Genomic DNA, 57,671 nt, shown 5'->3' on the forward strand with positions numbered 1-57,671 from the left:
AAGTGGTGTGAGCCATTAAGCTAACTTGTACTAATTACCCGTGAGGCTTAACCATACAACGCCAAACGCGTTTTATGTGATAGTGAAACAAGCGAAGAAGTTAATATGACTAAAGTAGATATTACTTAAGAAAGACTTAAAAAATATTATCAGATATTTTCCAAATTCAGTTAGTGCGTAGCGATACGGATTAACGCCCAAATTTGCTTGGTGACAATAGCGTTTTGGACCCACCTGACTCCATGCCGAACTCAGTAGTGAAACGAAACAGCGCCGATGATAGTGTAGCATTTGCTATGTGAAAGTAGGACATTACCAGGCTTCAAATTGTAGAAAGCCCGAATCTAACGATTCGGGCTTTTTTACGTCTGCAGAAAAGTGAAATGCGCGCAATTAACACACACTCACATCAACACCTAGCACGTAGGGCGGGCGAGTGCAGCGACTCCCGACGCTAGAATCACAACAAAAACCCTCAATACCCCATTCGGCCAATAAAGTAGCATTTGCTACGTGACTCTCAACAGCTGTGGCCACTATGACATTCTACTGCGTAGCGCACCGACTTCACATTGTAGCGAGCCCGGATCTAACGATTCGGGCTTTTTACGTTTGCAGAAAAGTGAAATATGAGTAACTAACATTACGCACTCGATTTCTCTCCAATTTATCTAAATGTACAAGTCGAGTAGAATAGCTCCTTACTTCAGTACTAAAGTTTATAACCAAATCTAAAGACTATTTAAAATAGTCCGTAAGCTTGAGTTTCTTCACTTTCAGATTATTCTAGTTGTGTTGGTTTAAATATTACGCTTGGATCAATTAATACACTGTGCTTTTGTGAAAGCTTGATTAATCCTCGCATCATATTTTTAGTTTGTGGGTCTAGATCAAAACCAACCTCAGTGAGCTTATCTAGTGGTTTAATATCTTCTTTTTTATAGTCGATATTATCTTCGACTTTATCTACCAATAACCCTACGTGTGGGTTTAAGCCGTCTTTAGTGGTAAAAACAATAATAGGTTTATAGTCTAAGGTTATTTGCTCTTTAGCTGATTCGAATAAACGCTCTAGCTGAATTAGGTTACTACGCTTAATTTTTTCGAGCAGAGCTGATACTTGTTTATAATCGCTTTGATTATGAGCTGATATAGCTTCTTTTACCGTTTCTAGCAATGATTGGAAAGGTTCGTTAAGTCGAGACATTGTTAGTTTTAAGTCTTCATTATCGGTGTTGAACTCTTTGTAAAACAGAACAAAATCTTGTAGTTCTGCATCATTGCTTGAAATAGAAGCCGAGCTATTTAGCAAGTTACTTTGAAGGGTATTGAACCAGTTTAATAGTTTTTCTTGCCATGTTCTTAGTTGTTTTAGTACATGCGCATTACTTTGTTCGGTTGAGATATTATTTAAAATAATACCTAAATCAAACACAGGCGTTGGTATATCCATATAATCTTTAACACCAATAAAGCTTTTATTATTGTTGGGTAAAGTTGTTAGATTATTGTCAAAGCGTTCTGTTAATAAAATATCGAGTATTTTAAGTGAAATTGTTTTGCAGCCCACTTTAAAGTTTATTAATTCCATGCCTTTATCTTAATTTACCTGTTAATGCTTTAAGGATAGAACAAATTAAATAAATAGCTTAAAGATGGATAAGATTTAATAGAGATAGGTAACTAGGAGTTATTAGATGGCACTAGTGAGGTTTTTTATGGCACGTTTAAAGTGATTCTCAAGCTGCTTTTTTCCTAATAAACCTAAGTGTTGAATCACTTTTTCATTACATTCATTTTGCAGCACTAACTTTATTAAAAGTTGTTTATCAGACTCTGTTAATTGAGACATACAAGAAGGAGACTGATTCACTACCTGCCAGAGAGTCGCAGAGATATTAAATTGAGTGAAGTTACTGTTTACGAGTAAGGCTAATCGTTCGCGAGTCTCGGGGCTTACTAACTCATCGCTAAATCCTTCAATTAAAATACTTACAAGTTGCCAGTCTAGTGTTTTAAAATTTGTTAAAAGAGCATAAAAAAAGTCGTTTTTAAACTGCTTTTTCAAAGGTTGGATAATTGCACTTTTATTGCTTAAGCATTTAACCACAAGCGCTGAATGTTCAGCTGTGCTTTTATCGCGTTGATAACCCAGTTTTACGGTATCAAACCCTTGTTTTTGCCAAAAGTTAAGTAGCTGCGCTGTTGCGCCAAAGCTTGCACCAAACCAACTACATTGGCTTTTTACTTGCGACTCGCAATAGCTAAGTAGCTTTTTACCAAAACCCATATTGTGAGAACTCGGATCAATCGCTATTCGTACAACGCGAGCGCTCAACTGTGTTAAGTAGTCATTATTAAAACTAAGTTGTGAGAGGGTTTGAGCCATTAAATGACCCTGTGGGCGGCGCTCTCCGCTTATAACCTGTAGAGCAAGTTCTTCACTTAAACCACCTTCTATTGCGATTAAACATACACCAACTAATTGATTGTTAATTTTGCTGATGAATATTCGTTGCGATGGTGCGTCTAGTAGTTGGCGTAAATCGTTTACACTACTTTGATAGTGAGCCAATGCAAGCAGGGCAATAACTTGTTGCAGTAAAGGCTCATTGTTTACAAGGGATTGCTGAGTTATTTCGCTATGAACTGGCTGCTCTAATTGCTCACTACTTAACTCTTTATATTGTGCACCGAGTGCAAGCAAGGTGCGAATGTGCTTCTCGAGGGGATCGTGTTTAGCAAAACGCAGTGGCTCATCAAGCGTTACAACTTTAGAGGCTTTATAGTGCGCTTTTATATAGTTACTAAAGCGAATGGTATAACCCCTACCATTGCCCTCATACCCAACCAGTGTACTTGCAAAGACTATACGAGGGTAATGAGCTAGCATTTTTAGCAATAACGGTACAGGGATCGCGGCAGCTTCATCAATGAGTAATAAATCGCACTCAGGTAATGCATTTAATAACGCGTCAGGTGCAACGTAGTGCAAGTTGGCGAGCTGTTTATGTTCAGCGTTGTATTGAAGGCTCAGCTCGTTGGCTAAATGTTTAAAGCTACTATGGGTCGCTTTAAACTGAGTGCTGCAAATAATTACTTTTTTATCAGCTAATTTTGCGGCTGCTAAGCCAAGTGCTGCCGACTTGCCTCTACCTCTATCAGCATTAATGAGTAAAGGCCTGTTGGCACGACCATTAGCTACTTTTACTATTTGTTCAACGCAGTTTTGCTGTGGTAGATAATCAATTTTATTATGCATTACATAGCTAGCGTTATTACTAATACAGCCATTTTTTTCACTAAAATTAAAAGCGGGTAATTGCTTAATAATATTCGCGAAACGTTGATTAAATAAACTGTATTCAATGGTGTGACCGTGTGATTGCACTGTACTTAAAGCAGGGTCTTGCCAAGAGGTCAAATCATCTAGTTCAGGCAGTAATAAAAACAGTATACCGCCTGCTTTAACGGTGCCGGCAAGTGCTGCAAGTTTATCAGGGTGCAAACCACTAAAACCATCGTAAACAGCATGAGCAAATTCTAGCCCTAAAATTTGGTGAGTGCGAGTAGGCCAGTACGAATTTTTAATCGCGCACCGCTTTGATACAACAAGTGTATTGTTTTCATCTATTAATGAGTTAAGTATTTCATAACACCAAGCTGGGCTGCCCGTAATCAACACTAGCTGACGATGATACGCGCCAGCTAATTGTTGCTCTAACTCATTTAGGTGTGCTTTATACCGCTTGTAATCGTGCATAGGCCGTTACTAACCATTTACTACCAAGGTCGTCAAAGTTAACTTGTACGCGAGATTGTGCGCCACTGCCTTCGTAATTAAGTACGGTACCAACACCAAACTTAGCATGCAAAACTCGTTGCCCTAAGTTAAAGCCACTGTCTTCAAATGCGGCATGGCTAACTGATGCGCTAAAACGCCCGGCGGCAGGTGGACGAGAAACCTGTGTTTTAATACGGATTTCTTCTACGCAGTCCTCAGGTATTTCGCGTAAAAAGCGTGATGGGCTATGGTATTTTTCTTGCCCGTATAAACGGCGACTCTCAGCATGGCTAATGTATAACTTATCCATTGCTCGTGTCATGCCTACATAACAAAGGCGGCGCTCTTCTTCTAAGCGACCCGACTCTTCGTTGCTTTGCTGAGAAGGGAACATGCCTTCTTCTACGCCTACCATAAACACTAGCGGAAACTCTAAGCCTTTAGCTGAGTGAAGCGTCATCATTTGTACGGCGTCTTCGTGTTCTTCTGCCTGTCCTTCACCTGACTCAAGTGATGTATGCGCTAAAAAGCCTTGTAGTGGTGAGCTGTACTCTTCGTCTTCAGGCAGCTCATACTGATCACACGCACTAATTAGCTCTTCTAAGTTTTCTACGCGAGCACGACCTTTTTCACCTTTTTCGGCTTGGTACATTGCCATCAAGCCTGAGGTTTGGATTGTGTACTTGGCTTGCTCATGCAAAGTTAGATCGCTAATTTTATCTTCTATTTGTTCAACGAGTTCTACAAACTTACTTACTGCACCAGAAGCACGACCAGATAAATGCTGTTGTTCTACAATTGCTTTTGCGGCATACCAAAGCGGTAACGATTCTGCTCGTGCACAATCGCGTATATGGCTCAATGTTTTATCGCCAATACCGCGTGCTGGCGTATTAATTACACGCTCAAACGCGGCATCGTCTTGACGATTACCTACTAGGCGTAAATACGAAAGCGCATCTTTAATTTCTTGTCGTTCGAAGAATCGCATACCACCATAAATACGGTATTTTAAGCCTTCTTGCAGCATGGCCTCCTCGAGTACACGAGATTGCGCGTTACTACGGTATAAAATTGCGGCATCTTGTAGGGCATTACCTGCATTTAACCAGCTTCGTAGTTTGCTACTTACAAAGCGTGCTTCGTCTAACTCATTAAATGCTGCATAAATAGAGATTGGCTCGCCGTCGTTACCGTCGGTCCACAAGCTTTTACCCATACGTTCTGAGTTATTTTGAATTAATGCGTTAGACGCTTTCAAAATAGTCGCTGTTGAGCGGTAGTTTTGTTCAAGGCGAATGGTTTCTGCGCTAAAGTCAGTTAAAAAACGTTTAATGTTTTCGATTTTAGCACCACGCCAACCATAAATGCTTTGGTCATCGTCGCCTACAATCATAATGCTGTTAGTATCGCCAGCAAGTAATTTTAACCAAGCATATTGAATGGTATTTGTATCTTGGAACTCGTCTACGAGCATATGCGCAAAGCGTTGCTGATAATGACGCAGTAACGTAGGGTTATTTTTTAACACTTCGTAGCTGCGTAGTAATATTTCAGCAAAATCAACTAGGCCCGCTCTATCACAGGCCTCTTGATAGGCGGCATAAACACGCAGCATCATTTGCTCATTAATATCGTATGCTTGAATATCTTTAGGGCGAAGTGCTTCATCTTTTTTGGCGCTTATGTACCAGCCAAATTGTTTAGCAGGCCATTTTTTATCATCAATATTCATCGACTTTAATAAGCGCTTGATCATCCGAAGCTGATCGTCAGAGTCTAAAATTTGAAAGGCTTCTGGTAAATTAGCTTCACGGTGATGAGCACGTAAAATACGATGCGATAAACCATGGAAAGTACCAATCCACATGCCACCTACAGGCGCTTTTAGTGTTTCTTCAACGCGGCCACGCATTTCTTTAGCGGCTTTATTAGTAAATGTAACTGCAAAAATACTGTAAGCGGAGGCTTGCTCAACTTGCATAAGCCACGCAATACGATGAACTAACACTCGTGTTTTACCAGACCCAGCACCTGCTAATACCAGCATGTTTTGTAGTGGGGCTGCAACGGCATCGCGTTGTTTGTCATTTAAGCCATCGAGTAATTGTGAAACGTCCATCGTTACGCCTTTTTAATCAATATTGTGGCCAGTATAACAGGTGTTTTTGTTAGGCTAAATAAAATACTGTTTTTATAAACAGCTATTTATAAAATAGTGTTCAAAACGAGTAACTTGCTAATTAATTGAGCGAATAGAAAAGTGCAAACACATAACAAAAATTGCTAATTTGACCTAAAGTTAGCAATTTTTACTAACTCTCTAAATCTAGACTAATTTAACTATTTGATTTGTAAGCTTTAATAAATTGGCATAGAGTGTGTAAGTAAATAATTATAAAATCAAATAAATACAGAGGTTAGTATGGCAGATCAAGGTTCTGGCGGTAACGTAATCGCAGCATTATGTAATATATTTTTTCCTGGTTTAGGGCAGTTAGTGCAAGGGCGTATTTTAGCGGCTATATTTTTTGCACTCGCTATTATAATAAGTTACGCACTAATTTATGTGCTTGTAGGCTTTGTACTTGTGCCTATTATTTACTTATGGTCGATTATTGACGCAGCGCGTTATAGATCGCGAAGTTAACGGTTTTCAAGTTGAGTAAAATAGCGCCCATGTGGCGCTATTTTACTTTATATGTCCTGTGGTTTACGGGCGTTTACGTATATAATTACGCAATTAAAGATTTACAGGCAAACCCTATGGAATATCAATTTATTCGCGACCCTATTAGTGGGCTACGTATTAAAATAAGCAGTGAACACGCTATTATTGGTCGCTGGCTAAACGAAGAAATAGGCAAAGACAAAGTAGCCATGGTGCAAGCGCTTATTGCATCGGTGAGTTCAAGCTATGAGCCGCTAACGCTAAAAGGCCAAGAAATAGATTTAATATTAACGAAAGACGAAGCATTATTTGAAGCCCATGCGCTTCATCAAGACAGCGAAGACCTAATAGCGTATCAAGATGACGATTTAGCGCTTGAAGAAAATGGTTTAAGTAGTGGTTGTGGCTTTGAAGATTTCATTGATTTAATTGATTCATGGCATGAGTTTACGACGTCACGATAAACATAACTAGCACACTAATAAAAATATACAGCAATGCACAATCAGCATTTTATCTGTATTATTACACCAACGAACATTACGCCAATCAAAACGACAGGAACTGATATGTCTGCCAATTTAAACAAGCTAGTAGTGATGCTAGAAATGCAAAACGCCATGAATACTAAAGTACATGAGCAATGGTTTACTCAAGGGTTTGAATGGTACCGCGCTATTTGGGTTGAGTGTGCTGAAATGTTGGATCATCATGGTTGGAAATGGTGGAAAAAACAAACACCAGATACTGAACAAGTTATTTTAGAGTTGGTTGATATTTTTCATTTTGGTCTATCGCTTAGAATTGACGGCGAAACTAGCTACGAAGACTTAGCAAAGCAACTTGAAACTGAGCTTAGTAATGCTCAACAAGCTGATGACTTTAAACAAACACTAGAGATATTAGCGGCTTCTGCAGTTGCAGATAAAACGTTTAATGCAGGTGCCTTTGCCGGCTGTATGGCGCAAATGGGTATGGATATTGATGATTTATATCGCGGCTACGTAGGTAAAAACACGTTAAACTTTTTCCGCCAAGATCACGGTTACAAAGATGGTAGCTATATTAAAGAATGGAATGGGCAAGAAGATAACGAGCATTTAGTTGAAGTAGTTAAAAGCCTTGATACAGAACATGCAGATTTTGCAAAGTTAGTATATCAAGGGCTAGAAGCGCGTTACCCAAAAATTTAAGTCACGTAAGTTGAGTTAGATAATCTTACGATAGTCGGTAACACTTAGGTAATCGGCTATTTCGTTATGTGGTTGTTGGCTATCTGGGTTAGCAACTGCAAGTAAGTGCTCAATGCCGTATTCTCGTGCGGCATTCAAAACCGGCACACTGTCATCTACAAACAAAGTGCGCTGCTTATTAAATCCTAAGTCTTTTTGTACTTGGTGCCACAAACTTTGTTGCTCTTTACTTACTCCATATTCATGAGTCGACACTACGCCATCTAGGTAGTTATCAATCGCTGTATGCTCAAATTTAAGCATGACACTCTCAGGGTGGGCGTTGGTAAGTAAAATTAACTCTTTGCCTGCTTTTTTAAGCTCAGTTAAAAAATGAGGTACGTCTTCGCGCATTTTAATTAAATGCTGAGACTCTCGTTTAAGCTCCATTATAGGCAAGCTTAATTGCTGCTCCCAATAATCTAAACAATACCACTGTATTTGACCGCTCACAGCTTGATAGCGTTTTAAAATATCTGCTTTAGCTGCATCTAGGCTAATGCCCCTTGCTAATGCGTGTTGCGCAGGAATAACGTTAAGCCAAAAATGACTGTCGTAATGTAAATCGAGTAATGTTCCATCCATGTCGAGCAAAACGGTATCGATTTTTGACCAATTTAACATAGGAATTTCAACTTATAAGGTTTATTATTGAACTAACTGCCATGATAGCAAATTAACGCCAATGACACAGAAAAAGCACCCAACACCACCACAAATCCTCAGTAACAATGTTGTCGCTAAAAGCCGCCTGTTTACTGTGGAGTCTTTAGAGCTAAAGTTTTCTAATAACGAAGAGCGCCAGTATGAGCGAATTCGCGGCGGTGGCCGGGGAGCAGTGATGATTGTTCCGTTAAGTGCAGACAACGAATTACTACTTGTACGTGAATACTGTGCGGGCACAAACGATTACCAGTTAGGTTTTCCTAAAGGCTTAATCGATCCGGGCGAAACGCCAGAGCAAGCTGCTAACAGAGAGCTTAAAGAAGAAATTGGCTTTGGTGCTGAGTATTTTAAACCATTAAGAACAGTAACAATGGCGCCGAGTTACTTTAATGCCACTATGCATATTTTATTTGCTAAGCAATTATACCCACAAACCCTTATTGGCGACGAACCAGAGCCGCTTGTTGTTGTTAAGTGGCCATTAACTCAGTGGCAGTCATTATTAGACCAAGAAGATTTTACCGAAGCACGCAGTGTTGCAGCTTTGCTATTATTAGATAAGTATTTAGCGTCTGGAGCTGCCGATGAATAAATTAATCGAACCGTGTATTGAATTAGCTGAGCGTGCTGGCGATGCAATTATGGCCATTTATAAAAAAGGCGATATTGGCCAACAAGAGAAATCAGATAACACGCCTGTTACCAAAGCTGACTTAGCAGCAAATGACGTACTGGTTGCTGGATTAAAAATCTTAGCGCCCGATATCCCAATTATGTCGGAAGAAACACCTATACCAGCACTCGCCGACAGACAGGATTGGCAGCGTTATTGGTTACTCGATCCGATGGATGGTACAGGCGAGTTTATTTTAGAAAGTGGCGACTTTGCAGTAAACATTGCATTGATTGAAAATAATCATCCTGTGCTTGGCGTTATTCATTGGCCTGCAAAGGGTGTGACTTATTTTGCTACAGCTAAAAATGGTGCCTTTAAACGTGAAAACTCAATTGATAAGCAAATATCTGTAGCGCCACCAGAGAACTTGACGCTTGCAGTGAGTCGCCGCCAAAAAATAGAAGCGGTGAGTCAGTATTTAAATAGTCAGTTTACAACCATTGCTATTGGTTCGTGCTCATTAAAAGCTTGTACTGTTGCAGAGGGCAAAGCAGATTGTTTTTTAAGAATTGGTCCAACGGGAGAGTGGGATACAGGTGCTTCACAAGTTATTGTTGAAGAAGCTGGTGGGTGTATTACCGATGCAGAATTTAATCCGCTAACGTACAACCAACGCGAGAGTACTGAGAACCCTGACTTTATAGTGATGGGACATCCAGACTGGGAATGGCAAAAAATGATTAATCCGCATCAAAGGTTGAGTGCAGAATAGCAATTTGATTGCTTTTTGTTCGGTTAAACAACTTTAATTAGTTTAGGCCTTGCATTAAATGTTTATTCCTATATAGTAGCGCTCTCTTCAAGGCAGGCTCGTAAATATTACGAAAATGTTTTAAAGAAATTACAGGCGCGGGATGGAGCAGTCTGGTAGCTCGTCGGGCTCATAACCCGAAGGTCGTCGGTTCAAATCCGGCTCCCGCAACCAATTTTCTAATGTTGGTTACTGTAATAACTCTAGCTTAAGAGATAAAATAAAGTAGTCGATAGACTTAAAATATACAGGCGCGGGATGGAGCAGTCTGGTAGCTCGTCGGGCTCATAACCCGAAGGTCGTCGGTTCAAATCCGGCTCCCGCAACCAATTTTTTTATAAAAATTTAGTGTATTAGGTAGTTTTAAAAGGTCGTCGGTTCACTCTTCACCTTCACAGCTCCCGCAATAAATTTTTTAATTGGAAGCCAAGTTGTAATGTAAGCAACTTTAAACAAGTCTACAAATTTCAGGCGCGGGATGGAGCAGTCTGGTAGCTCGTCGGGCTCATAACCCGAAGGTCGTCGGTTCAAATCCGGCTCCCGCAACCACTGAAATTAAATACCTAAAAAAGTTAAAAACAAAATAACACTCTTTACTGAGTAATTTTTTGCGTCTGCAGTTTAATAAATTATTATGAATTTAAACTCACCGTTACTGCGCAAAACACTTTGCATAAGTAAGCGAAGGTCGTCGGTTCGCTTTTTACAAACTCAAGCTCCCGCAACCACCGAAATTAAATACCTAAAAAGTTAAAACAAAATAGCACTCTTTATCGAGTGATTTTTTGCGTCTGCAGTTTAATGAATTCCTATAATTATAAAACTCACCGTTACTACGCAAAATACTCTGCATAAGTAAGCGAAGGTCGTCGGTTCGCTTTTTACAAACCCAAGCTCCCGCAACCACTGAAATTAAATATCTAAAAATTTAAAACAAAATCGCACTCTTTATCGAGTGATTTTTGTGTCAGCAGTTTGATAAAATACCTTATATTCTGCTTTATTTAATGACTTTACTCTAATATCTGTGACGTTTAACAAATAACTTATTTTTTAAAAAAGAGTATTTTATGTTAAAACGGTTAAAAGATTTTAAGTAACAATACACATCACATGACAGAACTTTATCACTGGTTTGATTTAATAGGCATTGCGGTGTTTGCTGTGTCGGGCACTTTGCTAGCGTACGAAAAAAAAATGGATGGCTTTGGAGTCGTAGTTTTAGCGACGGTAACTGCTATTGGTGGTGGTACAGTGCGAGATCTAATTTTAGATGTTCCTGTGTTTTGGTTACACGATCAAAGTTACTTTTTTGCCATACTAGCTTCAGTATTTGTTACAACACGCCTTATAAATAAACAAAAGCCGATACCTCATTATATTTTACAAACAGCGGATGCGTTTGGTTTAGCTTTTTTTGCAGTAATGGGGGCGCAAAAAGCGCAGCTTGTTGGTATGCCCGATATGACAGCGGTAATTATGGCTGTAATTACAGGCTGCTTTGGTGGATTAATTCGAGACGTGCTTGCACGCGAGATCCCTATGCTATTAAAAGGTGAGCTTTACGCTATTACCTGTATAGCGGGTGGCACTGTTTATACGCTTGGCATTAGTTTTTCGTTAGTAACCGAAATGGCGATGGTATTAGGTATGTTAATGACCTTATTACTTCGTTTAGCTGCTATAAAATGGCAAATCACATTACACGTTTTTAAATATCCTGACTAAACTGGTGTAATCACACCATTTACTAGGATAAGGAATGTCGTTAGCTCGTATATTTTCTCGTGCTCAAGTGGGTATAAATGCCCCTGAAGTTATTGTAGAAGTTCACCTAGGAAATGGTTTACCCGCTTTTCATATAGTAGGCCTGCCCGAAGCGTCCGTTAAAGAATCAAAAGATAGAGTACGTAGCGCACTCGAAAACTCACAATTTGGTTTTCCCGATCAACGAATAACTGTAAATTTAGCCCCTGCCGATTTGCCAAAAGATGGCGGACGGTTTGATCTTGCTATTGCGGTGGGTATTTTAGTCGCCTCTGGGCAAATAGTGTGTCCTGATATTCACAAGTACGAGTTTTATGGTGAGCTTGCTCTTAATGGTGAGGTGCGTGGTGTAAACGCTATTTTACCTTCGGTACTTGCTGCAAAAGAGCAAGATCGTTGCTGCTTTTTACCTCTTGCAAACGACAGCCTAGCAAGCCTAGTTAATGGCGTTAAACGCAAAGCCGTAAGCTCTATTCAAGAAGTGTGGGGGGATTTACTTAATCAACAACCCTTACCATTAAATATAGAATATCCCGACTGCACACAAGCCCCTGACTTTTTACTTGATTTAAGCGATGTGAAAGGTCAGCCCGGTGCAAAGCGTGTACTCGAAATTGCTGCAGCTGGCGGGCATAATTTATTATTTTTAGGTCCTCCAGGTACTGGTAAATCGATGCTGGCCCAGCGAATGGCAACTATAATGCCTACTATGTCGGACGATGAAGCTATTTCGACAGCTGCGCTTTACTCTATTATTGGGCAATCCATAGATTTAACTAATTGGCGACAGCGGCCATTTCGTAATCCACATCATACTTGTTCAGCTGTTGCCTTGGTGGGGGGCTCTTCGAATCCCAAACCTGGTGAAATTTCTCTGGCACATAACGGTGTGCTCTTCTTAGATGAGTTACCGGAATTCGAGCGTAAGGTACTTGATTCACTGCGTGAGCCAATGGAAACCGGTACAGTTACTATTTCACGTGCAGCTAGGCAAATGGAGTTTCCGGCGCAGTTTCAGCTTATTACAGCATTAAATCCAAGCCCAACAGGGAGTCATACAGATAAGCGGGCAACTCCCGATCAAGTTATGCGTTATTTATCGCGCGTGTCGGGGCCTTTTATTGACCGTATTGATTTGCAAATAGAACTACCTCGTTTAACGAGTGTTGAACTACAAAGTACTCAGCCGGAGGAAAGTAGTGCTGAGGTTAGAGCAAGAGTTGAAACGGCTTATTATCTACAACTAAAACGTCAAGGTAAGGTTAATGCGAGGCTTAATAATAAAGAAATGAGTGTGCACTGTGTACTGGCGCCAGCAGAGTTGCAGTTTTTAGCCAGAGCAAGCGAGAAGTTGTCTTTATCGCCACGCTCTTATCATAGAGTGATTAAAGTGGCGCGGACTATTAGTGATTTAAAAGGCGCTGAAAACATTAGTTTAAATGAGCTTAAAGAGGCACTTAATTACCGCGCATTTGAGCGCCTTATTGCGCAATTAACTAAGTATTAAATAGAAAGCATATACCCTTTACCGCGTACGGTAACAATGCGTTTTTGATCTTTTTCGTCATTTAATTTTTTACGTAAACGACCAATCAGCACATCAACAGTACGATCGTTTGGACTCCAATCGGGCTGGCCTATTTCTTCTGATATTTTTTCACGGGATGTGGCTTTACCCGCATTACTAATTAAGCAAATAAGCACTTTATGTTCGGCTTCAGTTAAGCGTGATTCAACGCCTGCAGCAGTAATTAGTGTGCGGTTATCGGGGTGAAGCTTAAAGTCAGCATACTCTATAAATTCTTCGCTTTCGTCGTCTTCTAGGTTAACGGCAACACGCTTATAGAGCGCGCGCATGCGAAGTTCTAACTCAAGTAAATCGACGGGCTTACAAATATAGTCATCAGCACCTTGTGCAAGGCCTGCAATACGATCGGCTTGGGAGTCGCGGCTCGATAATACAATAACGCCAATATCGGTAAGTGTGTTTAATTCTTTTGCCAGCTGAAGCCCATCACGCTTTGGCAAAACAATGTCAATTATGGCTAATGATATAGCACCGCGCAGGTTTACCCGCTGCCTTACAATGTTAAGTGCATCAGCGCCAGTTGGGTCTACCTCTATTGTAAATTCGGTATCTGCAAAGTGATTTTGGATGCGTTTAACGAGTAATTCATCATCTTCAACCAATAAAACATTAATAGCCATAGTACTTTATTTTGAATGCTTATAGCTCTGTATGGTAGCACCATTAGGTAAATGCTGAGAAGGGGGTTTATTAGTTTTAAGTAACTTAATATTTCAAAGGTGTATAAGACGTTATTAGAGGATGAGGTTAGCACCTTTAAACTAATTAAAAGGTGCTAAATAATTAATACTACTATTAATAAATCTGTATTAAGTCGTTATTTTAAAGGTTCAGGCTCAGTTATTTTTATACATTGAGTCCCACCATTGAGGTTCATCTTTTAGCTTTTTATCAAAGTATGCGAGCATGGTGTTCCACCAATCAAATCGTTTATCGCGTGCAAAAATTTGGTGGTCGGCGCCTTTGTATTCGATTAACTCTACGTCCTTATTAAGCAGTTTAAGCGCAGTGTACATTGTTAAGCTTTCGCCAACAGGTACATTGGTATCACTATCACCATGAAGAAGTAGCATAGGTGTTGTTACTTTGTCGGCATGAAATACAGGGCTATGTTGGCTGTAAAGCTCAGGGTTATTCCATGGGAAGCTATTTTTTGATGCTTCGCCAGAATATAAGTAGCCCCACCAACCTTCACCCCAATACGAGGTAATATTAGAAATACCCGCATGAGCTATTGAAGCACTAAATATATCGGTTTTAGTTGCCAATAACATGGTCATGAAGCCACCGTATGATGCCCCTAAATTTCCTACCTTTTCACTATCAACATAGTTGTATTTCTTTAAAAAGGCTTGCGTGCCTTCGATAATATCGTCTGCAGTGTAGTCGCCCCAGGCATTAACATGCTGCGCTGAAAACTTTTGTCCAAACCCTGTTGCGCCAGTAGGCTGTACTACATAAACAACGTAGCCATTTTCTGCCCATAAGTTAAACGGATAACGACCTGTAAAACCACGCGTAACTGGTGAAGTGCCGCCGTAGTAATACACGAGCGCCGGGTGCTTTTTAGTTTTATCTAAATTGCTAGGAATATAAACGCGGCCAGTTATTTCAACCCCATGTTTATTTTTAAAATTAAACTCCTCCAATGTAGGGAGTCGTGTATTTGCATAGCTACTTGGTTTTGAATCCCATATTAAATCTGTTTTATTTTTACTTACGTTAAGGCGTTTTAGCTGTTGTGGCGCTAAAGCGTTAGTGCCACTTAATAAAATTTCGGTATTACGGTCGTGTGAGTAACTAAATTGTTCAACAATATCCAATCCTGTATTTAACTTTTTAAAGCGCTGTTTACTTAAATCAAATAGGTAAAGCGGTTGAGTGTCTTGCTCTGTTACTTTAATGAGCGCATCGCCGTTTTCTAAAACGTGCAGTTGGCCAATAGCAGAATCGAATTGTTTACTAAGTGCTTTTACGTTTTTACCGTCTTCAGTAAGTAGGTAAAGTTGCCCGTCGTAGTTATTAGCAAGCATTGCTTTTGGTAGAGCTCTGCCTGCGCCATTTTTAAAGTCAGGGCCTGCAACTACATAAATATCTTTATTTGCGTATTTGGCTAAATTAAACGTTTTGAATTTACCAAGCGATGAAAGCTTGTTTGATTTTAAATCGAGTTCGACTAACTCTGTTTCAGGGTGGGTTGATGCTTGCATTGCCATTACTGGGCGGCTCATTAATATTTTGCCACGGTTACTATTTGAATCTTCAAGGCTGTAAGAAAGAGGACCTTGGCTAAGTGCTTTTGTTAAACCACTTTTAGTATCAAGCATGTAAATTTGGCTGGTGGTACGTGCATACGACCAACGATCTTGTAGACCTTTATAGTGCTTGGTTAAGCTGTTAGTGCTCTCAGGTGATTTAGACCAGCTAAACAAAAGACTGGTGTCGTTATAAAAGGTAAAGCCATTGGCTCCTTCTAAATCGTTTGCTAATGTTTTTATTGAGAAGTTTTTACGGCTAAGTTGTTTAAGCTCACCATTTAACAAATACACTAAATATTGGTTATCTGGACTCCAAATAATGTTACTTGGTTGGCCTGCTTCGAAGCGATAAAGCGTTTGATTATCTGAATCTTTAAGTACAGTAACTGTATTTGCTTGGTTTTGTGTTTTATCGCTATAAGTGCGAGTAGTAGTAACGTACTGCTTAGCATTAGGTGCGAGTGATAATTGGCTGATTGTAGGGGCATCAAACAATTGTTTTGCAGATAAGCGTTTTGTTTTTGAGGCGCTAAGCGTAATTTTATCAACGTCGCTTTTAGGTGCAAAATCAAGCATTACATCGTGCCAATTAGCTACTTGTTGGGCTACTATTAAAATAGAGTGAGTACTGTTATTTAAAGCTAACTTATAGCTATTTTTATCGCCTGTTTGTAGTTCGCCATTAATAAATAACTGACCTTGCTCAATCCCTTTTAAGGTAAGCGTACCTTGTGTAAAGCGGGTAGTTTCAATATTAAATTTTAGTGCCTGTAACCCACCTAAAGTGAGCGCATTGATTTTATTAAACGGCTGCCAGTTTTGTTTTTTCCCAAATACAGAAAAACTATCTGAGTCTGCTTGTAGTTGCGGCAATAGGTTGTTAATAATCGCACTGCCATGAGGTGTCTGAAAAGGCTTTAACTGCATATCTTCGGCAAGTGGGCCGATAAACTGAATTTTTGATTTATCCAATGGTGCAGCTATTGCAGCAAAGCTTAAGCTGCTAAGCGTAAAAAGAGTCGCTGCGTACTTAAATAGCTTATTTTGATGACACCATGGTGCGCTAAATTTCATTATTATGCCTATTATTATTGGAAGTTTGGCCAAATATAGCATGTATTGATACCATGCTCACATATCCAATATAGAGGAGAGAAAGTGACTTTACTGATAGTTTATATGGTAGTGGCGATTGTTATTTCGTTTTTATGTTCTGTGATGGAGGCTGTGTTATTAAGTATTTCGCCCAGCTATGTTGCATCACTTAGGAAAGATCATCCTGAGCTTGCTAAACAGCTCGAAAAACTTAAAAACAATATAGATCAGCCTTTAGCTGCTATTTTAACTTTAAATACGGTTGCCCATACTGCGGGTGCTGCTGGGGTAGGCGCACAGGCAGCTGTCGTGTTTTCCGATGCGGCTGTAGGTATTGCATCAGCCATTATGACATTCCTCGTATTAATTCTTTCTGAAATTATTCCTAAAACCTTGGGGGCTAATTACTGGCGAGCTCTAACGCCAAGTGTTACTTACGCTTTGAGGTTTTTAGTTATATTGCTAAAGCCTTTTGTATGGTTTGCACAAAAGCTAACAAATTTAATGGGTCCAAAGCACGATGAGGCATACTATATTCGTCAAGAGATAGAGGCAATGGCTGATATAGGTACGGAGTCGGGTGCATTACATCAGGATGAGTCCGAAATAATTCGTAATTTATTGCATTTTAGACATGCAAAATTATGCGACTTAATGACGCCTCGAACTGTAATTTTTAAAATCCACAAAGACTTAACAGTAAATCAGTATTTAAACGATCACGGCTCGTCGTCATTTTCTCGTATATTGGTATTTGATAAAGACAGCGACGATATTGTTGGGTTTGTGCATAAAAACGATATTATGCTGGCATTTCACCGTTTAGGTACCGATTACAAAATTAGCAAATTGATTAAGCCTATTTATACGGTGCCGAGTTCTCAAAATGTATCGTCGTTACTGCAAACTCTTTTAACAAAGCGCACGCATATATGCCTAGTTGTAGATGAGTACGGTGACGTGCAAGGTATTGTAACGCTAGAGGATATGATTGAAGCTTTAATGGGGCTAGAGATTGTAGATGAGCGTGACCAATCTACTAACATGCGCGCAGTAGCAAGGCAGCGTTGGCACAAACGTTTAGCAAGTAGTGCGCATATAGTTAGTGAAGAAGATAAACACACTCGGGGTGATAATTAGCTAACAGGCCCCGAGTAAATATTAGTACCGCTTTAAGCGGGGCTGCCATCAGTTTTTAGCCAATCTTTAGCCCAAGATATAAATTCGTCTTGTGGTTTAGGGCGACTAAATAAAAAACCTTGTATGGCTAGGTTTCTTCTATAGTGCCTTAAATAATTGAGCTCTTCTGGGCGTTCAACGCCTTCTGCCACTAAATCTAAATTATCTTTACTCGTAATATTAAATAACGAACTTACAACCACTTGAGAAAATAAATCTGTTTCTATATGGCTAATGAGTGAACGGTCTATTTTAATTTCAGTAAAAGGAAGGTTTCGAAGCTGGTTCATATTAGTAAAGCCAACACCAAAGTCGTCTAGCGATATACCAAAGCCATGCATTCTTAATCTGTTTAGTGTTTCTAATTGCATGAGACTTGAGAGTGCATGTTGTTCTGTTATTTCTATAATTATATTACTAGGCGTGAGTTGGTTTAGTTCTAAAATGAGTAGTAATTTATTAGGACAGTTTAGATCGTCGAGCTGAGTTGGCGATAAGTTAAATGCCATCTTAAAATCATGACCTAATTGTGATTTCATATTTTTGAATTCGCTGGTGGCCTTTTCAAAAAGAGAAAATGTAATTTGATTAATTAAGTTGTGTTTTTCGGCTGTGTTTATAAAACGGTTAGGTAAAATAATATTGCCGTCTTTACTTGATAAAATACGCGCTAATACTTCAACACTTTCAATTTTATTGTTATCAGCGTTTATTTTTGGTTGATAAAAAGGCGTTATTTCATCGTTTTTTAATGCATTAATAAGCTCATCTTTTGAAATGGCTGACTCTTTTAATAAAGTGTGACTGTTTAATTGCGCCACTTTAGTAAGTAATCTACTTACCTGAGACAGTTGCACTGGCTTTGAAATATTACCAATGAGGTGAGCATTATGTTGTTTTGCGAGGCTGGCAGCTAAACTAATAACTTTATGATCCATTTCAGAAACAATAATTATCCCGCCTTGATAATGTGACTCTCCTAAATGACGGATTAATTCCATGCCGTCCATTTCGGGCATATTGAGATCAGTAAAAATAGCATCAAAATAGTTAATATCCTCTCTTACTTTTTCAAGAGCTTCTTTTGCACTCAAGCACGTAGTTATAGTGTTAGACATACCCAATTCGTTGAGTATGGCTTCCATAACGATCAAAATTGCTTTTGAGTCGTCAACAACTAAAATGTTAGGCACTATTTTGTTCACTGTTATCCCTTTCAATGTATAGTTTATGATTACTATAAAAGTAGTAGTGTTTTTTTACTTTGTCAGTATCAAACGCTTTTATTTTGAAAATAGTTACCGAGCACCTTTACTCGTGTTTTTAAGTTGATTAGGTATACTAGCGCCATTGTTTTAAACGGTCTTAATTATGATAAGAATAGATCTTACTTTAGCCGAGCAGCCATTTTCGCTTATGGTGTCTGGGCAAAAAATTGTGCAGGTATTTCATGCGCAACAAGCCATTACCTTTGATAATCCTCGTGAAAATTACTATCAGTTTACTTACGACAACAAAGTAATCGGTATTGATACAGCGGCAGTGGAAGATCAAAGTATTGCGCTATTTGTCGATGAGCAATTTGCGACACAACTAGCGCTACCAGCGCCGGTAAACGCGACACCTAAAAAAGGCTTTTTAGGTTTGGCTGCATTAGGTTTTAAGCTTTTTAAAAGTGCTAAGGTAATTAAAGTAGTGCTTGCCGGGGCTTCTGTTGCAGGCTATGCGTGGTTATTTAGTATAGAATTTGCATTAATGCTAATTGGGTGTTTAGTTGTACACGAATACGGCCATGTGCGAGCAATGAAATACTTTGGCATAAAAACCAAAGGTATTTACTTAATCCCATTTGTAGGTGGGCTAGCTGTAAGTGACGACAAAATAACGACTCGTTGGCAAGATGTAGTTATATCGCTAATGGGGCCTGCATTTGGTTTAATTACCTCGGTACTGGGTGTCGTTTTATATTACGCCACCGAGATGGAAATATTTGCAGGTGTGGCAGTTCTTAGTGCGTTATTAAATTTATTTAACTTGTTACCTATTTTACCGCTTGATGGCGGGCATGTATTAAAAAGTATTAGCTTTTCAATGCGTTCATGGATTGGTTTAAGCGTATGCTTATTAGGCGTACTATTTGGCTTATGGCTGAGCTACACCTTTGGCTTAATGTTACTGGTATTCTTTTTGTTTGTAGGTGCGCTGGAAATTGTATTTGAATGGCGAGGCCGTCACTACTCACATTTAATGCCGCTAGATAAATACGGCCAAGGCTTTTCAGCGGTTATGTATGCCATTGTAGTCGCTGGGCATGTAGCTGTAATGATGCACTTTGCTGATTCAGAAAATCCAATATTGAGTCTGCCGATGACAATTTTATCGAGCTAGCATTTATCGTTCTAGGTAAAAGCGGGCTGTAATATTTGTTACAGCCCGTTAAAAATTAATAAAAGCTCAATACCAGCGATATAAAAACCCCAGTTACAAACAACTGCACAACACAAAATCCCATAATATCTTTTGCTTTTAAGCCTGCGATAGCAAGGACTGGTAATGCCCAAAAAGGTTGAATTAAATTAGTCCACGCATCACCCCACGCAACAGCCATTGCAACGCGAGATATATCGGCGCCTAGCTCTTGCGCTGCGGGTATTACAATGGGTGCTTGTACAGCCCATTGGCCACCGCCAGAGGGTACAAACATATTAACGAGTCCTGCACTTATAAAACTAAAAAATGGCAAGCTATCAGCATCTGCAACGGCAATAAAGCCACGTGATATCTGTTGTGCTAATCCGCTATCAACCATTACCGCCATGATGCCGGCATAAAAAGGAAATTGAATAACAATGCCAGCCCCGCTTGGAATTGCTTGTTGCAGACTGTTAAGTAAATTATGGGGTGTTTGATGCAGCGTAATAGCTAAAAACAAAAATACGGCAATAACGCTATTAAGGTTTAAGTTTCCGCCAGCAATAAAAAAGTAATAACCTAAATATGCCAAACCTAATAAGCCAATTGTCATACCGAGTAGTTTACTTTGTTCTAAATGTTGGGCGGGTCTGGTTATTGTTGTGGGCTTAGGTGTTGTCTCTTGTAAAAGAGCTGGGTCGATATATACGCTTTCTTGCTCGCTTGGCAGCATATAGCGATTAACGAGCGGCATAATAATGAATAAACCAACTAATATGGCTATATTAAAGCCCGCAAATAAAGTGTGCTCTGTACTAATAATACCAATGCTGGCCTCTGAAAAGTGACCATCGGTTGCGATAGTTAAAGGAATCGAACCGGCTAATCCGCCATGCCATACAACAAAACCTGAGTAAGCGCTGGCTACTAATAATCGATAATCTACACGAGTATGTTTAGCAATTGCTTTGGCAAAAAGAGCACCAATAACTAAGCCAAATCCCCAATTTATCCAGCTCGCTAAAAGCGAAATAAGCGTTACCAATATAATTGCTTTAGGTGCGGTGCTTGCAAATGTTGCTAGTTTTTCTAATAACTTACTTATAGGTGGCGTACTTGCCAACATATAGCCTGTAATTAACACTAGTAGCATTTGCATAGCAAAACTTAATAAGTTCCAAAACCCACCTCCCCACGCTTGTAATACTTCAATGTTGGTTGCGGTTGTAAATAAGCTCGCACTGACAAGGGTAATTATTGTAAGTAAAATTACAAATATAAAAGGGTCGGGAAGATAACGCTCTACAATTTTAGTAAAAGGGCGGGCTATTTTGTTAAGCATAAGCACAACTGTTTTGGTTATTATTTTAACGCTAATTAATCATGAAAAATCACCATTGGCAAACAGCATTTAGTCTAATATTTGCGGTTAAAAGCTTAAACATTGCTTAAAAGCATCGCTTACAGTAACGTACTGTTTATAGATAATTTACTAACGAAGACTTTGTATTATGCCGGTGATATTTAAAAGGCTAGCGTTACTTGTTCGCGCTCATATAGATCAGTTGAGTTGGCAAGCAGTGGCATTAGCTATTTTGACTCATATGCTATTAACATGGAGCTTACTATTTATAGCGAATGAGAAAGCGTTAACCTCGCTTACTACCTTTTTTTACTATTACACAGTAACAACATCAACAGTGGGATATGGTGACTTTAGTCCAACTACTGATCTTGGTCGTTGGGTGGTTGCATTAATACAAATTCCATTTGGTTTAGCTTTATTTGGTGTTTTGCTAGGAAAAGCAGGACAAACTGTTACTTACTTAATTAGGCGCGCTATGACTGGTGATAAAAACTTTGCCCACAGTAACCACCATATTATTATTTTTGGTTGGCACGACACTCGTACAAAAAAGATGATTGATTACATTTTGGCAGATACGAAACGTACTGACCGTCGTATTTTACTCGCGGTAACAGAGCAAATGGATCATCCTTTTTTAGCTAACGAAAGCGTTGATTTTGCACGTTTAACGAGTTTTACAAATTTAGCTGAACTAGAGCGGGTAGCTATTCGTAGTGCTGATAAGGTGATTATTGATGGTCAAGATGACGACCAGACATTTACAACAGCCCTGCGCATAAGTCGCTTAGTAAAAGATGATTGTCATATAAGTGCTCACTTTTTAGATGAAACCAAAGTTGAGATGATGTTAGAGCATTGCCAAAACGTAGAATGTAGTAGTGCAAAATCAGCTGAGATATTAGTACGCTCAATGCAAGATCCTGGTTCGAGCCGTGTGCAAGAGGAGCTGCTATCTACTTTGCACGGCGATACACAATTTAGCTTGAAAGTACCAAGTGGCTGCAAAGATATGGAGTTTGGTACTTTGTTTCATCATTTTAAGCTTGAGCATGATGCAATACTGTTAGGTGTTGCTCATAATTTAAGTGCGCAAAATATGGATTTAAACCCACCATTAGATTACAAAGTAAGTGAAGGCGATATTTTGCACTATATATCGGTAGATCGAGTATTAAGTAGTGAAGTAGACTGGTCGAGCCTAGAAAAATAATGAATGAAGTTGTATTTTTAATTGTTGTTTTAAGTGCTTACATATTACCTGTCGTTATTGTACTCAACAGTAAGCGTACACAGGGTCATGAAAAGAATGGCTGGCTAATGGGAATCATTATATTTTCTTGGTTAGGTTTAATGATGTACTTTACCATTGTGCCCAAGCATAGGCACAAAAAGAAAAAGGCTAAATAGAGTAGTTAGCCTTTATAGCAGTTTTCGTTGGAATAATTACTCTTCCAACTGTTTGAGTTTATGCTCAATTAGAGGGTCGTCAGGTAGAAGTTGCTGGGCGACTTCTAATAGCTGAATAGCATCATTAGGGTGCTCATCTTGGTGCTTAAGTGCCACATCTATTAATGGCTGAATATCAATTTTTGCTTGATGCTCTTGTACATACACTTCTTTTTCATCAGCTAAAATTTTATGCGCTGTACTCAATAATGCTAAACGATGGGGGGAGCCTGCATTAGCCGTATTGAGACTTTGATAATAATCTTCTTTTAAGCGTAAGGTTTTGGTTTGCTGGCGAAACTGTGCAATATCGATTTGCTGATGTTGAATGAAATCAACGGCTACTTGCTTATAAAACCCAAACTTATTCAAATATGTAGCGTGTGTGCCATGTCCCATACCAAATACTCGCAAGTGAGTTAACTGCTTATAGCGCTTGGCGTGCATTCGGTCTATACGATTCGTAGGATCGTAAATAATATAGCCTTGAGCATCTCCTAAATCTAGATCGTGATAATCTTGCTGCCAGTCAAACTGCTGAGCTATATCGGTACTAGAGCGGTCATCCCACGGTACTAATTCTTTATTTTTAGTACTTACCGGATGGAAGAACAATACTTGGTTTAGCTTTAATAGTTTAGCAAAAGCGCCAACAGCAAATCCGCCACGGCTTAAGCCATAGCCTAATCGACAATTAAACGGCGTAAGTAATGTTGATAATTGCTCGAGAAAAAAGATTAAATTACGATTACGAAACCAATTACTTTTACCTAAATGCTGAAAAGCGATTACGTTTACGTTTTGTTTTTGGGCTAAGTGATAACCCCATGGTGCAAAATCAGGGTGAAGATCTTGCTCTTGCACGTTAGTGCCTGCGGGTGAAAAGGTAAAAAGCAGGGGCTTATTAACGTCAACAAAATCATACTTAACAAATACATCGCCGAGTAAATCACTACCCGTCATGGGTAATCGAGTTTGTTGCTCATTGCGTGGGAGAGTTAACCATTCATCTAACCAATACAGTAATTTCATTAATCCTCCAGCTATAAGTCAGCATAGATCATATCAAACTCAATGAAATTAGGTCAAACCGAGAGGGTGTTACTGCGCCATTTTGATTATTTCATCCCAGTCATTTTTAGTAACAGGCATTATTGATAGTCGTCCGCCTTTTTTAAGTGCGATTTCAGTAATATTATTATTGGCTTTAATATCTTTAAGGCTAATTAATTTCTTTAAATGGCTTTGGTAAGTAACCTCAACAACAACCCAGCGTGGTTTGTCGCTGGTGGCTTTTGCATCGTAATAGTCGCTACTTAAATCAAACTGAGTAGGATCTGGGTAGGCATCGTGTGTCACTTCGGCAATACCCGCTACACCTACGTGTTTACAGCTTGAATGGTAAATCATCACTGAATCACCGAGCTTAACGCCATCACGCATGAAGTTTCGCGCTTGATAATTACGCACGCCTTCCCAAAGAGTCGTTTGTTTTGGTGCGTTTTTTAAATCATCTAATGAAAACGCATCGGGTTCAGTTTTAAATAGCCAGTAAGCCATAACAGTATTCCTAACAAATATTTACTTCCCACTATTGTATAGTATCATTTGCATACTAGGGTAATGAGGAAGAAGTAATGAGCCAAGTATTAGATGATTTATTGTCGTTGTTAACACTTGAAGAAATTGAGCAAGGTTTATATCGAGGACAAAGCCAAGATTTAGGCTTTGGTGCTGTGTTTGGCGGTCAAGTTATGGGGCAGGCGCTTTCTGCCGCTAAAGAAACTCTACCTGAGGGGCGTATAGTTCATTCATTACATTCTTACTTTTTACGCCCAGGCGATCCAGCTAAACCGATTGTTTATGATGTAGAAACTATTCGCGATGGAAAGAGCTTTAGTACTCGCCGAGTAAAAGCGATTCAGTACGGTAAGCCAATTTTTTATATGACAGCGTCGTTTCAGGGTGAAGAAAATGGTTTGTCGCATCAAGCAACAATGCCTGATGTACCCGCACCTGAAGAGTTACGCTCATCACTTGAGTTTTATCAAGATAACGCTTCGCATATCCCTGAAGTCATCCGTAATAAGTTTACGCGTGAAATGCCAATTGAAATGCGACCAGTTACTTTTCATAACCCGTTTAAACCAGAAATTATGGAGCCGGTAAAGCATATTTGGTTTAAAGCTAATGGTGAAATGCCAGACGATCAGCGCATCCATAATTATTTATTAGCGTATGCCTCTGACTTTGAGTTTTTACCAACAGCATTGCAGCCTCATGGTGTATCGTTTATGCAGCCAAATATGCAAGTAGCTACTATTGATCATGCAATGTGGTTTCATCGCCCATTTAGAATGGATGATTGGATTTTGTATTCAATTGACAGTCCAAGTGCGAGTAATGGGTGTGGTTTGGTACGCGGGCAGTTTTTTGATCGCCAAGGCAACTTGGTTGCCTCAACAATGCAAGAAGGGGTTATGCGTCAGCGCTAACCCCCCTTCTATAGATATATTACTAGTTACACTGATCTTGTACTATATCGCTGATTGACTGCCAGACGCGTGCTGGCAGTAATGTTTTAAGGTGTGCGTAGGTTTCGCAAAGTTGTGTACTGCCTACTAAGCCTTTATCACCCTCTGTTATTAACGACTCGCCACGTAAGTTTTCGATAAAACTAACAAGTACTTTTTTATCAAAAAACTCAGGTGTTTTAATGCCATGCAGTGTGCCTAAACGCTGTGCAAGCACTTGGCTCTCTCGTTCTAATTCTGCTTTTTCAATGCCATCACTTGTTTGAATAAAACCAATCACAATAGCGTAACGTTGTAGAGTAAAACTAAGTGCTCGTCCAAGCATTTCTAGCTTAGCTAAGCAGTCATTACTGTTCGTTATATGAATGTTATCGCCATCAAACTCAATTAAATTTTGATCAGCAAAGTTAGCTAAAATACGCGTTATATAGTTTTCATCAAGAGGCTGTAAATACCATTCTTTAGCAAATAATGGATAAAACGTTTTTACAAGTTGCTGGCATTGCTCAATAGTTGTGCTGTGTTGTTTAAATAGATGTAGTGCAATTAAGCTTGGTACTGCAAATAAGTGCAAAATATTGTTTCGGTAGTAATTAAACAGTACTTTTTCTTTATCGCTAATAGTAATAATTTCGCCAAATTCATCACTGATAACTTCAAACTTATTCAGCTTTAATGCATGCGTTAGTAATTGCTCTGGTGTTTCGTTTGGCGCGGTTACTTTATCGCTATAGCTTGCATCGCGCTGTAAGCGCAGATAAAAATCAAGTTGTGCTAATAGCTTTGGTTTACTCAATGCTTGTTTATCGTTAACCAGCAATATCATCGCTAGTAAGTTAACCGCATTAAGCGCCGCCGCATTATTAATTTTAACCATTACTTGGTCGGCAAGTTTAGTTACTTGTGGCGCTAACCATTGTGGCTTTTGTACATCGGTAGGGTGTATTGAATCACGCCAATCAGGTTGGTTATCGTTTAAGTATTGGTTAATCGAGATTGGATCACCAAAGTTTAAATTACCACGACCGTAGTTTTTAAGGTTTTTGATTGCCTTAAAAATACCAAATATAGATTCGCCTTTTTTATCTTTTCCATCCAGCTCTTTAAGGTAGGTGTTAATTTCCATTACGTGCTCGTAGCCAATGTACACAGGAACGATAGATATTGGTCTGTCTATTCCGCGTAGCATTGCTTGTAATGTCATAGATAGCATACCTGTTTTAGGTGGAAGTAAGCGCCCAGTTCGGCTTCGACCGCCTTCCGTGTAAAACTTAACAGAGTAACCTTTAATAAACAGTTGGCTTAAATACTCTTTGAATATGGCAGAATAAAGTTTATTGCCTGCAAACGAGCGACGAATAAAGAATGCCCCAGAGCGTCTAAATATGCCACCGGCAGGGAAAAAGTTAAGATTTATACCTGCAGCTATATGTGGTGGAACTAAGCCTAAATGATAAATAGAGTAAGTAAGCAGTAAGTAATCCATATGACTGCGATGACAAGGCATATAGATTATTTCATGGCCTTTATCTGTTAGTTCATGAATTTGTTCAGCATGTTTAATGTCTATACCGTTATAGAGCTTATTCCACAACCAAGTTAAAAATCGCTCGGCCACACGTATCATTGCTTCAGAGTAATTAGCAGCTATCTCATCAAGTAGCTTAAGTGCATTTTGGCGGGCTTCTGTTTGGCTAATGTTTTTAGCTTTAGCTTCATCTTGAATTGCTTTTTTTATTGTAGGTGACGCTAATAATGAATTAAATAATTGCTCACGAGAGGGCATTTTAGGGCCTGTAGCAGCTAGCTTTTGGCGCTTAAAGTGAACACGTGCTACACGTAATAATTTATGTGGTAACTCGCTTACATCGGCTTTTTCATTGACTAAAAGCGATAAGTCGAGTGGTTGGCTAAAGCGAATAAAGTTGTCGCGTCCTGAAAACAACACCACAAAAAACTTTCTAAACCAGCTAGGAGTTAGAGAGTGCGTAATTAAAGTGCGTAGCCCCGGCTTTTCTTTACCCGGGTCGCGACCCCATAAAATAGTAACCGGAACCACTTGTACGTTTTGCTGCCCACTTTGTATTAGGTATTCAATAATTTGTTTACCTTGAGCTAAAGCATTGGTTGGCTTAGCTTCATCACCAAAAAGTGGTGGTGGATTTTTAATACCAATAAAACGGTCTAAATCTTGGTTACCTAATACTTGCTCTTCGGTTGGGCTAGGTAGACCATTTTTTTTACACGCATGTGCGAGAGCCGCTAAATCAAATCGTGAATTTAAACGCACTATATAAAATGTAGGGTACTCAGGGTTTAGATCATACTGTTTAATCGGATTTTCTGGCAGCACTTTGCTTTTTACAAATAAGCGGCTAAATCCAGCAGACATAACATTTAAACAATAATTAAAAATACGCATCGACTCACCATATTGAGAGTATTAAGGGCAAAATTAGCGCAGTAGGATACCATAATATCTAAAAATCCCTTAGTTTGCGTAATTAAGGTGTTAACTTGTTTATTGACTAACAGTAGAGGTATTAGTTCAAGTATAGCTAGTAAGCATGTATGGGTGCTTATTTAATCAAATTTATAGGCATTGTATTGTTTCTAAATAGTTGTTGCATTTATCACCAATACCTCTATAATACGCAGGCTTTCAAAATTCCTCTGGGAACTAGAAAGGATAAATTAAGCTTGGATTTCAAGCTAATAAACAGGAGTTCCGATTTGGAACTCAACGTAGATATAATCAAACAGCCGACATCTTAAGTTTTAAGATTGTTTCGGTCGTTTTTTTATGCTCTTTTATATGCTCTTTATATTGAGGTTAAGAATGTCAAATCAACGCATTCGTATTCGCCTAAAAGCTTTTGACCACCGTTTGATTGACCAATCAACGGCAGAAATCGTGGAAACTGCGAAACGCACTGGCGCACAAGTACGTGGTCCAATCCCACTACCTACACGCTTTGAACGTTTTACTGTACTAACTTCACCGCACGTTAATAAAGATGCGCGTGATCAGTACGAGATCCGCACCCATAAACGTCTGATAGACATCGTAGAACCAACTGACAAGACTGTAGACGCGCTTATGCGTTTAGATCTTGCTGCTGGTGTTGATGTTCAAATCAGCCTGGGTTAATCGAAAGATTAGAGAGGTTTTAGGAAAATGGCATTAGGTCTAGTCGGTCGTAAAGTGGGTATGACACGAATCTTCACTGAAGATGGTGTATCTATCCCTGTGACAGTTATTGAAGCGACACCTAACCGCATTGCTCAGATCAAATCTGACGCAACAGACGGTTATAACGCGCTTCAAGTAACCGCAGGCACTAAAAAAGCAAGTCGTGTAAACAAAGCTAAAGCGGGTCATTTCGCTAAAGCTGGTGTTGAAGCGGGTCGCGGTCTGTGGGAATTCCGCCTTAACGGTGGTGAAGGCGATTTTGAAGTAGGCGCTGAGCTTACTGTTGAATTATTCAACGAAATCAACAAGGTTGACGTAACCGGTACTTCTAAAGGTAAAGGTTTCCAAGGTGGTGTTAAGCGCTGGAATTTCAGCATGCAAGACGCTACACATGGTAACTCTCTATCTCACCGTGCTCCTGGTTCAATCGGTCAAAACCAATCACCTGGTAAGGTGTTTAAAGGTAAGAAAATGGCCGGTCATATGGGTGCTGAGCGTGTAACGACTCAAAACTTAGAACTAGTTCGCGTTGACGCTGAGCGTAATTTGCTTTTAGTTAAGGGTGCAGTACCTGGAGCTATTGGCGGTGACGTTATCGTTAAACCAGCTGTTAAAGCATAAGTCCTGGAGATTTAGTGATGGAATTAGCAATTAAAGACGCTTCTGGCGGTCTTGAAGTTTCTGAAGCTACTTTTGGACGTGAGTTTAACGAAGCATTAGTACATCAAGTAGTTGTTGCATACGCAGCAGGTGCTCGTCAAGGTACTCGTGCTCAGAAGACACGTTCTGAAGTAAGCGGTGGTGGTAAAAAACCATGGGCTCAAAAAGGTACTGGCCGTGCACGTGCCGGTACAATCCGTAGCCCAATTTGGCGTTCAGGTGGCGTTAGCTTTGCAGCTAAACCACAAGACCACAGCCAAAAAGTAAACCGTAAAATGTACCGTGGTGCGATTAAAAGCATCTTATCTGAATTAGTTCGTCAAGAGCGTTTAATCGTTGTTGAAAGTTTTGCTCTAGCAGCACCAAAAACTAAAGAACTAGTTGCTAAGCTTAAAGAACTTGAGCTTAAAGATGTTCTTATCGTGACTGAAGAAGTAGATGAAAATCTTTTCTTATCGGCACGTAACCTTTATAAGGTTGACACACGTGATGTAGCTGGTATCGATCCTGTAAGCTTAATTGCTTTCGATAAGGTACTTATTACAGCCGCTGCTGTTAAGCAACTTGAGGAGGCGCTAGCATGATTCGCGAAGAACGTCTTTTAAAAGTGATCCTTGCTCCACATATCTCTGAAAAAAGCACAATTGCTGCTGAAGAAAACAATACTATTGTTTTTAAAGTAGTAAATGACGCAACTAAAGCTGAAATTAAAGTAGCAGTTGAGAAGCTTTTTGAAGTAGAAGTAACTGGTGTTCGCACACTTAACGTTAAGGGTAAAACAAAACGTACTGGCGCACGTTTCGGTCGTCGTAGCGACTGGAAGAAAGCTTACGTTACTCTTAAAGAAGGCAGCGAGCTAGACTTTGTCGGCGGCGCCGAGTAATAAGGGGATAGAATTATGGCACTTCAAAAGTGTAAGCCTACTTCTGCGGGCCGTCGTCACCTAGTTAAAGTGGTTAACTCTGATCTACATAAGGGTAAGCCATACGCACCACTTTTAGAGAAAAACTCTAAATCAGGTGGTCGTAATAACAATGGTCGTATTACGGTTCGTCATATCGGTGGTGGTCATAAACAACACTACCGTTTAATCGATTTTAAACGTACTAAAGATGGCATTCCAGCTACTGTTGAACGTTTAGAATACGATCCAAATCGTAGCGCAAACATCGCTCTTGTATTATATGCAGACGGTGAGCGTCGTTACATTATCGCACCTAAAGGCTTAAAAGCTGGCGATGCAATCCAGTCTGGTGTTGATGCACCAATCAAGCCTGGTAATGCATTACCAATGCGTAATATGCCTGTAGGTTCGACTGTTCACAACGTAGAATTAAAACCAGGTAAAGGTGCTCAAATCGCACGTTCTGCTGGTGCATACGTTCAAATCCTTGCTCGTGATGGTCAGTATGTAACATTACGTCTTCGTTCAGGCGAAGTTCGTAAAGTTGAATCTGATTGTCGTGCGACTCTAGGTGAAGTAGGCAATGCTGAGCATATGCTTCGTTCACTTGGTAAAGCAGGTGCAAATCGCTGGCGTGGTATTCGTCCGACAGTTCGTGGTGTTGCCATGAACCCGGTAGATCACCCACACGGTGGTGGTGAAGGTCGTACATCTGGTGGTCGTCATCCTGTGTCTCCATGGGGTAAACCGACTAAAGGTGCGAAGACGCGTAAGAACAAGCGTACGGATAAATTTATAGTACGTCGTCGTACTAAGTAATATTGAGGAATAGCCATGCCACGCTCTCTCAAGAAGGGTCCTTTTATAGACCTACACTTGCTGAAGAAGGTAGAGAAAGCTTTGGAAAGCGGTGAGAAAAAGCCAATTAAAACTTGGAGCCGTCGTTCAATGATCATACCTAACATGATCGGATTGACCATTGCTGTCCATAATGGTCGCCAGCACGTACCAGTTTTCGTTTCTGACGAAATGATCGGTCACAAACTAGGTGAATTTGCACCAACTCGCACTTACCGTGGCCATGCTGCGGATAAGAAAGCGAAGAAACGATAAGAGGGGAAGATAAATGCAAGCATTAGCTAAACATAAATTCGCCTCTGGTTCGGCGCAAAAAGCACGTCTAGTTGCAGATCAGATCCGCGGGTTACCTGTAGATCGCGCACTAGAAATCCTGGCGTACAGCCCGAAGAAAGCGGCTGTATTAGTTAAGAAAGTACTTGAGTCTGCTATTGCTAACGCAGAGCATAACGAAGGTGCTGACATTGATGAGCTTCGTATAACAACGATCTTTGTGGACGATGGTCCTACAATGAAACGTATTATGCCTCGTGCTAAAGGACGCGCAGACCGCATCCTTAAGCGTACAAGCCATATCACTGTTATGGTTTCAGATAGCTAGGAGTATAAGTAATGGGACAAAAAGTTCATCCTACTGGTATTCGCCTAGGTATATCTAAACCTTGGGTTTCTACCTGGTACGCGAGTTCAAAAGATTTCTCTGCACAGCTTTTTGGCGATCACAAAGTTCGTACATTCCTTACTAAGGAATTGAAAACGGCTTCTGTGTCTAAAATCGTTATTGAGCGTCCAGCAAAATCAATCCGTGTAACAATTCATACGGCTCGTCCGGGTGTTGTTATCGGTAAAAAAGGCGAAGACGTAGAAAAATTACGTCAAGCGGTAACTAAAATCGCTGGTGTACCTGCTCAGATTAATATCTCTGAAGTACGTAAACCAGAACTAGATGCACAACTAGTAGCAGACGGCATTGCCTCTCAACTAGAACGTCGTGTTATGTTCCGTCGCGCTATGAAGCGTTCGGTACAAAATGCAATGCGCATCGGTTCTAAAGGGATTAAAGTTGAAGTTAGCGGTCGTCTTGGCGGCGCTGAAATCGCACGTTCAGAATGGTATCGTGAAGGTCGTGTACCTCTACATACTCTTCGTGCTGATATCGATTACGCAACTTCTGAAGCCTTAACCACTTATGGTATCATTGGTGTTAAAGTTTGGATCTTCAAAGGCGAAGTTATTGGTGGTTTACCACTAGTACAAGAGCAAGAGAAGCCAGCTAAACGCGCACCAAAGAAAGCCAAGAAAAGTGCTAAGTAGAGGTAGCGACTAATGTTACAGCCAAAACGTACAAAATTCCGTAAAATGCACAAAGGCCGCAACCGCGGTTTAGCGCAAAACGGTAACAAAGTAAGCTTCGGTACTTTCGGATTGAAAGCAACTGGCCGTGGCCGTATGACTGCTCGTCAAATCGAAGCAGCTCGTCGTGCTATGACGCGTCACGTGAAACGTCAAGGTAAAATCTGGATTCGTGTCTTCCCTGACAAACCGATTACAGAAAAACCTCTTGAAGTTCGTATGGGTAAAGGTAAAGGTTCTGTTGAATATTGGGTTGCTGAAATTCAGCCTGGTAAAGTACTTTACGAAATGGAAGGTGTTTCAGAAGAGCTTGCTCGTGAAGCATTCGACCTTGCTGCTCGTAAATTGCCATTCAAAACAACTTTCGTAACTCGGACGGTAATGTGATGAAAGCTAGCGAACTAAAAGACAAAAGCGTAGAAGAGCTTAATGCTGAACTTCTAGGACTACTTCGTGAGCAATTTAATATGCGCATGCAAGCTAGCACTGGTCAGTTAGCTCAGACACACACGCTAAGAACAGTACGCCGCGATATCGCGCGTGTAAAAACAGTTATTAACCAGAAGGCAGGTCAATAATGAGCGATAAAATTCGTACTCTTCAAGGCCGTGTAATCAGCGACAAGATGGAAAAATCTTTCACTATCGCTATCGCACGTTATGTGAAGCACCCAATCTATGGGAAATTCATTAAACGTACGACTAAGTTACACGTACATGACGAAAATAACACAGCAAAAGCGGGTGACGTAGTTACTATCCGTGAATGCGCACCAATTTCTAAGAATAAATCTTGGACTTTAGTAGACGTTATTTCTAGTCCAAAACAAGCTTAATTTTTTAATTAAGTTAGTTTTGTAAAAAAGCCCCGGCATTAGCTGGGGCTTTTTGTATTTAAAGCACCTGTAAACAGTAAACTAGGGTGAGCGGGTCACCTGGATTAGTCTTTTATCTGAAAATATAAAGTTATCTTGGGGAGTAGTTGAGAGTTTCATTTACCAGTTACTTTTTTGCTAGCAGAACCATCTGCTGAATCAGAAGAAGTTAGATAATAAACTTACATATCTCAGTTAATTTAATGCCAACATGGGGTCATCTAATTCGTGGTGTTACTTTTCTTTTACTATCTTTTAGTCTGAGAACTCACTTACCTTATTTTATTACAATGATACAGCTTCAAAGTATCGAAAATAGACATCCATACACAACTTCTATTATCAGCTTACCTGGTTTTTTTATGTCTAAAACCTCAATTTATCGCCTTAAATTAATATTCTGGTATGATTAGCAAATATGCGCTTTTGAATGAATTTTTGAGGTAGTAATGACGCGTAGTTTTGAATTTCATTTGACTGATGAAGTAGCCACGGTCGCAATGGGTAATTGCGTTGCTGATATTATAGAGCAAGGTGCGGTTATTTATTTACATGGTGATTTAGGCGCTGGTAAAACAACGTTTACTCGAGGTGTAGTGCAAGGCTTTGGACATACAGGCAAAGTTAAAAGCCCAACGTATACACTTGTTGAACCTTATGAACTCGAGCGCGCAAATGTTTATCATTTTGATTTATACCGCTTAGGTGACCCTGAAGAGCTTGAATACATGGGAATACGCGATTATTTTTCACCAGATGCAATTTGCGTTGTTGAGTGGCCAGAAAAAGGTGGTGAATTTATTCCTGTGCCTGATTTAGATATTACTCTAAGCTATATGGGTAACGAACGTAAAATTGTTATTAATAGCGCCAGTGAGCGTGGTGTAGCAATTGTCGAAAAACTAAATAACAAATAATAATATAGTTAAGGCAGTAATTATCAAATGAGCCGAGGTGTAGTTAAACTCTTTATTTACCTTATGGTTATTACCATAAGCTTGCCGCTGTGGGCCAAAAATACAATTAATAGTGTACGCGTATGGCCATCCCCTGATAGTACGCGTGTGGTATTTGATTTAAATGATAAGCCTGACTTTAGCTATTTCATGCTTAAAAACCCAAGCCGCTTAGTAATTGATTTAGAAAACACTAACGAGTTAAAAATACTACCAGGTGTACCACCAAAACATCAAATAGTGAGCAAGCTACGCTACTCAAAACCTAAAAATAAGCACAGTGTTCGGTTAGTGTTTGAATTAAACGCACCAGTAAAGCCAGTTGTATTTGCTTTAGCGCCTACAGGCCCTTATAAAAATAGGCTCGTTGTTGATTTATACAATAAAAGCCAAGCTGCCACAGTTGTTTCTCCTGCTCAAACAGCCGCTAAAAACCGCCAGTTAAGCCAAGAACGCGATATTGTGATTGCAATTGATGCGGGCCATGGCGGCGAAGATCCAGGTTCAATTGGTCCCTCTGGCACGTACGAAAAAACAGTAACACTGCAAATTGCAAAACGTTTAGAGCGCATGATAGATGGCGAACGTGGGATGATTTCGCGCATGGTACGAAGCGGTGACTACTTTGTAAAACTTAATACGCGTACCAATCGTGCTCGTGAAAAAAAGGCCGACTTTTTTGTCTCTATTCATGCTGATGCATTTACGAGCCCGGGACCAAATGGTGCTTCTGTTTGGGTGTTGTCGTTAAGGCGTGCTAATTCAGAGATAGGTAAATGGATAGAAGATAAAGAAAAGCACTCTGAGCTTTTAGGTGGCGCTGCGGATGTAATGAAAGATGCCGCTAACGAAAAATACTTAGCGCAAGCATTACTTGATATGTCGATGGATCACTCTATGAAAACTGGCTTAAACGTAGCTGACGAAGTGGTTAAAGAGTTACGTAAAGTTGCTAAGCTGCATAAAAAAGATCCCCAACATGCGAGTCTTGCTGTACTTAAATCACCAGATATCCCATCAATTTTAGTAGAAACAGGGTTTATATCTAACCCACGAGAAGAAAAGCTGCTTAAAAGTGCTAACCATCAAGAGCGTTTGGCTAAAGCTATATTTACTTCAATTAAAAATTACTATTTAAAAAATCCACCTGATGACTCTTTATTTGCTAAATTAAAGTCGCAATATCCAACAAAGCACAAGGTACGCCCGGGTGAATCTTTAAGTATGTTGGCGAGTCGCTATGGCATTACAGTCACTGAATTAAAACAAGTTAATAAGCTTAGCTCTAATACTTTGTTTATTGGGCAAGAGCTCGATATACCACAAAGTTAGTCATTATTATTAGCGCAATGCTTGCTAGGAAATCTCATGAATATTGAAATATTACCCGCGCGTTTAGCTAACCAAATTGCCGCAGGCGAAGTGGTTGAGCGCCCAGCGTCGGTAGTAAAAGAGCTAGTCGAAAACAGTTTAGATGCTGGCGCTACACGTATTCAGATAGATATAGAGCGTGGCGGTCATAAGCTTATTCGTATACGTGATAACGGTTCAGGGATAAGTAAAGATGAGCTAACGCTCGCGCTTTCTCGTCACGCTACGAGTAAATTAAAATCTCTAGATGACCTTGAAAATATTTGTTCACTTGGTTTTAGGGGGGAAGCGCTTGCGTCAATTAGCTCTGTATCGCGTTTAACGCTGAGCTCAAAACCAAAAGATCAAGAAGCTGCTTGGCAAGCATTTGCAGAAGGTCGCGATATGGCCGTGCAAGTAAAGCCAGTAGCGCACCCTGATGGCACAACCATTGAAGTAAAAGATTTATTTTTTAACACCCCAGCTCGTCGTAAATTCTTGCGTACCGAAAAAACGGAATTTAGCCATATTGATGAGTTGATAAAGCGTATTGCGCTTAGTCGCTTTGATGTCTCTATTACACTAACTCACAACGAAAAAGTAGTAAGGCAGTATCGTGCGAAGACAGATCCCTCTCAGACTATTACACGTGTAGCGCAAGTTGCAGGTAAGGCTTTTGCTGAGCAAGGTTTGCATATTCAATCAGGAGAGGGTGGCTTACAGCTGCATGGTTGGGTGCTACCTGTAGGTTCAGCTAATACGACTCAGTATACTTATGTTAATAATCGTATGATGCGCGATAAACTTATTCTGCATGCTATACGCCAGGCATTTGAAGAAGTAAGTGGAACACAAGAATTACCCGGTTTTGTCATTTATATTGATATAGACCCTCGGCAGGTTGATGTAAATGTTCATCCAGCTAAGCATGAAGTGCGTTTTCATCAAGGGCGCTTAATTCATGACTTTATATTACAGGCTATTAAGCAAGTGGTAGTGCCGCTGCAAGGTGAGTTTACGAATGAACCGCTTAGCTCTGAGGTGGAATCTGCGCCTGTGTTTATGGGGTCAGCGCATAGTAGTTCTAATGATACAAAAGCGGATGGAGTATTTGATTACCCTAAATCGCAATTACAGCCCTCTTACTCTGGAAGTGCTGGTAGTTCATCATCAGGTACTAGAAGTGTTGGCGGTGGCGGGGCATACCGTGCTACACCAAGTACGAGCCATCATGATGTAAACGCGTTTTATCAAGGTGTGAGTGAGCAACACGCTGCGCATAATGTTTTAAAGACAGTTTCAATCATCAGTGTTAATGAAGGTGCGTGTGTATTTAGTGTTGAGCAGCAATTGTATTGCTCACATTTCAAATATGCATTGGTAGATGATTGGCATAATCAAATTAAAGAGTCCGGAAGTTTAGAAGGGAAAGCTCTTTTGCTGCCCGTAAGAGTAAACTTATCAAAAGAAGATTGCTTACTTATAGAAGCTCAGCAATCGTGGTTTACTTTACTTGGTTTTGAACTCGTAATAGAAAAACAGTTTGTAATGGTTAAAAAATTGCCAGCGTGCTTATATTTACTTGATGTAAGTACAGCGATAGGTGAGCTACTTGATGGGTGTAAAGCAGGGCTTGAAAATATAGAGAATTGGTTAGAGTGGCAGATAAAATGTGTACCTCCCCGGTTTTATTTGAGCAATGTGTTTTTAGCGCAACAAATGCGCTTACAAAATAATCCGCAAACTATTGAACGCTTACGCGAAAAAGCAGTTAAAATAGAGCTAAATCACTATTTAATGCAATTAGATTAAGGTATCAGTGTTGAGTAATTTACCAGTCATATTTTTAATGGGTCCAACTGCTGCTGGTAAAACAGCATTGGCAATCTCACTGTGCGAGCATTTAAATACAGAAATAATCAGCGTTGATTCAGCGTTAGTGTATAAAGATATGAACATTGGTACTGCAAAACCCGATGCAGAAGAACTTGCTAAAGCTCCGCATCATCTGATCGACTTACTTGACCCGAGTGAAACATATTCAGTTGCTGATTTTAGGCGCGATGCAGTACAAAAAATTGACGAATTTCATAGACAAGGTAAAGTACCTGTATTGGTTGGAGGTACAATGTTGTACTTCAAATCTTTAATTGATGGTTTATCGCCTTTGCCTGAAGCAGATACAGTAATAAGATCAGAGCTAGAAGCACAAGCTAAAGAATTTGGCTGGCCTCATTTATATAAAGAATTAGTTAAAGTTGACCCAAAAGCAGCCGAAAAAATAAGTGAGAATGACTCACAAAGAATTAATCGAGCTTTAGAGGTTTACAGGTTAACTGGTAAGACCATGACTGAGTTGCAAAAGCAAAAACAGCCGGCTTTACCCTATACTTTTCATCAATTTGCGATTGCACCGCAAGAACGTAGCGAATTACATCGCCGAATTGAAGAAAGGTTTAAAATAATGATTGATCAGGGGTTTGAAAATGAAGTTTCGACCCTATATCTACGTAAGGATTTACACCCCAATATGCCTTCTATTCGTTGTGTTGGTTATAGACAAATGTGGGATTACCTTGCGGGTGAAACAAGCCATGATGAAATGGTTTTTCGTGGCATCGCAGCAACACGTCAATTGGCAAAACGTCAGTTAACGTGGCTTCGTAGCTGGCCTGATGTTACTTGGTTAACAACGGGTGACGAAGAAAACTTGCATCGTGTAGTAAGTTCGCTAAGCTAGTAGTAGTTGAATATTGTTTTTTATCAAATAAGTTCAGCCACTTAATTATAATAACACCTAGAACGAAGGAACAATAACATGGCAAAAGGCCAATCGTTACAAGACCCATTTTTGAATGCACTACGACGTGAGCGCATTCCAGTATCAATCTTTTTGGTAAATGGCATAAAATTACAAGGCAAAATTCAGTCATTTGACCAATTTGTTATTTTACTAGAGAACACCGTAAATCAAATGGTTTATAAGCATGCAATTTCAACAGTTGTCCCTGCTCGCGCAGTTAACTTCCAAGCAGTTCAAGGGAGTGAAGACACTGAAGAACCAGAAGCTGGTAACTTTTAATTAGGAGCATAATGTTTGTTTGACCGCTATGAATCCGGCGAACAGGCAATTTTAGTTCATATCGACTTACCTAAAGAAGGGGATCGTGAAGATCTTCATGAATTAGAAATGTTGGTATCTTCTGCTGGTGTTAGTAGTTTGGCGGTTGTGCAAGGCAGCCGTCAAGCACCACATCCGAAACTATTCGTCGGTACCGGTAAAGCAGAAGAAATAGCTGAGATTGTCAAAATCCACAATGCAGATGTCGTAATTTTCAATCATCAACTCAGGCCGTCACAAGAGCGTAATTTAGAGCGTGTTTGTCAGTGTCGTGTGCTTGATAGAACGACGCTAATTCTTGATATTTTTGCCCAACGTGCACGTACCCATGAGGGTAAGCTGCAGGTTGAATTGGCACAACTTCGCCATATGTCGACTCGATTAATTCGGGGCTGGACCCATCTTGAACGCCAAAAAGGCGGGATTGGTTTACGTGGACCTGGTGAAACCCAACTTGAAACAGATAGACGATTACTTCGTGCCCGAATTCAAAATATCCGTGCGCGTTTAGCTAAAGTAGCAGTGCAACGCGAACAAGGCAGGCGAGCTCGTACTCGTAACGAAATACCTACGGTATCGTTAGTTGGCTATACCAATGCGGGTAAATCTACATTATTTAATCGAATTACGAATTCAGATGTATACGCGGCCGATCAGTTGTTTGCAACGCTTGACCCGACTCTACGTAAGCTTGAATTAGGTGATGTTGGTCCTGTTATCTTAGCTGATACAGTGGGCTTTATTCGTCATTTACCGCACGACTTAGTTGCTGCTTTTAAAGCAACGCTAACTGAAACTCGTGAAGCTGATTTACAGTTACATGTAATTGACGCAGCAGACTCTCGTCTTCAAGAAAATATTGAACAAGTACAATCGGTGCTTAAAGAAATTGAAGCCGATGAAGTACCACAGCTATTAATTTATAATAAAATTGATGCGCTGGATAACGTAAGCCCACGTATTGATCGAGATGACGAAGGCCAACCTATAAGAGTATGGCTTAGCGCTCAGACTGGTGAAGGGTGTGAATTACTTAGTGAGGCTATTAGTGAACTGCTTGCTAAGAAGATGTTTAACGAAACATTATTTCTTACGCCATTGTATGGTCGCCTAAGGGCTGCATTGTTTAGTTTAAATGCAGTACATGAAGAACGCTTTGATGAGCAAGGTAATTGGCTGTTAGATGTTAGAATGCCAATGGTTGAGTGGAATCGTTTAATTAAAGAATTTGGTCCTGAAATTGCTGGTTTTATCAACCGTAATTAAAAATTGACGTTTTAATGTCGGTTTTTGTATGAGAAACGCGGTAGATTTGTTAGATTTAACACAATTTCCTAATTTATTTAGATAACAATGGAGTATAGCTATGGCCTGGAATGAACCGGGTAATAATGGCAATGACAAAGATCCGTGGAATAATAAAGGCGGACGTGATCAAGGCCCACCTGATTTAGACGAGGTGTTCCGCAAGTTTAGTAACAAGTTCGGCGGCTTATTTGGCGGGAAAAAATCCGGCAATGGTAGCGGCGGTGGACTTGGCGGAGCCGGTATTTCATTCATACTTATTATCGCCGTTATTGTATGGGCGTTAAGTGGTATTTATACGGTTAAAGAAGCCGAGCGTGGTGTGGTTCTTCAATTTGGTAAATATGACCGAATTGCTGATCCTGGTCTGCGTTGGAAAATGACGTTTATTGAAACGGTAATCCCAGTAGATATTGAAGCAGTTCGTTCATTATCGGCTTCTGGTTTTATGCTTACTGAAGACGAAAACGTAGTGAGCGTTGAGTTTCAGGTGCAATACCGTGTTATTGACCCATACCTTTATGAATTTAGCGTAACTAACGCTGATAGTAGCTTAGAAGAAGCACTAGATAGTGCACTACGTTACGTTGTGGGCCATGCAAAAATGGACCAAGTATTAACTAATGGCCGTGAGGTTGTTCGTCAAAATACATGGGATGAGCTTAATAAGATTATCGAACCATATAACTTAGGTTTAATTGTTACTGACGTGAACTTTAAAGACTCTCGTCCGCCAACTGAAGTTAAAGATGCATTTGATGATGCGATTGCTGCACAAGAAGATGAAGAACGTTTCATTCGTGAAGCAGAAGCATATGCTCGTGAAATTGAACCGCGTGCTCGTGGTCAAGTAACGCGTATGACTCAAGAAGCGGAAGGTTACCAAGAGCGTATTACATTAGAAGCACAAGGTGAAGTAGCTCGTTTTGAAAAGCTATTACCTGAATATCAAGCAGCTAAAGAAGTTACTCGTGAGCGCTTATACATTGATGCAATGGAAGAAGTGTTAGGGAGTAGTTCTAAAATATTGGTTGATGTTAAAGGCGGTAATAATATGCTTTATTTACCACTTGATAAGATCATGGATAAGCAAGGGACAGCAACACGTGTTGCACTTCCAAGCTCTAGTGATATTCAAGATTTACGCAATAAAGTAAATACGTCGCGCAATAGCTCTGTTAATAGTGGTAATGACCGCTTTAACAACGACCGCTTCAATGATGGGAGATAATCATAATGAAAAACTTTAGTTTAGTAATACTATTAGCTGCCATTGTTATGTCTTTTTCATCGGTATTTGTTGTACCTGAAGGGCAAAAAGCAATTGTAATGTTATTCAGTAAAGTACAAAAAGACAGCGACGATCAAGCGATTGTATATGGCCCAGGCCTACAATTCAAGGTGCCATTTTTTAGCCAAGTACGTCGTATTGATGCACGTATTCAAACGCTAGATGGTGCGCCGGACCGCTTTGTTACTAGTGAGAAAAAAGACTTAATTGTTGATTCGTTTGTAAAATGGCGTGTTAATGACTTTAGCGCTTTTTACTTACGTGCCCGTGGCGATAAGCAATATGCTGAAACGCTACTTAAACAAAAAGTAAATAATGGTCTTCGTACAAACTTTGGTACACGTACAATTCGCGAAATTGTATCGGGTGAGCGTAGCGAGTTGATGGAAGAAGCGTTAGTACAAGCTTCTGAAAGTGCACGTGAGCTTGGTATTGAGGTGCTAGACGTACGTGTTAAGCAAATTAACCTACCACAAGAAGTGAGTAGCTCTATTTACCAACGTATGCGCGCTGAGCGTACTGCTGTTGCAAAAGAGCATCGTTCTGAAGGTCAGGAAAAAGCCGAGACTATTCGTGCGGGTGTTGACCGTCGTGTAACAGTAATGCTTGCCGATGCAGAGCGTAATGCGCGTTCTGTACGTGGTCAAGGCGATGCTGATGCCGCAGGCATCTATGCAAGCGCGTATAACAAAGACCCTGAGTTCTTTAGTTTTGTGCGTTCGCTTGAGGCTTACAAAAAGACTTTTAAAAATAAGCAAGACGTTATGGTGCTTTCACCTGATAGCGACTTCTTCCAATATATGAAAGGCGCTAAAGCTCAATAGGTTTTACGTTAATTATTTAAAAGTTAAAAAGCCTCGCATTTGCGGGGCTTTTTGTTAAACACAGTCTAGAGCTTTAAATCACTGTTATTTATGTGGTTATTAGCTAATATTTGGATATAACAAATGCGCGCAGAAAAAATAAGCTGAACAGGGGTGATCTTTACTTTAGTTTTCTGGTAAAATCTCGTCCTAATTTTCTCTAAGTGAATTTACGATGGGTAAAAACGTTGTTGTATTAGGCACCCAATGGGGTGACGAAGGAAAGGGTAAGGTAGTTGATCTCCTTACAGACAAAGCATCTTTAGTAGTTCGTTATCAAGGTGGCCACAATGCGGGTCATACTTTAGTTATCGAAGGTGAAAAGACGGTTCTACACCTTATTCCATCGGGTGTATTACGTGACAATGTTAAATGTGTGATTGGTAATGGTGTAGTTTTATCACCAGAAGCGCTAATGAGAGAAATTGGCATGCTTGAAGAACGCGGCGTACCTGTACGTGAGCGTCTTTTAATAAGTGAAGCATGTCCGCTAATCTTGCCTTTCCATGTTGCATTAGATGTAGCCCGCGAAACTGCTCGTGGCGATAAGCCAATTGGTACAACTGGCCGTGGTATCGGTCCTGCGTACGAAGATAAAGTGGCTCGCCGTGGTTTACGCGTAGGCGATTTATTTAATCCTGAATTATTTGCAGCTAAATTAAAAGAAGTTCTTGAATACCATAACTTCACTTTAGTTAACTACTACAAAGTAGACGCTGTAGATTTCCAAAAAACGTTTGATGATGCAATGGCTGTTGCTGATATCTTAAAAGCAATGGTTGTAGATGTAACTGAGCTTTTAGATCAAACGCGTTTAGCAGGCGAAAACATTTTATTTGAAGGTGCACAAGGTACGTTACTTGATATCGATCACGGTACTTACCCTTATGTAACATCTTCAAATACTACAGCTGGTGGCGTTGCGACTGGTGCAGGTTTTGGTCCATTAAACCTTGATTACGTTTTAGGTATTATTAAAGCGTACACTACACGTGTTGGTTCAGGTCCTTTCCCTACAGAGCTTTACGACGGTCTTGAGAAACAAGATCCAGTTGGTAAGCACTTAGGTGATAAAGGCCATGAGTTTGGCGCTACAACAGGTCGACTTCGTCGTACTGGTTGGTTAGATGCAGTGGCTATGCGCCGTGCGGTTCAAATCAACAGTATTTCAGGTTTTTGTTTAACTAAGCTTGATGTTTTAGACGGCTTAGAAACGCTTAAAATCTGTATTGGTTACAAGCTTGAAGATGGCACAGTTACTAACGTAACACCATTAGCAGCTGAAGGTTACGATAAAGTAACGCCAGTATACGAAGAAATGCCAGGTTGGTCAGAAAACACTGTTGGTGTAACGAGTCTTGACGGTTTACCAAAAGCTGCGATTGACTACATCAAGCGTATTGAAGAAATTACGGGTGTTCCAATTGATATTATTTCTACAGGTCCAGACCGCGTAGAAACTATGGTACTTCGCAACCCGTTTGCGTAATTACCATTAGATTAAAAAAAGCTGCCTAGTGCAGCTTTTTTTGTATCTAAAATTCACCTTGGAACGATCTTTGTATATATTTTAATAAGTTTATTTTTATAAGTGGTGAGCATGCGTTTATTTTACCGTAATTGCGTATTAAGGCTTTCATTAATCCCGCTGTCTTTATTTATAGCAACCAACAGCTTAGCTACAGAAAGCCCTGCTGCTGTACCGCTGTATACAGAATCTGAGCTAATTGCGTTAATAAATAAAAATACGCATTTAGCGCGGGTAAAGGCAGATGATTGCCAGTTAGTGCAAGATATAGAAGCACGAGCCAATAAAATGGCATTGCCGTCTTATCAATTTTTATACGGCGATATGCTGGCTTATAACGTGTGCGTGGATCGTAATGTAGAGTTAGGTGTGTATTACATGCGAAAAGCGGCTGAACAAGGCTTAGCGGCAGCGCTAGAGCAGTTAGGGCGTTACTACGACACCGGGCGTTTAGTTCAACAAGATAAAGCAATGGCAATTACGTATTTGCGTGAAGCGTCGTCGCAAGGCAATTTAAAAGCACAACTACGTTTGGTTAAATTATTTAATGATGGCTATGGCAGCCCGCGTGATTTTGAAGATGCATACCGTTGGCTATTTAATTCTATGGTCGCAGATAAAGCGACTCATAAAAAAATTGAGCGAGCGCTGACTAAGTTAGCGCAAAAAATGCCAGATAGTGTGGTTGCGCGAGCTCGCCTTCCTATTTAATGGCTCTTAAAAAACAAAACCCTAACTTTTTAAGTTAGGGTTTTTGAGTTTTTACAGGTAGTAAAAGTGTTTAACTTTCTTCTTTAGCCTTTGTTTGCGGGTCTTTTAAGACCGACATTTTAGGCGGCTGTAATGCAACAACACGCTCGCCTTCTTGCGGCGGTTTTTCCATGTTGATTGTAAACGGTCTTAGCTTAATTGGCGTATCGTCGTCGCTGTCTTTATCACCTTTAAGAATAAACAAAGGGATAGCCTCAGGGTTCATTTCTAGGTATTGCTCCCAGCTAAACTCATCCGAGATACGTGTTGAACTAACCTTACCGCCTTTAGCTATGATACTGCTCAAACGAGCGTATGAGCCTTCGTCGCCAAACAATATTTGTCTAGATAAAAACGTTGCGCTGTCTTTATTTGCTTTAGCATGCGACGTTGATGAGCGAAGCGAAAATACATTTTTTTCATTAAGTAAATGCGAAAAGTATTGAACGCCTAGCGCATTATGATGACGGTTTGGCGATAGCGCTAAGACACTGCGAATAGTTGTTAGAGGTAAGTAGCGTTCAGCATGCTCTGATTGCGGGTTACCATAATAACAAGCTAAGCCATCCATACGTGCCATTCTGCAGTTTTCCCATGCAGGGTCTGAGAGGTGAACCGGAATATTCTGCTCTTGTAAGCCACGTCCAATTGCACGTGATACATGGTTTGCACCAATAATTAATATTGTGTTTGGCGATGGTTGGCGTACACCTAATAGCTTTGCAACAGGGATGGCTGTTAAGCTTTGCAGCACAACCGTAATGATGATCACCGTAAATATAAGTGGCACCATCTTTTCAGCATCAGCAACGCCAGCTTCCATCATACTTAGTGCAAATACCGACCCAACGGCTGCGGCAACTATACCGCGTGGAGCAATCCAGGCAAGTACCAAGCGAGACTTCATTGGTAAGTCAGTACCAAAGGTCGAAATAGCAATGCACAGTGGGCGTGCAACAAAAAGCACAATAGCTAAAAATATAAATACATCGCTGTCGAGCATCATCAAATCAGAAAGCTGTAAACGTGCTGCAAGTAAAATAAACAGCGTCGATATCAAAATCATCGACAAGTCTTCTTTAAACTCAAGTACAGAATCTATTTCTAAATCATCTTGGTTCGCAAGCCAAATACCAAATACAGTTACTGCTAATAAGCCTGATTCATGGCTTAAATAATTTGATACAGAAAAACTAATAAGGACTAGTGCTAAAATTCCAAACTTATGTAATTCGAATGGCAGCCACTCGCGACGCATTAATAGGGTTGTTAGCCAACCTGCGGCAACACCAATACTTAAACCAACACCTAGGGTTTTAACTAAAGCAATAATAGTATGACTAAATACTTCGCCTTGGCCTACAAGCATTACAGCTTCAAATACCAATACAGCAAATAATGCGCCAATTGGATCTATTACAATACCTTCCCAACGAAGTATGCGGTCTATATCTTGTGTTGGGCGCATTGAGTTTAATAGCGGTGCTATAACGGTAGGGCCAGTAACAACGAGTACTGCGCCTAGTACCGCAGCAACACGCCAGTTAAGCTCAAGCAACCAGTAGGCACTTAGGCTAATAATAATACAGGTAGTAAGCATACCGATTGAGCAGAGATTCCTTACAACTTTTCCTATCCCTTTTAATTCTCTGAAATGCAGAGTTAAGGAACCTTCAAATAAAATGATGGCAACGCTTAGTGATACTACCGGAAACAGTAAATCACCTAAAAGTGCATCAGGGTCTAAAACACCACTAAATGGTCCAAGTAAAAGACCAGTAAGCAATAAAAAAAGAATAGCGGGTACTCTAAAAGCCCACGCGACCCATTGGGCAAGCACAGAGCAAAGTGCGATACCGGCTATGTAAATTGCTGACATAGATTAAGAATTCCTTATTTATGACGATATGTTTAGAAAGTATAACTTTTGTTAATTATTAATACAGGGGTATACACCGGAAACTCAAATATTACTAATCAATTTTAGCTGCTTATAAAAGATTAGTAGGCTTAAATTATTTAGCGAGGACTTAGCCACCTTATTTTAAAGTGTATTAATTGTTTAATTTATTGAATTTTAATAACAATATAAACGGTATGAGTGTTTCGTATTAACTTAGTTCGAATTTTAACCTTGATTTTAAAGGGGTATTTGGTGTATTATACTTCGTGTTCTAATAATTAGTCATCTAACGAAGTTTATTGAAGATAAAACAGGCTTGTTAATCTTAACGTCATTTTTAATCTTTATAATCATGTGTTAGTGATGTTTCTAGTATTAGAGCATTACAAAATATCATTTGCCGAATTCTTGGTATGGTTTTGCCAAACAAGTTTATTTAATTATTTAAGTAAATAAAGGTTTGAGTTGAACTATTACTTTCAATATTTAGCCCCCCATCGTGGCGGTTAAATCTCGGTCCTTTGGTCTTCACCCTATCTGTTGGTGTATCAGACTTTAGAGGCTCTATGTATGTTGTTAATAAAAAAGCCACACACAGCTTTTTACAGCGATGCATAAACAACACTTTTAAATTTTTTGATTAGTGCTGCTCAATATTATTGGGTTGTTGCTACTTTTACTTAACCTCAAATCTAAGCTTCTTGTTTTAGATATGGTTTTTGCGTGTGTGTAAAAAAGTGTTGCCTAAATGAAAAGAAAAATTCGAAGCTATGTTTTAAACCTAGCTACTTAGTTTTAGCTCGTCTAATTAAGATGAGCGCAGATAAAATGGAAAGTTGAGCATTTATGCAAAAGTTAAATTGGCGACGTATCGTACTTAAAGTAGGTAGTGCATTAATTGCACCAGATCAAGATGGCTGCCGTTCGCGTTACATATTAACCATCGCACAGTTCATTGTTCGTTGTCGTGCCCGTGGAATCGAGGTGATTTTAGTATCATCGGGTTCTGTAGCGGCTGGAGCGCATTTATTCCCATCAGACAAACCTCGCTCTGTGGTGATGAAAAAAGCAATGGCAGCAGCAGGCCAAACAGAAATGATCGCCATGTGGGACCGCTTTTTTGACTTTCCATCTGCGCAACTATTATTAACGCACGGCGATTTACGTGACCGCGAGCGTTACCAAAGTATTCGCGAAACAGTGTTTACTTTGCTTGAGCATGGTGTTTTTCCTATCATTAATGAAAATGATGCTGTAACTACCGACGACTTAAGAGTGGGTGATAACGACAACTTATCAGCAATGGTCGCAGCAGCAGCCGATGCCGATGCTTTATTAATATTCTCAGACGTTGATGGGTTATATGATAAAAACCCTAACTTACATGATGATGCGGTGTTACTGCCTGAAATAAAATCAATTGATGAATCTATTTATGCTATGGCAGGATGTGCTACAAGTGCTGTTGGTACTGGTGGCATGAAAACCAAAATAGAAGCGGCAGAAAAAGCAACGTCACATGGTATCGCGACTTATATTATAAACGGCTTTAAAGAAGAAACATTTACGAAACTGCTAGCTGGGGAAAATCCTGGTAGCGTATTTTTACCGTACGAAAAGCCGATGCAAGATTCTGTACATTGGATGACACACACAGCAAATGAGCAAGGTGAAGTTGTTGTTGATGGATCATTTGATGAATCCCTTGAAGGTGAAAGTGGATGTATTCGCGGTGATGAAATCATGGAAGTCCATGGTGAATTTGCTGTTGGTGATACCATTTTAGTACGTAGTGAAGACGGTACGCGTTTAGCTAAAGCGACCGCAAATTATAGTAGCTGTTTGTTAAACTTTATTGCAGACAACGAACAGAGTGAATTCAGCGAAAAAATGCAGGATTCAATTGGACCAGTTATATCTGAAAAACATATCGCATTATTGGAGAAGTCATGAGTTTAATTACGGACATTTCACGCCAGACAGCTAAAGCTGCCCATACACTTGCTTTACTCGATACCGAGACTAAAAATCAAGTACTAGTTGAAATGGCAGCGGCATTAAGAGAGCAAAAAGCATTTATAATCAAAGAAAACGAAAGTGACCTAAGCGCAGCACGCGACAATAACTTAGCAGCCTCAATGATCGACCGCTTAACGCTAAACGATGAGCGTATTGAAGCAATGGCAGAAGGTATTGAAGTAATCGTAAGCCTGGACGATCCTGTTGGTCAGCTACGTGATATTACAGAGCGTCCAAATGGCATTAAAATTCGTAAAATGCGCGTACCTCTTGGCGTTGTATGTATGATTTACGAAGCACGCCCAAATGTAACAGCAGACGCTGGCGCATTATGTTTTAAATCAGGTAATGGCGTAATTTTACGTGGCGGTAAAGAAGCACTTAAAAGTTCGCAAGCTATCGCAAGTGTAATGCACAGCGTACTTGAAAAGCATAACTTACCAGTATCACTTATTTCAGTGATTCCAGATCCAGATCGTGCACTATTAATGGAATTAATGCAGCAACGTGAAAGCATTGACTTAATAATTCCACGTGGCGGTGAAGGCTTAATTAACTTTGTTACTGAAAACAGTACGATTCCAGTAATTCAGCATTACAAAGGCGTTTGTCATCTATATGTAGATAAAGATGCAGACCTAGAAATTGCGCTTAACTTACTACTTAACGGTAAAACGCAGCGTACCGGTGTTTGTAATGCACTTGAGGGCTTAGTAGTTCATCAAGATGTTGCAGATGAGTTTTTAAATCTGTGCGCAGTTGTATTACGCCAAGAAGGTGTAAAAATAAATGCTGACAGCTTTGCAGCTAAATACTTTGATAATGCAACTGTGTTAGCCGATAACGAATTTGGTGAAGAATATCTAGACCTAGAAATCGCTATTCGCGTTGTACCAAACTTTACGGCAGCGGTTGAACACATTGCACAGTTTGGATCAAACCACACTGAAGTAATTTGCACTAAAAACGCAGCCGCTGCAGAGTTATTCCAGCGTAGTGTCGATGCTTCTGTAGTGATGGTTAATACATCATCTCGCTTTTCTGATGGCTCACAGCTGGGTCTAGGCGCAGAGATTGGTATAGCAACTTCTAAGCTTCATGCATACGGCCCTATGGGACTTGAGTCACTGACTACTGAGAAGTACTTAGTGAATGGTGAAGGCCAAGTTCGCGAGTAACCGCTAAAGCTTAATTTCATTAAAAAGCCGAGTATGGAAATACTCGGCTTTTTTGTTTTTTCAGACTACTCTGTAATTAATTTAGTTTTTCAAGCCAGTCGCTTGCAGGTTCAGGCCTGTGTAAATAATAGCCTTGAAGAATAACTTCTGGATATTCTTGCAATAAATCAAAGTGGGACTGGTTCTCTACACCTTCAGCAACTATCTCGAGTTCAAATAAACGGCCTAAGCTTACAATCATATCAATAATTAGCTTATCGTTATTATCAGTCGGTGCTTCCAATACAAAAGAACGGTCAATTTTTAGTTCTTGTATGGGTAATTGTTTAAGGTAAGTTAAACTCGAATATCCAGTACCAAAGTCATCAATTGATACCCTAATACCTAGCTTCTTGATAAAGTGAACAGCCTCAATAGCCGCTTCCATGTGATTAAGCAATGTACCTTCAATTATCTCAATAGTGAGTTGCTGAGGATTAATGCTATGTTGCTTTATTTGTTGGCTAATAAAGCTTAAAAAACGCGCTTCATGAAAGTGCCTGCCACTTACATTAATTGATAGGTTTAACTCAGGGTGAGTTTTACTAAGTTGCGTTAATATTTCAAGTGCATTTGAAGTTACCCAGCAATCTAAGTCATAAATTATATCTGACTCTTCGGCTATAGATATAAACTCACCAGGGCTAATGAAGCCTTTTTGAGGATGCTCCCATCTTAATAAAACCTCAGCCCCTTTAAGGGTTTGGCTTCGGTCAAATTGGGATTGTAAATATAGGGATAACTCATTATTTGAGATTGCTTTACGTAAATCTTGCTCTATTTCAAAACGGCGTTTTGCTTGCTCGCCAAACGAAGTATCAAAAAAGGTAACTCTATTACCGCCTTTTTCTTTTGCTTTGTAACAAGCCGCCTCACAGTTACGGATTGTTTCTATAGCACTTTCCCACTGATCTTCCCGAGGAAAAATATACGTGCCAATACTTACTGTTAAGCTAACGTCTTGTTCATCAACGACAAAGGGGTGGTTTACACTTATGATCAGTTCTTGGGCTTTATTTTCAGCCATAGCTTGGGCTCTGATCCTGCCAACGCCTTTTTCAACTGTACACAGTACTGCAAATTCATCACTGCCTAAGCGAGCAATAACATCTTTTTTATTCACCTTAGAATGAATTCGTTTAGTTAATTCTTTTAAAATGTTATCGCCAGCGAGTAGGCCTAATCCATCATTTATTGAGTGGAAGCTGTCTATGTCAATAATATAAATATAGGCATAACTATTTTCGGTACTACAAACCTGAAGTTGCTGCTCCAACTGCTTTAAAAAACCATTTCGGTTGGGCAAACCTGTAAGTTCATCATGCCATGTGAGGTAGTGAATTCTTTCTTGCGTTATCTTAACGCTAGAAATATCACTAAATACACCAATATAGTGCACGTTGGTATCTTGCTCGCCTCTTACCATACTAAGAGTTAATAACTCAGGATAAAGCTCGCCATTTTTTCGTCTGGTTACTAGCTCTCCACTCCAATATCCTGCTTGGTTTGCATGATGCCATACTTGATCAAAGCTAATACTAGGGTGGTTATTTTGTTTAATATCGTGCAACTGCATTTGCAGGGAGTCAGATTCAGAGTAACCTGTAATCCGGCAAAATGAAGGGTTTACGGCAATGATTTTTCCGTTACTGTCGGTAATAACAACGCCATCAGCGGTTCCCGTTAGGGCTTGATAAAATAATTTTTGTTTTGATGAGAGCTCTTTTAATTCTTCTTCACGCTGGCTTAGCTCTTGTATTAGTGATTCTATTTCAAGTAGCTTGTCGTGCAGGTCAAAGTTTTTTTCGATAAGCCTATCTAGCATGCCTTGAGCGGTAATATGAGTGCGAATGCGTGCTCTAACGAGCGCTAGCTTGTAAGGTTTGTGTATGTAGTCAATTGCGCCCATAGCAAAGCCTTTTTCTTCAGACTCTTCTTCGGTAAGCGCAGTTACAAATATGACGGGGATGCCTTTGGTATTTTGTTTCGCTTTGAGTATATTACATACTTCGTAGCCGTCCATGCCAGGCATCATTATGTCTAATAAAATCAAGTCAGGCCGAGTTGACTCAATAAAGATCAAAGCCTGCTCACCACTAGTAGAAATACGTACATCGTAGTCAGTTAAAAGTCCTTCTACTAATACGTGTAAATTACTAGGTTCGTCATCAACAATAAGAATTAAAGGTTTATGTTTTTTCTCTGTGGTTAATCCATTACTGTTTGCGAGGTAATTTGAATGCACTATCTGTCCTTCTCTGCGTTCTTTACAATATTAAATCTAGTTCAGGTTAGTGGTTATGCCTAATTTTTATTATCGTTTCTATACTTATCAATAAGCTCAATTACTAACGCGTAGTTAAAATGATCAATTGCTTCTTTGAGCTTAAATAGAGAGTGGCTTCTCTCATATTGATTCATTTCTAGCTGTCTAATCAAACTGCTAGGTACGGGGCGAGCCGTTAATGCTAATGAGTATATATTATCAATAACCGAGTCTTCGTTTTCTAGTTCATGTTGCTGTATATGTTCTTTTTTAAAGCTGTAAGCTATCAAAAATTGTTTTACAGCAAAAAGTGTAAGTATTAATTGCTCATTAAAATGAGATAAATTAATACTTTTCTTATCTATTAAGCTTTTCTCAACACTTTGCGCACTTTGTTGCAGTAGCTCAAAGCCTAATGTGCCGGCCAAGCCTTTGAGTGTATGTACTAGTCGAATTAAGCTTTCTAACTCTCCATTTTTGATTAATATATCAGCTTTAATCGAAAAGTCATTGTAATCGTTGACAAACTGAGTAAATAATTTAGCTAACAATTCGTCATTGTTTTCTAGGTTTTCTTTTGCTAAAGGCAGGTTTATAGTGCTCAGAGATTCGCTACTTTGCAGATGCTTTTCTATACTTTCGTAAAGCGCATCAAAAATAATCGGTTTTACTAAAAAGTCATCCATACCCGCTCTAAACGCTGCTTTTTTATCATTAGGATCTGCGGCTGCCGTAATGGCAATTATGGGAGTTTTGTAGCCTCGCTCTCTTAATATGCTTGTTGCTTCAAGCCCATCCATAACTGGCATTTGAACATCCATAAAAATAATATCGATGTCATTTATCTCTACTTTATCTAATGCATCATGTCCATTATCAGCAATGATCACGGTCATATCTAATTTTGCTAAAAGGGCGGAGGCTATTTCTTGGTTAATTCTATTATCATCAACAACTAATGCATTAAAACCCGAGAATTTAGGGTGAGGCTTTAATTGCTTTTCTTTAAAATTATTTGGTGAAAGCTTTCTTAAAATTTCAACTTCACTATTTTTATTACCAATAATTATAATGTCTATATTTTCATTTTTTGCAATTGGCTCAGGAGACTCTTCATCGGTAATTAATAAAATCAGTGTCAATTTTTCATTAACGTTTTTATTTTGAGCGTACAGTTGTTGTAAAATAAAGTTATCGTTGAGCTCTTTTTTTTCTATCGACATTATTACAATACTAAATGGGCTACTAGGCTGAGACATTTTTGCAATGGCCCTTAATGGTTCTTGTGTTGTTTCTGTCGTTATATTTATATCACTTAGTAAGTCCATTAATTTTTTAATTTGCTCATTATCAGGGCTAATTAATAAGGCGTGTTTTTTAAGCTTTTGTTGCTCAGATAAAGTAAAGGGTAGAGTAAAGAAAAACTCGCTACCTTGATTAATCGTGCTCCTTACTTGTATATCTCCGCCTAGCAATTTAGTTAATTGTTTGCTTATAGTGAGCCCTAAACCCGTCCCACCATACTTTCTTGTTGTGCTTGAATCACCTTGCGAGAAAGACTGGAATATAATTTTTGATTGCTCTTCGGTCATCCCAATACCCGTGTCTTTTATACTAAAGCGAAGGTTTATTGTTTTTTCGTGTTGAGATGTCGCTTCTATAATTAATGATATTTCACCATGCTCAGTAAACTTAATTGCGTTACCTACACAGTTATTTATTATTTGGCTTAAGTGCATTGGGTCGCCAATAAGTTCAAGCCCTGCATCAACGTGTAAAGTAAAGTTTAATAACAAGCCTTTTTGCTTAGCATTTGTTGAGAATAAATTTTGAACGTTAGAAACTATAGTATGTAAGGTAAAAGGGATTTGCTCTAACTGAACTTTTTCCGATTCTAGTTTAGAAAAATCCAGAATATTATTTAAAATCTGCAATAAATTTTGAGCACTTGAAAAAGCTTTATCTGCGTAGTGTTTTTGCCTTGAGGGAAGCTCACTGCTTTGTAAGAGTTGCAACATACCTAATATGCCATTCATTGGGGTGCGAAGTTCATGACTCATATTGGCTACAAAATCTATTTTTGTTTTATTGGCTTTATCAGTTTGCTCCATAGCACTCGTCAGGTCGGCATTCATTGCTTCCATTTGGGAATTTAATACGCGGGTTTCGTTGAGTAGCTCTTTGGTTTGCTTATTTTTTAAATATAAAGCATTAGCTGCTTTTATTACCGACGCTATTTCAGTTTGATTTTGGCTGTTATTTGAAATAGTTACTGGCTTTTCGCTATTCATATCTTTAAGTAATAAAGTGAGCTGAGTAATTGGTTTTATAACCGATCTAAAAATAAAATAGCTTAAAAATAAAATGATTAACATAATTAAAACGGCAAATATATTTGCCTGTTCTGTATTTTTTGTTAAGTGGCTACTTAGTAGCTCTTCTGTTTTGATTAGTTTATTTTTTTCTATGTTTTTAATTTCATTAGTTAAATACAGCAATTCGTTTTCTATGCCTGTAAGCACTACATTTACAGAAAAAGTGTAGCTACGGGTGAGTAATACAAGTTGGTTATAAGCTTGTTTTAAGCTTGTTGTTTTATTGGAGAGGGATTCATTTATTACAGAGGTGCTCGTTAGTTTTTTATGTAAGTGATTTAAGTTTTGTTTTACATTTTGTGCTTCATCAAAATTAGGTTTATAGAGATAGCTTATAATTGCGTGTTTTAAATTACTTATTGTGAGTAAAACATCGTTAAAAATAACTTTATTATCATTGTTTGAAGACCCTTCTAAATCACTAATTGTTACCTGTAGGTCATCAATAGGCTGTTTGAACTGAGTAGTGTAAAGGTGTTCGCGTTTTTGTCTGTTTACGACAACTTGGCCAAATGTATCTTGGTAATTATTTAGATACTCGCCAAGGCGTATTAGTGAGTTTTGATACTCAGGGGTTTGGTTTTGAGTGTTTGTTTTTAGCTGCTCGAGATTTAGATTTGCCTTATTTAAATAAAAATTAAATTTGGTAATCGTATTTTCATTTGCATTGTCAATAAATGAAACTGCATGCCCTTGCAGGGAAATAATATCGTTTTCTAAGTGATTCACAGCTTCACTTTGAATAAGCGCGTTATGCTGCGACTTTTGCAAGTTAAGTAAGGACGTTTGCGAATAGTTAAACAAATAGCTTTGTAAAAGAAGTAATCCAATCAGCGAACACAAAGCTAATATTATTTTTGATTTAATTGAATTTATTATCATTATCGGCTAATCAACTCATACCATTTTTGTAGACTGTAGTCATAGGTTGGCATAACTGTATTCCATACTGCTACATTGCTAAAGCGTTTATAGTAACTACCACCATTACGTTGCGCACCAGCTTTAATAGCTACGTCGCCATTTGTATTTAATAAGTCTATGTTTGTTGCTTTTCCACCGTACCAGTAATCCCATTCGGCCGGCGATAAGAGTAGTTTAGAGCGTTGTGGGTTACTAATGTAATAACCTTGGCGAGCAATAAATGCACCAGGCCAGCCTGAAAGCCACCAATTCATATAATCGTAAGCTGCATCTTTTACGCTACTTTGTGTTTGTGACGATAAACACATAACACCATGCCAGCCTCGGTAGCCTTCTTTTGGCGCGGCAAAACGAATATTAATATTTTGGCTGTTTAACGCAGAGACGGCAGGCGAAAACATACTTTCTATATGGGCTCGCTTACTTCTCATAAATTCAATCGACTCAGGAACCGAGTTCCAATAGCCACTAAAGTGACCTTGGCGTTTAAAGTCGAGTAATATAATAAACAATCTATCAAGTTCTGGGCGAGTCATCGCACCTATATTTTTAAATTTTATAAGCCCTTTACTTTGCGCTGCTAGGGCTAGGTCAAAGAGTCCAATGGTAGGCGCATTTACGATAGCTACTTTACCTCTGTTCTCGTCATCAAGCAGCCAACTCCAGCTTTCGGTTTCGTATGCTATACCGGGCTTAATAAAATCGGTGTTGTAACCAAAAGAGTCAACATTATGCACATAAGGTAAAAAGCTAATATGATCGCTTTCTTGTGCGCTTAATGTGCCATCGGGTTGAACATTTAATAATTTATAGGGAGCATCACCTGCACCAATACTTGCAGTTTCGGTTAATTTTCCCGTTTTAGTAAGTGGATTTATCTCGTTAAAGTAGGTGAGTCGTTTTTTTTCTATTGGCTGTATAGAACCTGCATCCCAAAGCACATTAATGCTGTTTGACCATTGTTCGTATAAATCAAAGGAGCTAGGGTCCATTGATGCCTTTTGCAAAACGGCAGCGCTGCCTGCGGGAGTAAATTCTATATTAATACCCAAGTCACTCATCGCTTGTTTGCGGATAGCCTCTTGGAGTGTTACATGCGTACCAAGCACTCTTAATGTGACTTTTTTTCGGGCAAAAACATAAGGCGCATGTGTTATTGCACCAGCTGTTAAACCTATAGCAGCTAGCTTTTTTAGCGTCGAACGCTTAGGGTTGTCCATGTTAAGCCTAAAGTACTAATGTGTGACATTATGTATAGCTAAGAACTTGTAAAGACACAAGTTGAATGGATAAATTTAAAATTATATAGAATGAGAAATTAAAATAGTAGGGTATCAAAAAATAATAAAACAATGGAAAAATAGAAGAGTAGAGCGAATTTGAAAAGGAGTAGGAAAGTGGTGGAGCTAAGCAGGATCGAACTGCTGACCTCCTGCGTGCAAGGCAGGCGCTCTCCCAGCTGAGCTATAGCCCCACATTCCTAAGTTACATATAATGTAACTGCTTGACTGCTGAGTTCCAAGCGGGACGAACTTTAAGTTTTTTTATAAAATTGGTCAAGTATTTTTTCGTAAATTTTCACTGTTTACGTCAATTTTTGTTAGACTCGGCTTAATTCAAAACTAAAACGATAAAAAACAATGAAAAAATGTGTTCTAGCGCTTATGGTTTTACTCGCTGGCTGTGCCTCAAATGATGAGCCGCCTTTTGAAATAAATAATAAACAGTTTCACGAAAAGCAAGATGAGCAAGGCAATAAGCTTTTTGCTTATGTTGTTTCGGTAAAAGCTAAGCATCGTGAAAACTTTAACCTAGACCGTGGTCCTAACAATAGACCAAGCCGTGGTGAGGTTAAGCAGTATATAGAGAAAGAGCATTTTGAAGAGTCGAGCATTCTAAAGTTACAGCTAGAAGATCAAGCAGTTGAATTATTAAATCAAGAGCTAAAAGAGCGTGAGTATTGCGATAACAAACATGAAGTTAATGATGTTTTATGGCGAGATTTGAGCGTACAGCTAAGAGGACGTTGCTTGTAATATGTTGGCTGATAAAACTAAGTTAGCAGAGCTTTTAGTGCGCCTAGATATTACTTACGATGCAATAGAACATCCGCCGCTACATACTAGCTTAGCGGCTGATGAGTTTATGATTGAGCGTCCAGGTACTCGTCTTAAAAACCTATTTTTACGCGATAACGAAGGCAAGCGACACTTTTTAGTTATTACAGCGCACAATAAGCAACTCGATTTAAAGGCACTATCAAAGCAACAAGGGCTTTCGCGTTTAGGGTTTGCATCGAGTGAACGCTTAGCAACGTATTTAAAAGTGGCTCCTGGGTGTGTATCTATGTTGGCTCTTTTAAATGATAAGCAAAACGAAGTGAGCTTATGGGTCGATCAAGATATTTGGGGTGGTGATTTGTTTCATTGTCATCCGTTTGAAAACACCCAAACATGGTTGCTTAGTAAAGCTGATTTAGAAACATTTTTTAATCACACAAAGCATCAACCGCGCGTTGTATTTTTACCCTCAA

General features: G+C 39.5%; 53 protein-coding genes, 4 tRNA genes and 1 rRNA gene (2 of these 58 only partly in view). 41 read left to right on the forward strand and 17 right to left on the reverse strand.

The window, feature by feature from the left end:
• The first annotated feature begins 206 nt into the window (after window positions 1-206).
• Window positions 207-321, forward strand: a 5S ribosomal RNA gene (gene rrf / locus I6F42_RS06420).
• 460 nt (window positions 322-781) lie between these two features.
• Here the strand turns inward: rrf and I6F42_RS06425 are convergent.
• The 3 genes from I6F42_RS06425 to uvrD form a co-directional block, all read right to left on the reverse strand.
• Window positions 782-1,591, reverse strand: a complete 810-nt coding sequence (locus tag I6F42_RS06425) for a chemotaxis protein (protein WP_197151556.1) — start codon at window positions 1,589-1,591, stop codon at window positions 782-784.
• Window positions 1,592-1,693: 102 nt separating this feature from the next.
• Window positions 1,694-3,763, reverse strand: a complete 2,070-nt coding sequence (locus I6F42_RS06430) for a GNAT family N-acetyltransferase (protein ID WP_197151557.1) — start codon at window positions 3,761-3,763, stop codon at window positions 1,694-1,696.
• Window positions 3,741-5,906, reverse strand: a complete 2,166-nt coding sequence (gene uvrD / locus I6F42_RS06435) for a DNA helicase II (RefSeq protein ID WP_007586555.1) — start codon at window positions 5,904-5,906, stop codon at window positions 3,741-3,743. Before uvrD ends, I6F42_RS06430 begins: the two co-directional genes overlap by 23 nt.
• Before the next feature lie 303 nt (window positions 5,907-6,209).
• Between uvrD and I6F42_RS06440 the strand changes: the two genes are divergently transcribed.
• The 3 genes from I6F42_RS06440 to I6F42_RS06450 all read left to right on the forward strand — a co-directional run bounded on the left by I6F42_RS06440 (window position 6,210) and on the right by I6F42_RS06450 (window position 7,648).
• Entirely contained in the window at window positions 6,210-6,434 is a 225-nt protein-coding gene (locus I6F42_RS06440; RefSeq protein WP_002963009.1) for a hypothetical protein, read from the forward strand.
• A gap of 116 nt (window positions 6,435-6,550) precedes the next feature.
• A complete protein-coding gene (locus tag I6F42_RS06445) occupies window positions 6,551-6,919 on the forward strand; it encodes a YacL family protein (protein WP_024592461.1) in 369 nt (122 codons plus the stop codon).
• 105 nt (window positions 6,920-7,024) lie between these two features.
• Complete coding sequence (locus I6F42_RS06450) at window positions 7,025-7,648, forward strand: dUTP diphosphatase (RefSeq protein WP_007586550.1); 624 nt, start codon at window positions 7,025-7,027, stop codon at window positions 7,646-7,648.
• 15 nt (window positions 7,649-7,663) lie between these two features.
• Here the strand turns inward: I6F42_RS06450 and yrfG are convergent, their stop codons facing one another.
• Window positions 7,664-8,311 (reverse strand): GMP/IMP nucleotidase, encoded by a 648-nt coding sequence (yrfG, locus tag I6F42_RS06455; protein WP_007378908.1) that lies wholly within the window; start codon window positions 8,309-8,311, stop codon window positions 7,664-7,666.
• Window positions 8,312-8,372: 61 nt separating this feature from the next.
• Between yrfG and nudE the strand changes: the two genes are divergently transcribed.
• The 7 genes from nudE to I6F42_RS06490 all read left to right on the forward strand — a co-directional run bounded on the left by nudE (window position 8,373) and on the right by I6F42_RS06490 (window position 13,054).
• Window positions 8,373-8,945, forward strand: a complete 573-nt coding sequence (gene nudE / locus I6F42_RS06460) for an ADP compounds hydrolase NudE (protein ID WP_007586548.1) — start codon at window positions 8,373-8,375, stop codon at window positions 8,943-8,945.
• Window positions 8,938-9,741: a 3'(2'),5'-bisphosphate nucleotidase CysQ gene (gene cysQ / locus I6F42_RS06465; protein ID WP_010554329.1), complete on the forward strand. Its 804-nt coding sequence runs from the start codon at window positions 8,938-8,940 to the stop codon at window positions 9,739-9,741. Before nudE ends, cysQ begins: the two co-directional genes overlap by 8 nt.
• 136 nt (window positions 9,742-9,877) lie before the next feature.
• Window positions 9,878-9,954 (forward strand) — tRNA-Met (locus I6F42_RS06470).
• Between the two features lie 78 nt (window positions 9,955-10,032).
• Window positions 10,033-10,109: transfer RNA gene (locus I6F42_RS06475), tRNA-Met, on the forward strand.
• Between the two features lie 143 nt (window positions 10,110-10,252).
• Window positions 10,253-10,329 (forward strand) — tRNA-Met (locus I6F42_RS06480).
• 564 nt (window positions 10,330-10,893) lie between these two features.
• Complete coding sequence (locus I6F42_RS06485) at window positions 10,894-11,508, forward strand: trimeric intracellular cation channel family protein (RefSeq protein ID WP_007587018.1); 615 nt, start codon at window positions 10,894-10,896, stop codon at window positions 11,506-11,508.
• Between the two features lie 34 nt (window positions 11,509-11,542).
• Window positions 11,543-13,054 carry a YifB family Mg chelatase-like AAA ATPase gene (locus I6F42_RS06490; RefSeq protein WP_007587019.1) on the forward strand — a complete coding sequence of 504 codons (1,512 nt, stop codon included), beginning with the start codon at window positions 11,543-11,545 and terminating at the stop codon, window positions 13,052-13,054.
• On the opposite strand, the gene I6F42_RS06495 is transcribed toward I6F42_RS06490, so the two are convergent.
• Both I6F42_RS06495 and I6F42_RS06500 read right to left on the reverse strand, forming a co-directional pair.
• Window positions 13,051-13,755: a response regulator transcription factor gene (locus tag I6F42_RS06495; RefSeq protein WP_002957913.1), complete on the reverse strand. Its 705-nt coding sequence runs from the start codon at window positions 13,753-13,755 to the stop codon at window positions 13,051-13,053. The two genes, I6F42_RS06490 and I6F42_RS06495, sit on opposite strands and share 4 nt — an antisense overlap.
• Window positions 13,756-13,971: 216 nt before the next feature.
• Window positions 13,972-16,467 carry a S9 family peptidase gene (locus I6F42_RS06500; RefSeq protein ID WP_197151558.1) on the reverse strand — a complete coding sequence of 832 codons (2,496 nt, stop codon included), beginning with the start codon at window positions 16,465-16,467 and terminating at the stop codon, window positions 13,972-13,974.
• A gap of 84 nt (window positions 16,468-16,551) precedes the next feature.
• Between I6F42_RS06500 and I6F42_RS06505 the strand changes: the two genes are divergently transcribed.
• A complete protein-coding gene (locus I6F42_RS06505) occupies window positions 16,552-17,628 on the forward strand; it encodes a hemolysin family protein (protein WP_007587021.1) in 1,077 nt (358 codons plus the stop codon).
• Between the two features lie 32 nt (window positions 17,629-17,660).
• Here the strand turns inward: I6F42_RS06505 and I6F42_RS06510 are convergent, their stop codons facing one another.
• Window positions 17,661-18,872, reverse strand: coding sequence for an EAL domain-containing protein (locus tag I6F42_RS06510; RefSeq protein ID WP_010554343.1), 1,212 nt, complete (start codon window positions 18,870-18,872; stop codon window positions 17,661-17,663).
• Window positions 18,873-19,038: 166 nt separating this feature from the next.
• On the opposite strand from I6F42_RS06510, the gene I6F42_RS06515 reads away from it, so the two are divergent.
• Entirely contained in the window at window positions 19,039-20,055 is a 1,017-nt protein-coding gene (locus I6F42_RS06515) for a metalloprotease (RefSeq protein WP_197151559.1), read from the forward strand.
• Between the two features lie 55 nt (window positions 20,056-20,110).
• On the opposite strand, the gene I6F42_RS06520 is transcribed toward I6F42_RS06515, so the two are convergent.
• The gene (locus tag I6F42_RS06520; protein WP_169044378.1) at window positions 20,111-21,421 is read right to left on the reverse strand and encodes a short-chain fatty acid transporter; all 1,311 of its coding nucleotides are present in this window, start codon (window positions 21,419-21,421) and stop codon (window positions 20,111-20,113) included.
• Between the two features lie 169 nt (window positions 21,422-21,590).
• Here I6F42_RS06520 and I6F42_RS06525 point away from each other — a divergent pair, with 169 nt between their 5' ends.
• Together I6F42_RS06525 and I6F42_RS06530 are read left to right on the forward strand one after the other, a co-directional pair.
• Window positions 21,591-22,658: a potassium channel family protein gene (locus tag I6F42_RS06525; RefSeq protein WP_007587041.1), complete on the forward strand. Its 1,068-nt coding sequence runs from the start codon at window positions 21,591-21,593 to the stop codon at window positions 22,656-22,658.
• The gene (locus I6F42_RS06530) at window positions 22,658-22,855 is read left to right on the forward strand and encodes a PLDc N-terminal domain-containing protein (RefSeq protein ID WP_007587044.1); all 198 of its coding nucleotides are present in this window, start codon (window positions 22,658-22,660) and stop codon (window positions 22,853-22,855) included. Before I6F42_RS06525 ends, I6F42_RS06530 begins: the two co-directional genes overlap by 1 nt.
• Before the next feature lie 36 nt (window positions 22,856-22,891).
• On the opposite strand, the gene I6F42_RS06535 is transcribed toward I6F42_RS06530, so the two are convergent.
• Both I6F42_RS06535 and I6F42_RS06540 read right to left on the reverse strand, forming a co-directional pair.
• Entirely contained in the window at window positions 22,892-23,926 is a 1,035-nt protein-coding gene (locus tag I6F42_RS06535; protein ID WP_197151560.1) for a cytosolic protein, read from the reverse strand.
• Between the two features lie 69 nt (window positions 23,927-23,995).
• A complete protein-coding gene (locus I6F42_RS06540; protein WP_007587049.1) occupies window positions 23,996-24,454 on the reverse strand; it encodes an EVE domain-containing protein in 459 nt (152 codons plus the stop codon).
• 77 nt (window positions 24,455-24,531) lie between these two features.
• On the opposite strand from I6F42_RS06540, the gene tesB reads away from it, so the two are divergent.
• Entirely contained in the window at window positions 24,532-25,389 is an 858-nt protein-coding gene (gene tesB, locus I6F42_RS06545; RefSeq protein WP_197151561.1) for an acyl-CoA thioesterase II, read from the forward strand.
• Between the two features lie 22 nt (window positions 25,390-25,411).
• Here tesB and plsB read toward each other — a convergent pair whose 3' ends face one another.
• Window positions 25,412-27,850, reverse strand: a complete 2,439-nt coding sequence (plsB, locus tag I6F42_RS06550) for a glycerol-3-phosphate 1-O-acyltransferase PlsB (RefSeq protein ID WP_007587050.1) — start codon at window positions 27,848-27,850, stop codon at window positions 25,412-25,414.
• 417 nt (window positions 27,851-28,267) lie between these two features.
• Between plsB and rpsJ the strand changes: the two genes are divergently transcribed.
• The 21 genes from rpsJ (at window position 28,268) to I6F42_RS06655 (ending at window position 44,395) form a co-directional block, all read left to right on the forward strand.
• Window positions 28,268-28,579 (forward strand): 30S ribosomal protein S10, encoded by a 312-nt coding sequence (gene rpsJ / locus I6F42_RS06555; protein WP_002957900.1) that lies wholly within the window; start codon window positions 28,268-28,270, stop codon window positions 28,577-28,579.
• A 27-nt stretch (window positions 28,580-28,606) separates the two neighbouring features.
• Complete coding sequence (rplC, locus tag I6F42_RS06560; RefSeq protein ID WP_002957898.1) at window positions 28,607-29,242, forward strand: 50S ribosomal protein L3; 636 nt, start codon at window positions 28,607-28,609, stop codon at window positions 29,240-29,242.
• Window positions 29,243-29,259: 17 nt separating this feature from the next.
• Window positions 29,260-29,865 (forward strand): 50S ribosomal protein L4, encoded by a 606-nt coding sequence (rplD, locus tag I6F42_RS06565; protein ID WP_002957897.1) that lies wholly within the window; start codon window positions 29,260-29,262, stop codon window positions 29,863-29,865.
• A complete protein-coding gene (gene rplW, locus I6F42_RS06570; RefSeq protein ID WP_002957896.1) occupies window positions 29,862-30,164 on the forward strand; it encodes a 50S ribosomal protein L23 in 303 nt (100 codons plus the stop codon). The genes rplD and rplW overlap by 4 nt, the downstream gene beginning before the upstream one ends.
• 15 nt (window positions 30,165-30,179) lie before the next feature.
• Window positions 30,180-31,004 carry a 50S ribosomal protein L2 gene (rplB, locus tag I6F42_RS06575; protein ID WP_002957895.1) on the forward strand — a complete coding sequence of 275 codons (825 nt, stop codon included), beginning with the start codon at window positions 30,180-30,182 and terminating at the stop codon, window positions 31,002-31,004.
• A 15-nt stretch (window positions 31,005-31,019) separates the two neighbouring features.
• On the forward strand, window positions 31,020-31,298 hold the full coding sequence (gene rpsS, locus I6F42_RS06580) for a 30S ribosomal protein S19 (RefSeq protein ID WP_004588689.1): 279 nt from the start codon (window positions 31,020-31,022) through the stop codon (window positions 31,296-31,298).
• 13 nt (window positions 31,299-31,311) lie between these two features.
• Window positions 31,312-31,644 carry a 50S ribosomal protein L22 gene (gene rplV, locus I6F42_RS06585; protein ID WP_002957892.1) on the forward strand — a complete coding sequence of 111 codons (333 nt, stop codon included), beginning with the start codon at window positions 31,312-31,314 and terminating at the stop codon, window positions 31,642-31,644.
• 11 nt (window positions 31,645-31,655) lie between these two features.
• Window positions 31,656-32,357 carry a 30S ribosomal protein S3 gene (rpsC, locus tag I6F42_RS06590; protein WP_002957891.1) on the forward strand — a complete coding sequence of 234 codons (702 nt, stop codon included), beginning with the start codon at window positions 31,656-31,658 and terminating at the stop codon, window positions 32,355-32,357.
• A 12-nt stretch (window positions 32,358-32,369) separates the two neighbouring features.
• Window positions 32,370-32,783 carry a 50S ribosomal protein L16 gene (gene rplP / locus I6F42_RS06595; RefSeq protein WP_002957890.1) on the forward strand — a complete coding sequence of 138 codons (414 nt, stop codon included), beginning with the start codon at window positions 32,370-32,372 and terminating at the stop codon, window positions 32,781-32,783.
• Complete coding sequence (gene rpmC, locus I6F42_RS06600) at window positions 32,783-32,974, forward strand: 50S ribosomal protein L29 (protein WP_002957889.1); 192 nt, start codon at window positions 32,783-32,785, stop codon at window positions 32,972-32,974. Before rplP ends, rpmC begins: the two co-directional genes overlap by 1 nt.
• A complete protein-coding gene (gene rpsQ / locus I6F42_RS06605) occupies window positions 32,974-33,231 on the forward strand; it encodes a 30S ribosomal protein S17 (protein WP_002957888.1) in 258 nt (85 codons plus the stop codon). The genes rpmC and rpsQ overlap by 1 nt, the downstream gene beginning before the upstream one ends.
• Before the next feature lie 488 nt (window positions 33,232-33,719).
• Complete coding sequence (tsaE, locus tag I6F42_RS06610; RefSeq protein WP_007586392.1) at window positions 33,720-34,187, forward strand: tRNA (adenosine(37)-N6)-threonylcarbamoyltransferase complex ATPase subunit type 1 TsaE; 468 nt, start codon at window positions 33,720-33,722, stop codon at window positions 34,185-34,187.
• 27 nt (window positions 34,188-34,214) lie between these two features.
• Window positions 34,215-35,558: an N-acetylmuramoyl-L-alanine amidase gene (locus I6F42_RS06615; RefSeq protein WP_007586394.1), complete on the forward strand. Its 1,344-nt coding sequence runs from the start codon at window positions 34,215-34,217 to the stop codon at window positions 35,556-35,558.
• Window positions 35,559-35,594: 36 nt separating this feature from the next.
• Window positions 35,595-37,388, forward strand: a complete 1,794-nt coding sequence (gene mutL, locus I6F42_RS06620; RefSeq protein WP_197151562.1) for a DNA mismatch repair endonuclease MutL — start codon at window positions 35,595-35,597, stop codon at window positions 37,386-37,388.
• Between the two features lie 10 nt (window positions 37,389-37,398).
• Complete coding sequence (miaA, locus tag I6F42_RS06625; RefSeq protein ID WP_007586400.1) at window positions 37,399-38,316, forward strand: tRNA (adenosine(37)-N6)-dimethylallyltransferase MiaA; 918 nt, start codon at window positions 37,399-37,401, stop codon at window positions 38,314-38,316.
• Window positions 38,317-38,394: 78 nt separating this feature from the next.
• Window positions 38,395-38,658, forward strand: coding sequence for an RNA chaperone Hfq (hfq, locus tag I6F42_RS06630; protein WP_007586402.1), 264 nt, complete (start codon window positions 38,395-38,397; stop codon window positions 38,656-38,658).
• 15 nt (window positions 38,659-38,673) lie between these two features.
• On the forward strand, window positions 38,674-39,963 hold the full coding sequence (gene hflX / locus I6F42_RS06635; RefSeq protein ID WP_007586404.1) for a ribosome rescue GTPase HflX: 1,290 nt from the start codon (window positions 38,674-38,676) through the stop codon (window positions 39,961-39,963).
• A 100-nt stretch (window positions 39,964-40,063) separates the two neighbouring features.
• A complete protein-coding gene (gene hflK / locus I6F42_RS06640) occupies window positions 40,064-41,233 on the forward strand; it encodes an FtsH protease activity modulator HflK (protein WP_010554352.1) in 1,170 nt (389 codons plus the stop codon).
• 5 nt (window positions 41,234-41,238) lie between these two features.
• Window positions 41,239-42,117, forward strand: a complete 879-nt coding sequence (gene hflC / locus I6F42_RS06645; protein ID WP_010554353.1) for a protease modulator HflC — start codon at window positions 41,239-41,241, stop codon at window positions 42,115-42,117.
• 214 nt (window positions 42,118-42,331) lie between these two features.
• Window positions 42,332-43,645: an adenylosuccinate synthase gene (locus I6F42_RS06650; RefSeq protein WP_010554354.1), complete on the forward strand. Its 1,314-nt coding sequence runs from the start codon at window positions 42,332-42,334 to the stop codon at window positions 43,643-43,645.
• Window positions 43,646-43,756: 111 nt separating this feature from the next.
• Window positions 43,757-44,395 (forward strand): tetratricopeptide repeat protein, encoded by a 639-nt coding sequence (locus I6F42_RS06655; RefSeq protein WP_007586412.1) that lies wholly within the window; start codon window positions 43,757-43,759, stop codon window positions 44,393-44,395.
• 70 nt (window positions 44,396-44,465) lie between these two features.
• On the opposite strand, the gene I6F42_RS06660 is transcribed toward I6F42_RS06655, so the two are convergent.
• Complete coding sequence (locus I6F42_RS06660; RefSeq protein ID WP_007586413.1) at window positions 44,466-46,313, reverse strand: sodium:proton antiporter; 1,848 nt, start codon at window positions 46,311-46,313, stop codon at window positions 44,466-44,468.
• Between the two features lie 870 nt (window positions 46,314-47,183).
• Here I6F42_RS06660 and proB point away from each other — a divergent pair.
• Entirely contained in the window at window positions 47,184-48,290 is a 1,107-nt protein-coding gene (gene proB / locus I6F42_RS06665) for a glutamate 5-kinase (protein ID WP_010554355.1), read from the forward strand.
• Entirely contained in the window at window positions 48,287-49,534 is a 1,248-nt protein-coding gene (locus I6F42_RS06670; RefSeq protein WP_007586417.1) for a glutamate-5-semialdehyde dehydrogenase, read from the forward strand. The genes proB and I6F42_RS06670 overlap by 4 nt, the downstream gene beginning before the upstream one ends.
• A 76-nt stretch (window positions 49,535-49,610) precedes the next feature.
• Here I6F42_RS06670 and I6F42_RS06675 read toward each other — a convergent pair whose 3' ends face one another.
• The 4 genes from I6F42_RS06675 to I6F42_RS06690 all read right to left on the reverse strand — a co-directional run bounded on the left by I6F42_RS06675 (window position 49,611) and on the right by I6F42_RS06690 (window position 56,612).
• Window positions 49,611-51,818: an EAL domain-containing protein gene (locus I6F42_RS06675; protein ID WP_010554356.1), complete on the reverse strand. Its 2,208-nt coding sequence runs from the start codon at window positions 51,816-51,818 to the stop codon at window positions 49,611-49,613.
• Between the two features lie 59 nt (window positions 51,819-51,877).
• The gene (locus I6F42_RS06680; RefSeq protein ID WP_197151563.1) at window positions 51,878-55,096 is read right to left on the reverse strand and encodes an ATP-binding protein; all 3,219 of its coding nucleotides are present in this window, start codon (window positions 55,094-55,096) and stop codon (window positions 51,878-51,880) included.
• Complete coding sequence (locus tag I6F42_RS06685) at window positions 55,096-56,358, reverse strand: PotD/PotF family extracellular solute-binding protein (RefSeq protein ID WP_010554358.1); 1,263 nt, start codon at window positions 56,356-56,358, stop codon at window positions 55,096-55,098. Before I6F42_RS06685 ends, I6F42_RS06680 begins: the two co-directional genes overlap by 1 nt.
• Before the next feature lie 178 nt (window positions 56,359-56,536).
• Window positions 56,537-56,612: transfer RNA gene (locus I6F42_RS06690), tRNA-Ala, on the reverse strand.
• Window positions 56,613-56,778: 166 nt separating this feature from the next.
• Between I6F42_RS06690 and I6F42_RS06695 the strand changes: the two genes are divergently transcribed.
• Window positions 56,779-57,174, forward strand: coding sequence for a hypothetical protein (locus I6F42_RS06695; protein ID WP_010554359.1), 396 nt, complete (start codon window positions 56,779-56,781; stop codon window positions 57,172-57,174).
• Window position 57,175: 1 nt separating this feature from the next.
• Window positions 57,176-57,671 carry the 5' portion of a prolyl-tRNA synthetase associated domain-containing protein gene (locus I6F42_RS06700; RefSeq protein WP_010554360.1) on the forward strand. It continues 5 nt past the right edge of the window, so only the first 496 of its 501 coding nucleotides appear in the window; it begins with the start codon at window positions 57,176-57,178; the stop codon falls past the right edge of the window.
• On the reverse strand, window positions 57,643-57,671 hold the 3' end of the coding sequence (locus tag I6F42_RS06705) for an MFS transporter (protein WP_010554361.1). The gene runs 1,120 nt beyond the window's last position; 29 of the gene's 1,149 nt are visible here — the last part of the coding sequence; the start codon falls outside the window, past its right edge — the gene reads right to left on this strand; the stop codon is at window positions 57,643-57,645. The two genes, I6F42_RS06700 and I6F42_RS06705, sit on opposite strands and share 34 nt — an antisense overlap.

The sequence above is a fragment of the Pseudoalteromonas sp. SWYJZ12 genome, assembly GCF_015864395.1.
Classification (GTDB): domain Bacteria; phylum Pseudomonadota; class Gammaproteobacteria; order Enterobacterales; family Alteromonadaceae; genus Pseudoalteromonas; species Pseudoalteromonas arctica.

What these genes read in the sequence shown, in the direction of transcription:
- I6F42_RS06425 (WP_197151556.1), bottom strand. Translation starts at nt 1,591, where the DNA reads ATGGAATTAATAAACTTTAAAGTGGGCTGCAAAACAATTTCACTTAAA.
- I6F42_RS06430 (WP_197151557.1), bottom strand. Translation starts at nt 3,763, where the DNA reads ATGCACGATTACAAGCGGTATAAAGCACACCTAAATGAGTTAGAGCAA.
- uvrD (WP_007586555.1), bottom strand. Translation starts at nt 5,906, where the DNA reads ATGGACGTTTCACAATTACTCGATGGCTTAAATGACAAACAACGCGAT.
- I6F42_RS06440 (WP_002963009.1), top strand. Translation starts at nt 6,210, where the DNA reads ATGGCAGATCAAGGTTCTGGCGGTAACGTAATCGCAGCATTATGTAAT.
- I6F42_RS06445 (WP_024592461.1), top strand. Translation starts at nt 6,551, where the DNA reads ATGGAATATCAATTTATTCGCGACCCTATTAGTGGGCTACGTATTAAA.
- I6F42_RS06450 (WP_007586550.1), top strand. Translation starts at nt 7,025, where the DNA reads ATGTCTGCCAATTTAAACAAGCTAGTAGTGATGCTAGAAATGCAAAAC.
- yrfG (WP_007378908.1), bottom strand. Translation starts at nt 8,311, where the DNA reads ATGTTAAATTGGTCAAAAATCGATACCGTTTTGCTCGACATGGATGGA.
- nudE (WP_007586548.1), top strand. Translation starts at nt 8,373, where the DNA reads ATGACACAGAAAAAGCACCCAACACCACCACAAATCCTCAGTAACAAT.
- cysQ (WP_010554329.1), top strand. Translation starts at nt 8,938, where the DNA reads ATGAATAAATTAATCGAACCGTGTATTGAATTAGCTGAGCGTGCTGGC.
- I6F42_RS06485 (WP_007587018.1), top strand. Translation starts at nt 10,894, where the DNA reads ATGACAGAACTTTATCACTGGTTTGATTTAATAGGCATTGCGGTGTTT.
- I6F42_RS06490 (WP_007587019.1), top strand. Translation starts at nt 11,543, where the DNA reads ATGTCGTTAGCTCGTATATTTTCTCGTGCTCAAGTGGGTATAAATGCC.
- I6F42_RS06495 (WP_002957913.1), bottom strand. Translation starts at nt 13,755, where the DNA reads ATGGCTATTAATGTTTTATTGGTTGAAGATGATGAATTACTCGTTAAA.
- I6F42_RS06500 (WP_197151558.1), bottom strand. Translation starts at nt 16,467, where the DNA reads ATGAAATTTAGCGCACCATGGTGTCATCAAAATAAGCTATTTAAGTAC.
- I6F42_RS06515 (WP_197151559.1), top strand. Translation starts at nt 19,039, where the DNA reads ATGATAAGAATAGATCTTACTTTAGCCGAGCAGCCATTTTCGCTTATG.
- I6F42_RS06520 (WP_169044378.1), bottom strand. Translation starts at nt 21,421, where the DNA reads ATGCTTAACAAAATAGCCCGCCCTTTTACTAAAATTGTAGAGCGTTAT.
- I6F42_RS06525 (WP_007587041.1), top strand. Translation starts at nt 21,591, where the DNA reads ATGCCGGTGATATTTAAAAGGCTAGCGTTACTTGTTCGCGCTCATATA.
- I6F42_RS06530 (WP_007587044.1), top strand. Translation starts at nt 22,658, where the DNA reads ATGAATGAAGTTGTATTTTTAATTGTTGTTTTAAGTGCTTACATATTA.
- I6F42_RS06535 (WP_197151560.1), bottom strand. Translation starts at nt 23,926, where the DNA reads ATGAAATTACTGTATTGGTTAGATGAATGGTTAACTCTCCCACGCAAT.
- I6F42_RS06540 (WP_007587049.1), bottom strand. Translation starts at nt 24,454, where the DNA reads ATGGCTTACTGGCTATTTAAAACTGAACCCGATGCGTTTTCATTAGAT.
- tesB (WP_197151561.1), top strand. Translation starts at nt 24,532, where the DNA reads ATGAGCCAAGTATTAGATGATTTATTGTCGTTGTTAACACTTGAAGAA.
- plsB (WP_007587050.1), bottom strand. Translation starts at nt 27,850, where the DNA reads ATGCGTATTTTTAATTATTGTTTAAATGTTATGTCTGCTGGATTTAGC.
- rpsJ (WP_002957900.1), top strand. Translation starts at nt 28,268, where the DNA reads ATGTCAAATCAACGCATTCGTATTCGCCTAAAAGCTTTTGACCACCGT.
- rplC (WP_002957898.1), top strand. Translation starts at nt 28,607, where the DNA reads ATGGCATTAGGTCTAGTCGGTCGTAAAGTGGGTATGACACGAATCTTC.
- rplD (WP_002957897.1), top strand. Translation starts at nt 29,260, where the DNA reads ATGGAATTAGCAATTAAAGACGCTTCTGGCGGTCTTGAAGTTTCTGAA.
- rplW (WP_002957896.1), top strand. Translation starts at nt 29,862, where the DNA reads ATGATTCGCGAAGAACGTCTTTTAAAAGTGATCCTTGCTCCACATATC.
- rplB (WP_002957895.1), top strand. Translation starts at nt 30,180, where the DNA reads ATGGCACTTCAAAAGTGTAAGCCTACTTCTGCGGGCCGTCGTCACCTA.
- rpsS (WP_004588689.1), top strand. Translation starts at nt 31,020, where the DNA reads ATGCCACGCTCTCTCAAGAAGGGTCCTTTTATAGACCTACACTTGCTG.
- rplV (WP_002957892.1), top strand. Translation starts at nt 31,312, where the DNA reads ATGCAAGCATTAGCTAAACATAAATTCGCCTCTGGTTCGGCGCAAAAA.
- rpsC (WP_002957891.1), top strand. Translation starts at nt 31,656, where the DNA reads ATGGGACAAAAAGTTCATCCTACTGGTATTCGCCTAGGTATATCTAAA.
- rplP (WP_002957890.1), top strand. Translation starts at nt 32,370, where the DNA reads ATGTTACAGCCAAAACGTACAAAATTCCGTAAAATGCACAAAGGCCGC.
- rpmC (WP_002957889.1), top strand. Translation starts at nt 32,783, where the DNA reads ATGAAAGCTAGCGAACTAAAAGACAAAAGCGTAGAAGAGCTTAATGCT.
- rpsQ (WP_002957888.1), top strand. Translation starts at nt 32,974, where the DNA reads ATGAGCGATAAAATTCGTACTCTTCAAGGCCGTGTAATCAGCGACAAG.
- tsaE (WP_007586392.1), top strand. Translation starts at nt 33,720, where the DNA reads ATGACGCGTAGTTTTGAATTTCATTTGACTGATGAAGTAGCCACGGTC.
- I6F42_RS06615 (WP_007586394.1), top strand. Translation starts at nt 34,215, where the DNA reads ATGAGCCGAGGTGTAGTTAAACTCTTTATTTACCTTATGGTTATTACC.
- mutL (WP_197151562.1), top strand. Translation starts at nt 35,595, where the DNA reads ATGAATATTGAAATATTACCCGCGCGTTTAGCTAACCAAATTGCCGCA.
- hfq (WP_007586402.1), top strand. Translation starts at nt 38,395, where the DNA reads ATGGCAAAAGGCCAATCGTTACAAGACCCATTTTTGAATGCACTACGA.
- hflK (WP_010554352.1), top strand. Translation starts at nt 40,064, where the DNA reads ATGGCCTGGAATGAACCGGGTAATAATGGCAATGACAAAGATCCGTGG.
- hflC (WP_010554353.1), top strand. Translation starts at nt 41,239, where the DNA reads ATGAAAAACTTTAGTTTAGTAATACTATTAGCTGCCATTGTTATGTCT.
- I6F42_RS06650 (WP_010554354.1), top strand. Translation starts at nt 42,332, where the DNA reads ATGGGTAAAAACGTTGTTGTATTAGGCACCCAATGGGGTGACGAAGGA.
- I6F42_RS06655 (WP_007586412.1), top strand. Translation starts at nt 43,757, where the DNA reads ATGCGTTTATTTTACCGTAATTGCGTATTAAGGCTTTCATTAATCCCG.
- I6F42_RS06660 (WP_007586413.1), bottom strand. Translation starts at nt 46,313, where the DNA reads ATGTCAGCAATTTACATAGCCGGTATCGCACTTTGCTCTGTGCTTGCC.
- proB (WP_010554355.1), top strand. Translation starts at nt 47,184, where the DNA reads ATGCAAAAGTTAAATTGGCGACGTATCGTACTTAAAGTAGGTAGTGCA.
- I6F42_RS06670 (WP_007586417.1), top strand. Translation starts at nt 48,287, where the DNA reads ATGAGTTTAATTACGGACATTTCACGCCAGACAGCTAAAGCTGCCCAT.
- I6F42_RS06680 (WP_197151563.1), bottom strand. Translation starts at nt 55,096, where the DNA reads ATGATAATAAATTCAATTAAATCAAAAATAATATTAGCTTTGTGTTCG.
- I6F42_RS06685 (WP_010554358.1), bottom strand. Translation starts at nt 56,358, where the DNA reads ATGGACAACCCTAAGCGTTCGACGCTAAAAAAGCTAGCTGCTATAGGT.
- I6F42_RS06695 (WP_010554359.1), top strand. Translation starts at nt 56,779, where the DNA reads ATGAAAAAATGTGTTCTAGCGCTTATGGTTTTACTCGCTGGCTGTGCC.